Here is a 57671-nt window from a genome sequence, read left to right as displayed (position 1 = left end):
TCCGTTATCATTCAGCACGCCCATCGCGCCGGCGGCCATGGAGTCGTTATAGCTGGCCACGGCGGTGAAATTCCGCCCGCGGCCCAGCAGCTCGGTCATCGCCTGCTCGCCGCCACTCTCATCCGGTTCTCCGTACGCCACAAGACGATCGTTGCACGGCAGACCGGCTTCGCGCAGCGCGTCGTAATAGCCCTGAAGGCGATCTTCCGCATCGGAAATTGGGTGGTTGGAGCACAGATAACCAATTCGGGTATGGCCCTGCTGGATCAGGTGACGGGTTGCGAGCCATGCGCCGTAACGGTCGTCGAGCGCCACGCAGCGGGTTTCAAATCCGGGAATAATACGGTTGATAATCACCATCCCCGGCATCTGTTTCATCAGATGGATCAGTTCGGCGTCGGGGATCATTTTGGCATGGACCACCAGCGCCGCACAGCGATGACGGATTAACTGCTCAATGGCCTGGCGTTCTTTCTGTTCATTGTGGTAGCCATTACCAATCAGCAGGAAATTACCGGTGTGATAAGAAACTTGTTCTACGGCTTTGACCATCGCACCGAAAAACGGATCGGATACATCCCCGACCACCAGCCCGATGGTTTCTGTCGACTGTTGGGCAAGGGCGCGTGCGTTGGCGTTAGGGTGATAATTCAGGTTTTCCATGGCGTCCTGCACGGCCTGGCGTGATGCATCACTCGCTTTAGGGGAGTTGTTGATCACGCGGGAGACGGTCGCGACGGAAACACCGGCCAGACGAGCCACATCCTTAATTGTCGCCATTCAATACCTTCTTATAGGGGTAAGCGTTTACACACTAACTAGTGTTGCGGAAAAGCGGCGTGCATTCAAGGGGAGCAGGTGAGCGTCCTCTGCAAACGTGAAGCAGAACATCCCTCGCGGTGTAATCGTTACACGGCCAGTCATGTCTGAATAATATCAATCTGAACCTTTAGTTACACTTTGCCTCAGGCTGTTGCGATTGTCCGTTGGCAACGATGCGTTGTGAATTGCTAGAGTCGAGATCCCAGAGGTATTGATAGGTGGAATCAACTTCGGTTGATTAACACGATTTACACCAACCTGCGTTTTACGCAGGTTTTTTTTTGCCTGTAAGTTCAACCTGTAACAGCAAAAGAGATTATTCACACCTGGTTGCACTTCGGCTCATTCCCTTGCGTTTTCCTGCTGGCGAAGTCTGTCGCCGGAGGCCACAATCAAGATCCCAGAGGTATTGATTGGTGAGAATTCCTGGTACGTTTTCGTACTCTTCACTTGCACCAACCTGCGCGGATGCGCAGGTTTTTTTTCGCCTCTGTTTTTGCTATCGCTCCCTCACTACTTCTCGTGTAATCTGCCACCATTTATACCTTTCACACTGGCTGGCAAAGGGAGTTGAAATGCTTTTTGGGTTCTTCCGCACACTGTTTCGTGTCCTGTTTCGCATTCGCGTGACTGGCGATACGCAGGCACTCTATGGCGAGCGTGTTCTTATCACACCGAATCACGTCTCTTTTCTTGATGGCGTATTGCTGGCGCTGTTTTTGCCCGTGCGGCCCGTCTTCGCAGTGTACAGCTCCATCAGTGAAAAATGGTACATGCGCTGGCTCAGGCCGCTGATTGATTTTGTCCCGCTCGACCCTACCAAACCGATGATGATTAAACATCTGGTGCGTCTGATTGGGCAGGGGCGTCCGGTGGTTATCTTCCCGGAAGGGCGGATTTCAGTGACGGGCTCCCTGATGAAAATTTACGACGGCGCCGGTTTTGTCGCGGCGAAGTCTCAGGCCACCGTCGTGCCGCTACGCATCGACGGGGCTGAGCTGACCTTTTTCAGCCGTCTGAAAGGGCTGGTGAAGCAGCGTCTGTTCCCGAAAATTACGCTGCATATATTACCGCCGACGTCACTGCCGATGCCCGAGGCGCCGCGCGCGCGTGACCGCCGTAAAATCGCCGGGGAAATGCTGCACCAGATTATGATGGAAGCGCGCATGGCCGTACGCCCGCGCGAAACGCTGTATGAATCGTTGCTGTCGGCGCAGTATCGCTACGGTGCGAAGAAAAACTGCATCGAAGACATCAACTTTACGCCGGATACCTACCGTAAGCTGTTGACCAAAACGCTGTTTGTCGGGCGTATCCTGGAAAAGTACAGCAAACAGGGCGAAAAGATCGGCCTGATGCTGCCAAACGCGGGTATCAGCGCGGCGGTGATCTTTGGTGCCGTCTCCCGGGGCCGCATTCCGGCGATGATGAACTACACGGCGGGTGTGAAAGGGCTCTCCAGTGCGATTACCGCAGCACAAATCAACACCATCTTTACCTCCCGCCAGTTCCTGGATAAAGGCAAGCTGTGGCACCTGCCGGAACAGCTGACGCAGGTGCGCTGGGTGTTCCTGGAAGATCTGAAAGCAGACGTCACGACCGCCGACAAGCTGTGGATTTTCGCGCACCTGCTGATGCCGCGTCTGGCGCAGGTTAAGCAGCAGCCGGAGGATGATGCCATTATCCTCTTTACCTCCGGCTCTGAAGGCAACCCGAAAGGTGTGGTTCATAGCCACAAAAGCATTCTGGCAAACGTCGAACAGATTAAAACCATCGCTGACTTTACCGCCAACGATCGCTTTATGTCGGCGCTGCCGCTGTTCCACTCATTTGGTTTGACCGTGGGTCTCTTTACGCCGCTGCTGACCGGTGCCGAGGTGTTCTTCTACCCAAGCCCGCTGCACTACCGCATTGTGCCGGAGCTGGTTTATGACCGTAACTGCACGGTGCTGTTCGGGACGTCCACCTTCCTCGGAAACTACGCGCGCTTCGCCAACCCGTATGATTTCTTCCGCGTGCGCTACGTGGTGGCGGGGGCGGAAAAACTCCAGGACAGTACGCGCCAGATCTGGCAGGACAAGTTTGGCCTGCGGATTCTGGAAGGCTATGGCGTGACGGAGTGCGCGCCGGTGGTCTCCATCAACGTTCCGATGGCGTCAAAACCGGGAACGGTTGGCCGCATTCTGCCGGGGCTGGACGCGCGTCTGCTGGCGGTACCGGGTATTGAAGACGGCGGACGTCTTCAGCTGAAAGGGCCGAACGTCATGAACGGCTATCTGCGTGTGGAAAACCCGGGCGTGCTTGAGGCACCGACGGCCGAGAACGTCAATGGCGAGGTTGAAACGGGCTGGTACGACACGGGCGATATCGTGCGCTTCGACAATCAGGGCTTCGTGCAGATCCAGGGACGTGCAAAACGCTTCGCCAAGATCGCCGGGGAAATGATCTCTCTTGAAATGGTCGAGACGCTGGCGACCGCAGTCTCGGCGGAGAAAATGCATGCGACCGTGGTGAAAAGTGATGCCAGTAAAGGCGAGGCGCTGGTGCTCTTTACTACTGACGGTGAACTGAAGCGTGATGCGCTTCTCAGGTATGCGCGCGAACATGGTATCCCCGAGCTGGCGGTCCCCCGCGATATTCGTTACCTCAAACAGTTACCGGTGCTGGGCAGCGGTAAACCCGATTTTGTGACCCTGAAGGGCATGGTTGAAGAGGCGGAACAGCATAATGCGTGAGTCAGTACACACTAACACTTCAATCTGGTCGAAAGGCATGATGGCGGTTATCGCCGCCCAGTTTCTTTCCGCGTTCGGCGATAACGCGTTGCTGTTTGCTACGCTGGCGTTGCTGAAAGCTGAGTTTTATCCCGACTGGAGCCAGCCGATCCTACAGATGGTGTTTGTGGGTGCTTACATTGTATTTGCGCCGTTTGTTGGCCAGGTGGCGGACAGCTTCCCCAAAGGTCGGGTCATGATGTTTGCCAACAGCCTTAAGCTTCTGGGCGCGGCAAGCATCTGCTTTGGTATCAACCCGTTTGTTGGCTACACGCTGGTAGGCATTGGCGCGGCAGCTTACTCCCCGGCGAAGTACGGCATTCTGGGTGAGCTCACCACCGGCGATAAGCTGGTGAAGGCCAACGGCCTGATGGAGTCCTCCACCATTGCGGCTATTCTCCTGGGTTCGGTGGCGGGAGGTGTACTGGCAGACTGGCATGTACTCGCCGCGCTTGGCATCTGCGCACTGATGTACGGTGGCGCGGTGATCGCCAACCTGTTTATCCCCAAACTGGCCGTGGCGCGTCCGGGACAATCCTGGCGCTTCGGGCCAATGACCGGCAGCTTCTTTAACGCCTGCCGCGTACTGTGGCGTAACGGTGAAACACGCTTCTCGCTGATGGGCACCAGCATGTTCTGGGGGGCCGGCGTTACGCTGCGTTTCCTGCTGGTGCTGTGGGTGCCGGTGGCGCTGGGTATAACAGACAACGCCACGCCGACCTACCTGAATGCCATGGTTGCCGTCGGGATTGTGGTCGGGGCCGGGGCTGCGGCAAAACTGGTGACGCTCGAAACCGTTGCGCGCTGCATGCCCGCGGGGATCCTGATCGGCGTCGGCGTTCTGTTCTTCTCCCTGCAACATGCCATATTGCCAGCCTATGCCCTGTTGTTACTGATCGGCGTATTAGGCGGTTTCTTTGTGGTACCGCTCAACGCGCTTTTGCAGGAGCGCGGCAAGCAGACCGTCGGGGCTGGCAACGCCATTGCGGTGCAAAACCTTGGCGAAAACATGGCGATGCTGCTGATGCTGGGGATTTACTCGCTGGCGGTAAAAGCAGGTGCGCCGGTTGTGGCAATCGGGGTGGGGTTTGGCGCACTGTTTGCGCTGGCGATTACCGGGCTGTGGGTCTGGCAGCGTCGGCGGTGATATCTTTGCCGGGTGGCGGCTCCGCCTGACCCGGCCTACGTTTCGTGATGTTGGCGGATTTTGTAGGCCCGGTAAGGCAACGCCGCCACCGGGCAAATCGTCAACTTAAGGTGCCGGGTAAGTATAAACCTGATGCACCGCTTCAATCTCCGCTAAGACCTCTTCACTCAGGTCCAGGTGGAAACTCTCAATATTGGTTTTCAACTGATCCATTGTCGTTGCGCCGAGCAGGGTACTTGCCACAAACGGCTGACGACGCACGAAGGCCAGCGCCATCTGCGCCGGATCGAGTCCGTGACGCTTCGCGATATCCACATAGGCCGCCACGGCTTTTTGTGTCTGCTCGCCGCTATAGCGGGTGAAGCGGCTGAAAAGCGTATTACGCGCGCCAGCCGGTTTCGCGCCGTTCAGGTATTTGCCCGTCAGGGTTCCGAAGCCCAGGCAAGAGTAGGCTAGCAGCTCCACCTCTTCGTACTGCGTCACTTCCGCGAGACCCACTTCATAACTGCGGTTCAGCAGGCTGTACGGATTCTGGATGGTCACGATCCGCGGCAGGTCGTGTTTATCGGCCAGATGCAGATAGCGCATTACGCCAAACGCCGTCTCGTTGGAAACGCCGATGTAGCGGATCTTACCCGCGCGCTGGCATTCCGTAAGCGCCTCCAGTGTTTCCAGCAGGGTGACGGCCGGAGCACTCTCGTTCCAGGTGTAGCCAAGCTTACCGAAGCAGTTCGTCGGACGCTGCGGCCAGTGCACCTGATAAAGATCGAGATAGTCGGTTTGCAGGCGCTTGAGGCTGGCATCCAGCGCAGCACGGATATTCTTGCGATCGAGGAGCTGGTTAGGGCGGATCCCGGCATCGTTATTACGGGAAGGGCCGCTAACCTTAGAAGCGATGACCAGCTTTTCGCGATTGCCGCGTTTCGCCAGCCAGTTGCCGACATACGTTTCGGTAAGACCTTGAGTTTCCGGGCGGGGAGGAACTGGGTACATCTCCGCCACGTCAATCAGGTTAATGCCCTGGCTGACGGCGTAATCGAGTTGTGCATGGGCATCGGCTTCGCTGTTTTGTTCACCAAATGTCATGGTGCCTAACCCCAGCTGGCTGATCTCCAGAGCGCTATGGGGGATACGGTGATAATGCATAGCCGGTTTCCTTTTTTAGACATACAGACCGCGTCAGGAACCTCCCGACAAAGGAATATAAACATGGCAGAGGGAAGGCAAAAGGGGAAGGAAAAAATCAAAAAGGCCAGCAAGCTACTGACCTTTATCTGTTTAACGCTCGATGATCTGGGAGACTTCGTCGCGATTAATTTGCATTTGATTGCCTTCGCGATCGCGGTAACTCACCAGACCGGTATCGTCGTCGACTTCGGGTTTGCCATCGGTCAGGATCATACGACCATCTTTCGTTGACATGACATAGTCGCTGCTACAACCCGATACCGCAAACGCTAAACCGACTGCTGAGATAATTACTGCCCATTTTTTCATCGTTCTCATCCTCACCTGGCTCGTATCAAATCATAGTGTAGTAATAACCTGATATTACGACAGGTGAAAGGGGGGAAATCTTAAAAAGGAGGAGATTATGTTAGCCGGAGCGCAAAATTGGTAAAAAACTATGTTTTCAACAGGAAGTGTCGTGCCAGCAGTGCACCGGTGAAATTCTTTTTAAGATAGAAGCCGCGCGGCAGCGTCAGGATCGGTTCGCCCTGTGCACCTACCGCTTCAGTGAGCGCTTTGCTGTTGGCGGCTTTGGGACGGAGTTGCAGCACTTCGCCATGCCGGGCGGTGATCTGCTCAACCTGTCCCAGCACAATCATGTCCATCAGCTCTTCCCAGTCCTGGGAAAGCTGTCTTTCTTCTTCTTCATCCGGGCTCCAGAGCAGCGGGGCGCCAACGCGACGCTCTGCCAGCGGGATCTGCCTGTCACCCTCAACGGGTACCCACAACACCCGCTTCAGCTTATGCCTGACGTGGCTGGTTTCCCATGTCACTCCGCTATTACCCGTTAGCGGCGCAACGCAGACAAAGGTAGTTTCCAGTGGCCGCCCCAGGCTATCAATGGGGATCGTCTTCAGTTCCACCCCCAGCGCCGCAAAATCTTGCTCGGGTTTACTGCCCGCGCTTGCGCCCAGCCAACGTTCAAGCAACACGCCGATCCAGCCTTTATCGCGCTTCAGATCGTTGGGTATCGTCAACCCCGCCATCACGGCCAGCTCGCCCAGTGCATAGCCTGCCAAACGTTGTGCCTGCTGGAGTAACTGGGCTTCACTGACGGGAGGTGAGAGCAGTGGGGCGAGAGAATGCATGCTGACAACCTTTTGGTTAAAAAATGAACTGATATTTTATCCCTTGTGGATAGAGTTTACTTTTTTCTGAGTATATATTCCATGTGGATGATTTATATTATGTTTTTTAGGAATGTATCCCGTCGCGCCATGGCTAAAAAACAGGTTGTGCAATTCTGGTCACTGACAATAAACAGGATCTTACACCATGTTATCCACAGAAAAATGGGATAACTGCGAATAACCGCCACTACTGTTTCAATTTACAGCCTTGACGTGCGATGAAAATCGAATTTTCACACAAATTGTGCCTAACTTATTGGCACAATCTGTGGATAAAACCGACGCTGTTCGATCTTTCATCACCAGGAAGATCTTTGATGTGACGATCGTCACGTTAATCGCCTTTGATACCCTAAATTTACGTTTAACTAGATGAATTTAAATAATTTATTTTAAGTGATGAAAATTGCCGATTCGCCGGGCCACAAGGTTGTTCATCGGTAATTCCATACTTCTTCACAACTATATCCACAGAAAAGGTGAATAAAAATGGTCTCAGTCGCCCTCATCTGTTTATAACTCCTCACAAAATTGTGAGTTATTCAAATGTTATTAGGTTGCAGGCCTGTAAGAGAGTGGTTTACCGCCTCCCTGTAGTGTGAAACAATCATTCATATATCAGATTTAGTTTGGGGTAGTCCGGTGATTGATGACGATGGCTACCGCCCAAACGTAGGAATAGTAATTTGTAATCGTCAGGGCCAGGTGATGTGGGCCCGGCGATATGGTCAGCACTCCTGGCAGTTCCCGCAAGGCGGGATCAATCCTGGAGAGTCCCCAGAACAAGCGATGTACCGGGAGCTGTTTGAAGAGGTTGGTTTAAGCCGAAAAGATGTTCGCATCCTGGCTTCGACCCGCAACTGGTTGCGTTACAAGTTACCGAAACGTTTGGTGCGTTGGGACACAAAGCCGGTTTGTATCGGCCAGAAACAGAAGTGGTTTCTTTTGCAGTTGGTGGGCAACGATTCAGATATCAATATGCAAACCAGCAGCACGCCAGAGTTTGATGGCTGGCGCTGGGTAAGCTACTGGTATCCGGTTCGTCAGGTCGTGTCATTCAAGCGCGATGTATACCGTAGGGTGATGAAAGAGTTCGCAAGTGTCGTGATGCAGCTTCAGGAGACGACTCCGAAGCCACAGAGCGCACCTGCCTGGCGACGTAAAAGAGGTTAAGCTACGCAAATCATGCTCACCCGCTTGCGAGAAATAGTTGAAAAGGTCGCCAGTGCGCCTCGCCTCAACGAGGCGCTGAATATTCTGGTGACGGACATCTGTCTTGCGATGGAAACCGAGGTCTGTTCGGTCTACCTGGCCGACCATGACCGACGTTGCTACTACCTTATGGCAACCCGCGGATTAAAAAAACCACGGGGACGTACCGTCACGCTCGCGTTTGATGAAGGTATTGTTGGCCTGGTCGGGCGACTGGCGGAGCCAATCAACCTTGCCGATGCGCAAAAACACCCCAGCTTCAAATATATCCCTTCCGTCAAAGAAGAGCGTTTCCGCGCGTTTCTTGGCGTACCGATTATTCAGCGCCGCCAGCTGCTTGGCGTGCTTGTTGTTCAGCAGCGCGAGCTGCGCCAGTACGATGAAAGCGAGGAGTCCTTCCTCGTTACGCTGGCAACGCAGATGGCGGCGATCCTCTCTCAGTCCCAACTGACAGCTCTTTTTGGTCAGTATCGTCATACGCGTATTCGCGCGCTTCCGGCCTCGCCGGGGGTCGCTATTGCCGAAGGCTGGATGGATGCCACGCTCCCGCTGATGGAGCAGGTCTACGAAGCCTCTACGCTGGATGAGGCGCTTGAGCGCGAACGGCTCACCGCTGCGCTGGAAGAGGCGGCGAATGAGTTTCGTCGCTACAGCAAACGCTTTGCCGCTGGCGCGCAAAAAGAGACGGCGGCCATTTTCGATCTCTACTCACACCTGCTTTCCGATGCGCGTTTGCGTCGTGAGTTATTTGCCGAGGTCGATAAGGGGTCGGTGGCAGAGTGGGCGGTTAAAAAGGTCATTGAAAAATTTGCCGAGCAGTTTGCGGTACTGACTGACGGCTATCTGAAAGAGCGCGCCGGCGATTTACGCGCGCTTGGGCAACGTCTGCTGTTCCACCTCGATGATACTATTCAGGGGGCGAATGCCTGGCCGAACCGGTTTGTGCTGGTGGCCGATGAACTCTCGGCGACGACGCTGGCGGAATTACCGCAGGACAGGCTGGCGGGCGTGGTGGTGCGCGATGGCGCAGCTAACTCTCATGCCGCCATTATGGTGCGTGCGCTCGGTATTCCGACCGTGATGGGGGCGGATATTCAGCCCTCCGTACTGCATCGCCGTACGCTGGTGGTGGACGGATATCGCGGTGAGTTGCTGGTGGATCCTGAGCCGGTTCTTCTTCAGGAGTACCAGCGTCTTATCAGCGAAGAGAATGAATTAAGCAAGCTGGCGGAAGATGACGTCAACCTGCCCGCACAGCTCAAGAGCGGTGAGCGGGTAAAGGTGATGCTCAACGCGGGATTAAGCCCCGAGCATGAAGAGAAGCTCGGCAGCCGCATCGATGGCATTGGTCTCTACCGCACCGAAATACCGTTCATGCTGCAAAGCGGCTTCCCGTCAGAAGAGGAGCAGGTTGCGCAGTATCAGGGCATGTTGCAGATGTTTAACGACAAACCCGTCACGTTGCGCACCCTCGACGTCGGCGCGGATAAGCAACTGCCCTATATGCCCATCAGTGAAGAGAATCCCTGCCTCGGCTGGCGTGGGATCCGCATTACCCTCGATCAGCCGGAAATTTTCCTTATCCAGGTTCGTGCGATGCTGCGTGCCAACGCGGCCACGGGGAATCTCAGCATTTTGCTGCCGATGGTCACCAGTATTGACGAGATCGACGAAGCGCGGCGGTTGATTGAACGTGCAGGGCGCGAAGTGGAAGAGATGATCGGCTACGCGATCCCTAAACCCCGTATTGGCGTGATGCTGGAAGTGCCTTCGATGGTCTTTATGTTACCGCAGCTGGCAACCCGCGTTGATTTTATCTCCGTTGGCACCAACGACTTAACGCAATACATTCTGGCGGTCGATCGCAACAATACCCGCGTGGCCAGTATCTACGACAGCCTGCATCCGGCGATGCTTCGTGCCCTGGCGATGATCGCCCGCGAAGCCGAGCAGCATAATATCGACCTGCGCCTGTGCGGTGAAATGGCCGGCGATCCGATGTGCGTGGCGATCCTGATTGGCCTCGGTTTCCGTCACCTGTCAATGAACGGACGTTCCGTTGCGCGCGTGAAATACCTGTTACGTCACATCGAACAAGATGAGGCGCATGAGCTGGCCGCGCGTAGCCTGGAAGCACAGCTGGCAGCCGAAGTGCGCCATCAGGTGGCGGCGTTTATGGAGCGACGCGGCATGGGCGGTTTGATCCGCGGCGGCCGCTGATCCCCACAAAATAATGACTGCTCGGACGACCCCCTCTCCCTTGAGGAAGAGGAATGGGGTGAGGGGGAACAGCGCGCATAAAACCCTATACACATCTTTTACATCTCAGGCGCATCCTCCGCGCCTGCCTTATGCTATGATTCGCAACTTTGGAGCACCTGCCAACGGCGGGAATGCAATTCAGCCGCTGTCCACTTTCAGCGGAATAACAACATCTTGTGGTGACAGATGAACAGTGGTTATCTGCATTTTCCGGAATTCGATCCGGTTATTTTCTCAATAGGACCTGTAGCGCTTCACTGGTACGGACTGATGTACCTGGTGGGCTTCGTCTTTGCCATGTGGCTTGCTGGTCGTCGCGCCAGTCGTCCGGGCAGCGGCTGGACGAAGAACGAAGTGGAAAACCTGCTTTATGCTGGCTTTCTTGGCGTATTCCTGGGCGGGCGCATCGGCTATGTCCTGTTCTACAACTTCCCGGTATTCCTGAACGACCCGCTCTATCTGTTCCGCGTCTGGGACGGCGGCATGTCCTTCCACGGCGGACTGATTGGTGTGATCCTCGTGATGGTGATCTTCGCCAAACGCACCAAACGTAACTTCTTCCAGGTGGCTGATTTTATTGCGCCATTAATCCCGTTTGGGCTGGGTGCAGGGCGTCTGGGCAACTTCATCAACGGTGAACTCTGGGGGCGTGTCGATCCGAGCGTGCCGTTTACCATGCTGTTCCCGGGCTCCCGCGCAGAGGATATCGCGCTGCTGCCTTCGCATCCTGAGTGGCAGTCCATTTTCGATACCTACGGCGTTCTGCCGCGTCATATGTCTCAGCTTTATGAGCTGGCGCTGGAAGGTGTGGTGCTGTTTATCATCCTGAATCTGTATATCCGCAAACCGCGCCCAATGGGGGCAGTCTCTGGTCTGTTCCTGATTGGCTACGGCGCGTTTCGTATCATCGTCGAGTTCTTCCGCCAGCCGGATGCACAGTTTACCGGCGAGTGGGTACAGTACATCAGCATGGGGCAGATCCTCTCCATTCCGATGATTGTCGCGGGTGCCATTATGATGATTTGGGCGTATCGTCGTCGTCCACAGCAACAACTTTCCTGAGGAATCATGAAACAGTATCTTGAATTGATGAAAAAAGTGCTCGACGAGGGCACGCCGAAAAACGACCGCACCGGCACCGGTACGCTCTCCATTTTTGGCCACCAGATGCGCTTCAATCTGCAAGAAGGCTTCCCTCTGGTGACGACGAAGCGCTGCCATCTGCGCTCGATCATTCATGAACTGCTCTGGTTCCTGCAAGGCGATACCAACGTTGCTTATCTCCATGAAAACAATGTCTCCATCTGGGACGAGTGGGCAGATGAGAACGGCGACCTGGGGCCGGTTTACGGCAAGCAATGGCGCGCGTGGCCTACCCCGGACGGCCGCCATATCGACCAGATCACGACCGTCATGAACCAGCTGAAAAATGACCCGGACTCGCGCCGTATCATTGTTTCTGCCTGGAACGTGGGTGAACTGGATAAAATGGCGCTGGCGCCTTGCCACGCGTTTTTCCAGTTCTACGTGGCGGACGGCAAACTCTCCTGCCAGCTGTATCAACGCTCCTGCGACGTGTTCCTCGGCCTGCCGTTTAACATCGCCAGCTACGCGCTGTTAGTGCACATGATGGCGCAGCAGTGCGATCTTGAAGTGGGCGATTTTGTCTGGACGGGCGGTGATACCCACCTCTACAGCAATCATATGGAACAGACGCATCTCCAGCTGACGCGCGAACCGCGTGCATTGCCGAAGCTTGTGATCAAACGCAAACCGGACTCGATCTTCGATTACCGTTTTGATGACTTCGAGATTGAAGGCTACGACCCGCATCCTGGCATCAAAGCCCCTGTCGCCATCTGATACGGCGAATCCTGACACAACCGGTGCTCTTTAGCGCCGGTTTTTTTTCGCGCTCGTTTTGTTCTTCGAGCCTGTTTCCAGAGACGATGTAACGCGTTGCAACGGGTGAAAATCTCCGGAAAGCGGCTCGTAATGTTCTGGTTTAACGCTCGCGCCTTTTCTGCCATTCCGCCACACTTCCGCCATGAAAAACGAACATGGCTTTACGCTTATCGAAACCCTTTTCGCCATCTCGCTGGTTGTGATCCTCAGCGCGACGGGTCTTTATGGCTGGGACAGCTGGCAACAGCGGCAGCGGCTCTGGCAGACAGCCTGTCAGGTGCGGGATTACCTGGCGTTCTTACGAAACGACGCAAATCGTCACAACAGCGAGCACAGGATCGCGCTTCATGCTGACGGGAATCAGGCCTGCCTTGTCAGCGCTGTGGTCCCGGGCTGCGACAGCGGCGGCCCGTTCGTGATGAAACCGTTATGGCCGGAGGTCACGCTGAGCGACGTAACGCCTGCGCTGGGATTTTACGGCTTAAGGGATACCGCATGGGCCGGACATATTCGCGTGCAGAGCCGCGCCGGTGCGTGGTGGGTTATTGTCTCAAACGGCGGACGTATCAGGCTGTGTAATGCCGCAGGAGAAAGTCTATGCCAGTAAAACAAAAAGGGTTTTCCCTGCTGGAGGTCCTGATTGCGATGACGATAAGCAGTATTCTGTTACTCAGCACGTCACGTTTTTTACCGGGGCTACAGCGGGGTGTTTTACTGCAATCCGGGCAACGGGAGCTGGAAGATGAGGTGTGGCAACGCCTGCTTGCGATGGGTAAACAGCTCCAGCGAGCAGGATACTGTGCAGGGCATTGTCAGGGGCAAGGGTTAATTATCGGCAGGCAAGGACGATGTGCAATTGTGCAGTGGGATGCAAACAGCAACGGCCAGTGGGATAGCACCGCGTCAGAAAATGACAGCACGGGATTCCGGCTTGAGTCCGGAACGCTCGAAACGCTGCGGGGCGCGACATCCTGTGAAGGTAAGGGATGGGATAAGCTCACCGACCCGGATCGGGTCCTGATAGAGCAGTTTATGGTCACTAAAACCGATCGTGCTGGTTTTGCACCGGTAATCAATGTCGAGCTGCGTGCCCGCCGCAAAGGTGAACTGACCGCACCCTTTTCGGCTCGCCACACCGTAACGGGGTTTAATCTGTGAATCGTCAGCGGGGCATGTCATCGCTGGCGCTGGTCCTGCTATTGCTGGTGCTCGGCACGCTGATCCTCACCGGATTAAACCAGCAGTTGCAAACCTTTAGTACGTTGGTGAATGGCGAGAGTTTGTCTGTTCGCCAGCAGGCTGCCTTGCAATCTGCACTGGAGTGGGGACGCGTTCAGGACTGGGCTTTACGGCCAGAGGTTCAGTGCAAGCAGACACAAGGTCTGCGGGTCTGTGTAAGGCTGTTTGGGGAGCGTGTTTTGCTTATTGCCGGAAATGACGATCTGTTGCTATGGCGAGGCGGGGATATCGCGGAAGGACAGATACGCTTTTCTGCTCACGGCTGGAGCGACTTCTGCCCCCTTAAGGAAAGTGCGCTATGTCAGTTACCCTGAGCAGACAAAAAGGATTTAGCATGGTTGAGGTTTTGCTGGCAATGATGTTGCTGGTTGTAGTTGTGACGGCGTTATCCGGATATCATCGCGCGCTGGCAGCCCGGTATGCGGCGCTTAGCCAGTATCGCCAGCTATGGCATCATGCGTGGAATCAGTCGCAGATCTCAACATTAACGCTCCCGCCGGGCTGGCAGGTCAGTCGGGGGCAGACAACACAGTCCGGATGTGTCAGCATCACGGTCACACTTATTTCTCCTCTGGGGCGGCAGGACGCGTTGACGCGTCTGCATTGCCCGGTTAGCCGCTAGTCGGGAGCGTTTATGCTAAGGGTTTACCACTCAAATCGTCTGGATGTGCTGGAAGCACTGATGGAGTATATCGTTGAGCAAGAGCGTCTTGACGATCCGTTTGAGCCAGAAATGGTGCTGGTGCAGAGCACCGGTATGGCGCAGTGGCTACAAATGTCCCTTTCGCAGAAGTTTGGCATTGCGGCGAATATCGATTTTCCGCTGCCCGCGAGCTTTATCTGGGAGATGTTTGTACGCGTCCTGCCGGATATTCCTGAGCAGAGTGCCTTCAACAAACAAAGCATGGCCTGGAAACTGATGACGCTGCTGCCGGACATGCTGGCGCATGATGAGTTCGCCATGCTGCGCCACTATCTGAATGACGACACCGACAAGCGCAAACTTTTTCAGCTGGCCTCACGCACTGCTGACCTCTATGACCAGTATCTGGTTTACCGCGCAGAATGGCTGATTCGCTGGGAAGCGGGAGAATTAGTCGATGGGTTACCGGAAGCGCAAATCTGGCAGGCGCCGCTCTGGAAAGCGCTGGTCGAGCATACCGGGCAGCTCGGTCAGCCTAAATGGCACCGTGCTAACTTGTACGATCGCTTTATCTCAACACTCGAGAACGCTGCAGAACGGCCAGCCCGTTTGCCGTCACGCGTGTTCATTTGCGGTATCTCCGCGCTGCCGCCTGTCTACCTGAACGCGCTAAAAGCGCTCGGTAAGCACACTGATATCCATATCCTCTTTACCAACCCATGTCGGCACTATTGGGGAGATATTCAGGATCCGCGCTGGCTTTCACGGCTGGTCACCCGCCAGCGTAAACGCCTATTTGAGGAACGCGCCGTGCCGCTGTTTAAAGACAGTGAAAACGCGGCGCAGCTTTTCGATGAAGAGGGGATTCAGAACCTGCCGAACCCGCTACTTGCCTCGTGGGGCAAGCTGGGGCGCGACTATATTTATCTGCTTTCAGATATCACCTCCTCGGGAGAGGGGGACGTGGACGCGTTTGCGGATATTACGCCGGACAGCCTGCTGCACAATATTCAGCTTGATATTCTGGATTTAGAAAACCGTGCCGTGGCCGGGATCACTGCCGAGGAGTTTGCGCGAAGCGATAAGAAGCGAAAACTGGATCCTGACGATCGCAGTATCGCGATCCACGTTTGCCACAGCCCACAGCGTGAAGTTGAAATTCTTCATGACCGCCTGTTGGCCATGTTGCAGGACGACCCAACCCTGACACCCCGCGATATCGTGGTGATGGTGGCGGATATCGACAGCTACAGCCCGTTTATTCAGGCTGTATTTGGCAGCGCAACGGGCGACCGCTATCTTCCCTACGCGATCTCTGACCGCCGTGCTCGTCAGTCACACCCGGCGCTACAGGCCTTTATCAGCCTGCTTTCGCTGCCTGATAGCCGGTTTATCTCTGAGGATGTGCTGGCATTACTGGATGTGCCTGTTCTGGCCGCACGCTTCAGCATTAACGAAGAGGGCTTGCGCTACCTGCGCCAGTGGGTCAACGAATCCGGCGTCCGCTGGGGAATCGACGATGATAACGTCCAGGAGTTTGAGCTGCCCGCGACTGGCCAGCATACCTGGCAGTTTGGCCTGACGCGTATGCTGCTGGGGTATGCGATGGAGAGCATCCACGGCGAATGGAATGACGTGCTGCCGTACGATGAGTCCAGTGGGTTAATTGCGGAACTGGTTGGTCACTTAGCCTCGCTGCTGATGCAGCTCAACCGCTGGCGCCGTGCATTGATGCAGCCCCGTCCACTCGAAGAGTGGCTGCCGATTTGCCGCGAAATGCTAAATGACTTCTTCCTGCCGGACAGCGAAACGGAAGCCGCCATGGCGCTTATCGAGAAGCAGTGGCAGGCCATCGTTGATGAGGGGGTTAATTCGCACTATCACGAGGCGGTTCCCCTTTCGCTTCTGCGTGATGAGCTGACGCAACGTCTCGATCAGGAGCGCATCAGCCAGCGCTTCCTTGCTGGGCCGGTGAATATCTGCACCCTGATGCCGATGCGTTCAATCCCGTTCAAAGTAGTCTGTCTGCTTGGCATGAACGACGGTATTTATCCACGTGCGCTGCCACCCCTGGGCTTTGATCTCATGAGCGCACAGCCGAAGCGGGGCGACCGCAGCCGCCGCGATGATGACCGTTATCTCTTCCTTGAGGCGCTGATGTCTGCGCAAAGCAGGCTTTATATCAGCTATATCGGCCGTTCAATTCAGGACAACAGCGAGCGTTTCCCGTCCGTGCTGGTGCAGGAGCTGGTGGACTACATCGGGCAGAGTCACTATCTGCCGGGCGATGAGGCCTGTAACTGCGACGAAAGCGAACGTCGGGTGAAAGCGCATATTACCTGTCACCATAGCCGTATGCCGTTTGATCCTGTCAATTACGTTCCTGATGAACTGCAAAGCTACGCCCGCGAGTGGCTTCCCGCTGCGAAGAACGCGGGCACACCGCAAACCGATTTCATTCAGGCGCTCGAACCGCGCGCCATAGACACCCTTACGTTTGAGCAGCTGCAGCGCTTTTGGGCCCATCCGGTTCGGGCTTTTTTCCAGCAACGCTTGCAGGTGAACTTCCGCTCGGAAGAGAGCGAAATCCCTGATGCGGAACCGTTTATTCTTGATGGACTGGAGCGTTTTAAGCTTAATTCCCAGCTTTTGAATGCGCTGGTTGACGAAGAAGACGCCAGTAAACTGTTCCGACGTTACAGGGCGTCGGGATTACTGCCGTATGGTGCGTTCGGCGAAATCGTCTGGGATGCCCAGTGTGAGGAGATGCAAGCGCTTGCTGACCGGGTTATCGCGTGTCGGCAACCGGCGAGCAGCATTGAAATTGATCTCGATTGTAACGGTATGCACCTCAGCGGCTGGCTCACGCACGTGCAGTCTGACGGGCTGCTACGCTGGCGCCCATCTATGCTCAGCGTTTCACATGGCCTGCAACTCTGGCTCGAACATCTTGTCTACAGTGCGAGTGGTCACGAAGGCGAAAGCCGGTTGTTTGTACGTAAGGACGGCGAGTGGCGCTTCCCGCCGATGGAGCCTGAGAAGGCGTTGACGTATCTGTCGCTTTATATTGAAGGTTATCGTCAGGGCATGAACAAGCCTTTGCTTTTGCTGCCTGAAAGTGGGGGGGCATGGATAAAAGCCTGTTACGACGCGCAGAATGATGCCATGTTAACGGATGGGGCTTCGCTCCAGAAAGCGCGCAGCAAGTTTTTGCAGGCCTACGAAGGGAACATGATGGTACGTGGCGAGGGCGACGATGTCTGGTATCAACGTTTATGGCGAACGCTGGAGCCAGAATATTTCGACATTATCACGGAAGAGGCGCAACGCTACCTGTTACCGTTGTTCAAATTTAAGCAGTCCTGAGTGTTGTATAAAAATTGCACAGCACGGGGTGTTCATTTATGATGCACCTCTTATCACGGACTGATGTACCCAAAGAAAGAGATGCTGGCGTGTCCAGCACGCACGTTGTTAATGATGTAGCCGTGATAAAGAGGTCGTAATGCCAGGCAGCACCTTGTTCAAAGCATTTGTTTTGTTTATCGCCCTTTGGGCTCCCGTCACTCAGGCCGATTCCGGTTGGCAACCTGTCCAGGAAACAATCCGTAAGAGCGATAAGGACACCCGTCAGTATCAGGCGATTCGTCTTGATAACGGGATGACCGTGCTGCTGGTTTCCGATCCTCAGGCGGTTAAATCGCTCTCCGCACTGGTTGTGCCGGTCGGATCGCTGGAAGATCCTGATGACCATCCGGGACTGGCGCACTACCTTGAGCACATGACGCTGATGGGGTCTAAAAAATACCCACAGCCTGACAGCCTGTCCGAATTTCTGAAAATGCATGGCGGCAGCCACAACGCCAGCACTGCGCCGTATCGTACCGCGTTTTACCTGGAAGTGGAAAATGATGCGCTTGACGGGGCGGTGGACCGTCTGGCGGATGCCATCGCCGCACCGCTGCTGGATAAAAAATATGCTGACCGGGAACGCAACGCCGTAAACGCCGAACTTACGATGGCGCGCACGCGAGACGGTATGCGCATGGCGCAGGTTAGCGCTGAAACCATCAATCCGGCGCATCCGGGTTCGCGCTTCTCAGGCGGCAACCTTGAAACGCTGAGCGACAAGCCGGGTAGCCCGGTGCTCGATGCGCTGCATGCGTTTCGTGAAAAATACTATTCCGCCAATCTGATGAAAGCGGTTATTTACAGCAATAAACCGTTGCCGACGCTGGCAAACATGGCTGCGCAGACCTATGGCAGGGTGCCAAATAAAAATATCGATCTGCCGCAGATTAACGTGCCGGTTGTCACGGACGCGCAAAAAGGCATTGTTATTCACTATGTGCCGGCCTTGCCGCGCAAGGTGTTACGCGTTGAATTCCGTATTGATAACAACACGGCGCAGTTCCGCAGCAAAACCGACGAGCTGGTGACTTATCTTATCGGTAACCGCAGCCCGGGTACGCTCTCCGACTGGCTGCAAAAGCAGGGGCTGGTGGAAGGTATTCGCGCTGACTCCGATCCCGTCGTAAACGGGAATAGCGGCGTGCTGGCCATCTCCGCGACGCTGACCGATAAAGGGCTGGCTCACCGTGACGACGTCGTTGCGGCCATTTTCAGTTACCTCTCTCTGCTGCGCGACGAAGGCGTCGATAAACGCTACTTCGACGAGCTGGCGCACGTGCTGGATCTCGATTTCCGCTATCCCTCTATTACGCGTGATATGGACTACGTCGAGTGGCTGGCAGATACCATGATCCGCGTGCCGGTGGAACATACGCTGGATGCGGTAAATATTGCCGATCAGTATGACGCCGGGGCGCTCAAAGCGCGTCTGGCGATGATGACTCCGCAGAATGCCCGCGTCTGGTATATCAGCCCGAACGAACCGCATAACAAAATGGCCTACTTCGTTGATGCCCCGTATCAGGTTGAAAAAATCAGCGAACAGACCTTCGCGGGCTGGCAGAAAAAGGCGGGGGAAATTGCGCTGAAGTTACCGGAGCTTAACCCCTACATCCCGGACGATTTCTCGCTGATCAAACCCGCAAAGGCCTATCCGCATCCGGAGCTGATTGTTGATGAGCCGACGCTGCGCGTGGTCTACACCCCAAGCCGCTATTTCGGCGACGAGCCAAAAGCGGATGTCAGCGTAGTGCTGCGTAATCCTAAAGCAATGGACAGCGCCAGAAACCAGGTGCTGTTTGCGCTTAACGATTATCTGGCCGGTATTGCCCTCGATCAGCTCAGCAACCAGGCTGCCGTTGGCGGTATCAGTTTCTCCACCAATGCCAATAACGGCCTGATGGTGAATGCCAACGGCTATACCCAGCGTTTGCCGCAGCTGTTCCAGGCGCTGCTGGACGGTTATCTCAGCTATACGCCTACGGAAGAACAGCTCGAGCAGGCTAAGTCCTGGTATGCCCAGATGATGGATTCTGCCGAGAAGGGTAAAGCCTACGATCAGGCGATTATGCCAGCACAGATGTTGTCCCAAATTCCTTATTTCCAGCGCGAAGATCGCCGCGCGTTATTGCCCTCAGTCACCTTAAAAGAGGTGCTGGCTTACCGTGATTCGCTGAAAACCAATACTCGTCCGGAGTTCCTGGTTGTAGGGAACATGAGCGAAGATCAGGCTAAAACGCTGGCACAAAACGTGCGTACGCAACTGGGTTCAAAAGGCGATGAGTGGTGCCGTAACCAGGATGTGCTGGTAGAGAAAAAGCAGAATGCGATCTTCGAAAAAGCGGGAAGCAGCACGGATTCCGCGCTGGCCGCGGTGTTTGTCCCTGTCGGATATGACGAATTTACCAGCTCTGCCCAGAGTGCGGTGCTCGGTCAAATTATTCAGCCGTGGTTTTACAACCAGCTGCGCACCGAAGAGCAGCTGGGTTATGCGGTATTCGCTTTCTCGATGAATGTGGGCCGTCAGTGGGGGTTGGGCTTCCTTCTGCAAAGCAGCGACAAGCAACCCGCTTACCTGTGGCAACGTTATCAGGCATTCTTCCCGCAGGCGGAAGCAAAACTGCGCGCCATGAAGCCGGAAGAGTTTGCCCAGATCCAGCAGGCGGTTATCGCTCAGGTGATGCAACCGCCGCAGACGCTGGGTGAAGAGGCCTCGCAGCTGAGCAAAGATTTTGATCGCGGTAATATGAAATTTGATTCGCGTGATAAAATAGTGGCCGAAATAAAACAGCTGACGCCACAAAAAGTTGCCGATTTCTTCCATCAGGCGGTAGTAAAACCGCAGGGTATGGCCATCCTGTCTCAGGTTTCTGGCAGCCAGAACGGGAAAACGGACTACGTAAAATCAAAAGAGTGGACCGTCTGGAAGAGCGTCAGCGCGCTGCAACAAACTATGCCCTGGAGTAAGAAAGAATGACCCATACCGCTGAGCCGCTTGATCCCCTAAGTTTACCTCTACAGGGTGAGCGACTGATTGAAGCCTCAGCGGGAACGGGAAAAACCTATACCATCGCCGCGCTCTATCTGCGTCTGCTGTTGGGGCTCGGCGGCAACGCCGCTTTTTCGCGCCCGTTAAGCGTGGAAGAGCTGCTGGTGGTAACCTTCACCGAAGCGGCCACTGCCGAGCTGCGTGGCCGTATTCGCAGCAACATTCATGAGCTGCGCATCGCCTGTCTGCGTCAGACGACGGATAACCCCCTCTATGCGAGCCTGCTGGACGAGATTGCGGATAAGCAACAGGCTGCGCAATGGCTGCTGCTGGCCGAACGGCAAATGGATGAAGCGTCCGTCTTCACCATTCACGGTTTTTGTCAGCGCATGCTGAGCCTGAATGCGTTTGAATCCGGCATGCTCTTTGAGCAGCAGCTTATTGAAGATGAATCCGAGCTTCGCTATCAGGCCTGTGCGGATTTCTGGCGTCGTCACTGTTATCCGTTGCAGCGCGACATTGCTGAAGCGGTTCACGCCCTGTGGAAAGGTCCGGAAGAGCTTCTTCGCGCCATCGACCGTTACCTGCAAGGCGAAGCGCCGGTCATTAAATCTCCTCCGCCTGCCGATGAAACGCTGGCCTCGCGCCATGAAAAGATCGTCGCCAAAATTACCGCGCTTAAGCAGAAGTGGAATGAGTCGGTTGGTGAAATTGATGCAATCATCGAAAACTCAGGCATCGACAGACGCAAGTTCAACCGTGGGAACCAGGGGAAGTGGATCGAAAAGATCAGCGCCTGGGCCCAGGAGGAGACGCGGGGTTACCAGCTTCCGGACGCACTGGAAAAATTTTCGCAGCGCTTTTTGACCGAGCGAACCAAAGCCGACGGTATTGTGCCTGAGCATCCCCTGTTTGTGGCGATTGAAGCGCTGCTTGCGGAGCCATTAACGCTCAATGACCTGATGATCACCCGCGCCATGACGGAGATCCGCCAGGCCGTCGCGCGCGAAAAACGTCGCCGGGGCGAGCTGGGGTTTGATGACATGCTGAGCCGCCTGGACGAAGCCCTGTCCAGCGAGAATGGTGAAGCGCTCGCCAGCGCGATCCGTACCCGTTTTCCGGTGGCGATGATTGACGAATTTCAGGACACCGACCCCCAGCAGTACCGCATTTTTCGCCGCATCTGGCGACAGCAGCCCGACACTGCCCTGCTGCTGATAGGCGACCCTAAACAGGCCATTTACGCCTTCCGTGGGGCAGATATCTTCACCTATATGAAAGCCCGTAGTGAGGTGGTCGCGCATTACACGTTAGATACCAACTGGCGCTCCGCTCCGGGGATGGTTGAGAGCGTCAATGCGCTGTTCAGCCGTATGGAGACGGCGTTTATGTTCAATGAAATCCCTTTCCTGCCGGTGAAATCCGCCCCAAAAAACGCATCCCTGCGCTTCGAAGTCAGCGGTGCGGTACAACCCGCCATGACCTTCTGGCTGCTTGAGGGGGAAGGCTATGGCGTTGCCGATTATCAGGCGGCGATGGCCCAGCACTGCGCCGCGCAAATCCGTGACTGGCTAAGCGCAGGCGCGCGCGGCGAGGCACTACTGTGGAAGGGGGAACAGGCATATCCTGTAAAGGCCTCTGATATTACCGTGCTGGTGCGCAGTCGTCAGGAAGCGGCGTTAATCCGCGATGCGCTAACGTTGCTGGATATTCCGTCAGTGTATCTCTCTAACCGCGACAGCGTGTTCGACACGCTGGAAGCCCAGGAAATGCTCTGGTTGCTTCAGGCGGTGCTGGCGCCGGAGCGCGAAAATACGCTTCGAAGCGCGCTGGCCAGTTCTATGCTGGGGTTGAACGCACGGGATATTGATGAACTCAACCATGACGAAAACGCATGGGATGCGGTGGTAGAAGAGTTTGTCCATTACCGTGAACGCTGGCAAAAGCGCGGCGTCATGGCGATGCTGCGCGAGCTGATGACACGGCGTCAGATTGCCGAAAATATGCTGGCGACATCCGGCGGTGAAAGGCGTCTGACCGATATTTTACACATCAGCGAACTGTTACAGGAAGCGGGTACCCAGCTTGAAAGTGAACATGCCCTTGTGCGTTGGCTGGCGCAGCAAATCGCGGATCCAAACAGTAACTCTTCAAGCCAGCAGATGCGTCTTGAGAGCGATAAGCATCTGGTGCAAATCGTCACCATTCACAAATCCAAAGGTCTCGAATATCCGCTGGTCTGGCTGCCTTTCATCGCGAACTACCGGGTTCAGGATCAGGCCTTTTACCATGACCGCGAGACTTTCGATGCGGTGCTCGATCTCAGCAAGGCGGAGACCAGCGTTGAACTGGCAGAAGCGGAGCGTCTGGCGGAGGATTTGCGCCTGCTTTACGTGGCGCTGACCCGTTCTGTCTGGCATTGCAGCCTGGGCGTCGCCCCGGTTTTCCGCCGTCGCGGGGAGAAAACAGGGGAAAGCGATTTCCATTTAAGCGCGTTAGGGCGGCTTATTCAGCGTGGCGAGCCGAAAGATGCGGCGGGGTTGCGCCTCTGCATTGAGTCGCTCTGCGGTGACGATATCGCGCTGCATATCCCGTCTCTGCCAGACAATAGCCGCTGGCAAATGGCGCAAGAGCCCGCGACCGATCTTAATGCGCGCCAGATCACGCGGGTGCTTGCCGACGACTGGCGCGTCACCAGCTATTCTGGCCTGCAACAGCACGGGCAAAGTATTGCGCTGGATCTCATGCCGAAGCTGGACGTGGATGCCGCAGGGGTGGGTGATATTCCGGTTGAACCGACGTTAACTCCGCATCAGTTCCCACGCGGCGCATCGCCGGGCACCTTTTTGCACAGCCTCTTTGAAGAGCTTGATTTTACTCAGCCTGTCAGTGAGGAGTGGGTGCTGAAGATGCTACAGAGCGGGGGCTATGACGCGCACTGGCAGCCCGTTCTCACTGACTGGATCAACGCCATTTTGCAGGCGCCGCTGACTGAGCAGGGCTTCGCTCTTCGTCAGCTAACTGCCAGAAATAAGCAGGTGGAGATGGAGTTTTATCTGCCTGTCGCAGGCCCGCTTAAGGCCGACGCGCTCGATGCGCTTATCCGTCAGTACGATCCGCTCTCAGCCGGTTGCCCGCCGCTGAACTTCCGTCAAGTGCAGGGCATGCTGAAAGGCTTTATCGACCTGGTCTTCCGTCACGAAGGACGGTACTACCTGCTGGATTACAAATCGAACTGGCTGGGCGAGAACAGCGAAGCCTATACCCAGCAGGCGATGGCGGCAGCCATGCAAATGCATCGCTACGATCTGCAATATCAGCTCTACACGCTAGCGCTGCACCGCTATTTGCGCCACCGTATTGCGGATTACCGCTACGACGATCATTTTGGTGGCGTCATCTACCTCTTCTTGCGCGGGGTCGACGCTGCCGATCCGCGCTCCGGGATCTTCAGCACCCGTCCGGATGCGGAATTGATTAATAAAATGGATAACCTGTTTGCAGCAAACACGGAGGAGATGGCATGACGATGCAGGACTTATTGCTGGAAGCGGTAGAGCAACGCGTGCTGCGTCAGCTGGACGTGCAGTTTGCCATGATGATTGCCGCTGACCAGCCCGCCGTGATGCTTGCCGCTGCCCTTTTGAGTAAAGACGCCGGAGAGGGGCATGTGTGTCTGCCGCTCTCGCGTCTGGTTGTTGACGAGAAAATGCCGCCTGTCCTCCAGTCCTGCTTTGCGCTGCTGGGGGAGAGGGTGGACTGGCAGAAAATTTTGCGCGAATCGTCGGCCGTCGGGCCGGGAGAAAACCAGGCGCCGCTGATCCTGACGGGGGAGCGCTTATATCTGAACCGTCTGTGGCGAAACGAACTGACGGTAGCGCGTTTCTTTAGTGAGACCAACGCGCCGCTTCCCTGCGACGAAGCGCAGCTTCGCCAGACGCTGGACAGGCTGTTTGACTCCGGTGAGCCTACAGACTGGCAGAAAGTGGCGGCGGCCGTCGCCCTGACGCGGCGGATTTCGGTGATTTCAGGTGGCCCGGGGACCGGGAAAACCACGACCGTCGCAAAGCTGCTGGCAGCCCTGATCCAGCTATCAGGCGAGCAGCGATGTCGTATTCGTCTGGCGGCGCCCACCGGGAAGGCTGCGGCGCGACTGACCGAATCACTGGGCGGTGCGATGCAACAGCTGCCGCTCACTCAGGAGCAGCTTGCGCTTTTCCCGGGTGAAGCGAGTACCCTGCACCGTCTGCTCGGCGCGCAGCCGGGTAGCCAGCGGCTGCGCTACCATGCGGGTAATCCGCTGCATCTGGACGTGCTGGTGGTGGATGAAGCCTCCATGATTGACCTGACCATGATGTCGCGCCTGATCGATGCTCTGCCGCCGCATGCGCGCGTGGTTTTCCTGGGCGATCGCGACCAGCTCGCCTCCGTGGAAGCCGGGGCGGTACTGGGGGATATCTGTACCTACGCCAGCTACGGTTATACCGCCGCGCGGGCGCAGGAGCTTGCCCGCCTGACCGGCTGCTCGCTTGAACCCGATCACTCGCCGGTCGCAGGCGCACTGCGTGACAGCCTGTGCCTGCTGCAAAAAAGCTACCGTTTCGGTAGCGACTCCGGCATCGGCCAGCTGGCTGCGGCGGTCAACCGTGGCGATCGGCATGCCACGCGCACGGTGTTTGACGGCTCTTTCACTGACATTGAAAAGAAATCGCTGCAAAGCGGGGAAGAGTATCAGGCTATGCTTGAGGAGGCTCTCCAGGGATACCAGCGTTTTCTGAGCTGCGTGCAGCAGCGCAGTCAGCCCGGGCAGGTCATTGCCGCATTTGGCGAATACCAGCTTCTGTGCGCATTGCGGGAAGGGCCGTTCGGCGTTGCGGGCCTGAACGACAGGCTGGAGCAGCTGCTTGTGCAGAAACGCAAAATTAACCGTCAGCAGCATTCGCGATGGTATGAAGGCCGGCCAGTGATGATCTCCCGCAACGACAGTACGCTGGGGCTGTTCAACGGGGATATCGGTATTGCGCTCGATCGCGGTAACGGTTTGCGCGTCTGGTTTCAGCTGCCGGACGGCAGCGTGAAGCCCGTCCAGCCCAGCCGTCTGCCAGAGCATGAAACGGCATGGGCGATGACGGTACACAAGTCTCAGGGCTCAGAGTTCAACCATGCGGCGCTGATCCTGCCGACTCAGCTTTCGCCGGTCGTAACCCGTGAGTTGGTCTACACCGCCGTTACCCGTGCGCGCCAGCGTCTGTCGCTGTATGCGGATGAGCGCGTGCTGGGTCAGGCGATTGCCACTCGCACCGAGCGCAGAAGCGGATTAAGCGCGATTTTTGAATCTGTCTGAGTAATCACCCTCTCCGACAGGAGAGGGTGATTGTTATCCCAGGTCCGCCATTAACACCTTCGAGCGGCGCTGGTAGTTGTACATCTCTTTCTTACTTTCCGGCAGAGAATCAATATCCACCGGCGTGAAGCCGCGCTCCTGGAACCAGTGAATGCTGCGCGTGGTGAGCACGAACAGCTTGCTCAGACCCATCTGGCGCGCCTGTGCCGCCACGCGTTCAAGCAGCAGTTCCCCCCGCGAGGAGCTACGGTAATCCGGGTGCACGGCAACGCACGCCATTTCGCCAATCTGCTCTTCCGGGAACGGATAAAGCGCCGCACAGGCAATGGTCAGGTTATCTCGCTGGATGATGGTGAACTTGTCGATCTCCATCTCCAGCTGCTCGCGGGAGCGGCGAACCAGAATGCCCTGTTGTTCCAGCGGACGGATCAGCTCCAGAATGCCGCCGATGTCATTGATGGTGGCACGGCGGATCTGCTCGGCGCTCTCCATTACGATCTGCGTACCGATCCCGTCCCGGGAGAACAGTTCCTGCAACAGCGCGCCGTCTTCCTGATAGCTGATCAGGTGGCTGCGGCGTACCCCGCTGCGGCACGCTTTGACGGCGCCGCGCAGAAAACGCACGGTACCGGAATAGTAATCGCCTTGTGCTTCCAGCGCTTCGACGCGCGCCTGGGCTTCATTCGGAAAAAGTTCTGGCACAATCACGCCCTCATCGTTCACGACGCCCTGTGATGAGCAAAAGCCGATCATTTTTTCCGCTTTCAGCTTGATGGCCAGCTGGGTGGCAATCTCTTCTGAGGTCAGATTAAAACTTTCACCCGTTACGGAAACGGCAACGGGTCCCATCAGGACGATCGCGCCATTGTCTAACTGGCGGTGAATGGCTTCTTCATCAATGCGCCGGATGCGGCCGCTGTGGCAGTAATCCACGCCATCGTCCACGCCGAGCGGCTGAGCGATGATAAAGTTGCCGCTCACCACGTTGATGTGCGCGCCCTGCAGCGGCGTATTACTCAGGCTCATCGACAGGCGGGCGGTGATATCGAGCTGCAACAGACCCGCCGCCTGTTTGACCAGTTCGAGGGTTTTCGCATCCGTCACGCGGGTATGTTTGTGGTAGATCGGCTCATGGTGATGGGCGGCCAGGTTGGCTTCGATTTGCGGACGTGCGCCATACACCACCACCAGACGGATGCCGAGGCTGTGCAGCAGGCCGATATCATTGACGATACTGGAAAAGTTCTCATGCTCAATGGCTTCACCGCCAAGCATGATGACAAAGGTTTTGCCCCGATGGGTGTTGATATAGGGAACAGAATGGCGGAATCCCTGGACCAGTTCGGTTCTGCGTTCCTTAACCATGACACAACCCTTAATGAATGTTTATTCGTTATTTATGTATTTTTATTCGATTGTGGCCGTGTGTGCAAGCCAAAATTTTCTGCGACCCACAGAAAATAATAAGTAATCCGTGCGTTAACGTATGATTGTTTACCCTTTTATAGATGACAGTTTATGCGTCATTCGTTAAAGTTTTCGGTCAATTTGGGCGTTTTGTTCATCAATCAGATTTCTTGCTCGGGAGAAGCATGTCGGGATCCAATTCAGCAATAAGCCGCCGCCGCCTGTTAAAAGGGGCCGGGGCGATGTGGTTGCTTAGCGTCAGCCAGGTGGGTCTTGCCGCCACAAGCCAGGTAGTCGCGGTGCGCGTCTGGCCGTCGTCGACCTATACGCGCGTGACGGTCGAGTCCAACCGCGTGCTGAAATACAAACAATTTGCCCTCAGCAATCCTGAACGTGTGGTGGTTGATCTCGAAGGTGTGAATCTCAACTCCGTGCTTAAAGGCATGGCGGCGCAGATCCGTGGCGACGATCCTTTTATCAAATCGGCGCGCGTCGGGCAGTTCGATCCGCAAACCGTGCGCATGGTGTTTGAGCTCAAGCAGAACGTGAAACCGCAGCTCTTTGCCCTTGCGCCTGTTGCCGCCTTTAAGGAGCGCCTGGTAATGGATCTCTATCCCGCGAATGCAACGGATATTCAGGATCCGCTCCTGGCGTTACTTGAAGATTACAACAAAGGCGATCTCCAGCGGCAGGTCCCACCTGCGCAAAGTGGTCCTAAGCCGGGCAGGGCGGGGCGCGATCGTCCGATTGTGATCATGCTCGATCCTGGCCACGGCGGAGAAGATTCCGGCGCCGTTGGGAAATATCACACCCGTGAAAAAGATGTGGTGCTGCAAATTGCCCGTCGTCTGAAGGCGTTAATCGACAAAGAGGGCAATATGCGCGCCTACATGACGCGCAACGAAGATGTCTTTATCCCGCTGAAGGTCCGCGTGGCGAAAGCGCAGAAGCAGCGCGCGGATCTGTTTGTCTCTATTCATGCGGACGCCTTCACCAGCCGCCAGCCGAGCGGATCGTCGGTGTTTGCCCTGTCAACGAAAGGGGCGACCAGTACCGCCGCGAGATACCTGGCGGACACGCAGAACGCCTCGGATTTAATCGGTGGCGTGAGCAAAAGCGGGGATCGTTATGTCGACCATACGCTGTTTGATATGGTGCAGTCGCTGACCATTACCGACAGTCTGAAGTTTGGTAAAGCGGTGCTGGGCAAACTGGGCCGGGTCAACAAGCTGCACAAAAACAGCGTCGAGCAGGCCGGATTTGCGGTACTGAAAGCGCCAGATATTCCGTCCATTCTGGTCGAAACCGCGTTTATCAGTAACGTGCAAGAGGAACGCAAGCTCAAGACGGCTAAATTCCAGCAGGAAGTGGCGGAGTCGATTCTGGCGGGTATTCGGGCCTATTTCTCAGACGGGGAAACGCTGGCGCGGCGGGGATAGGGTATTACGCCGGGTATCTCGCCCGGCACTTTCACAAACGGCAGATACAAAAAAACACCCTTAAGGGTGTTTATTGTTTTAAGAAGTGTTGGTTGCGGGGGCCGGATTTGAACCGACGACCTTCGGGTTATGAGCCCGACGAGCTACCAGGCTGCTCCACCCCGCGTCCGTCTTTCTACACTTGTAGAAACTTACTTCTTCAAATTTGATTGGTTGCGGGGGCCGGATTTGAACCGACGACCTTCGGGTTATGAGCCCGACGAGCTACCAGGCTGCTCCACCCCGCGTCCGTCTTTCTACAGTCGTAGAAGATACTTCATCAAATTTTAATTGGTTGCGGGGGCCGGATTTGAACCGACGACCTTCGGGTTATGAGCCCGACGAGCTACCAGGCTGCTCCACCCCGCGTCCGTGGAAGCGCACTATACTCGGATAGGTTTGTGATGCAACCCCTTTTTCGCATAATTCATTATTTTGTATGCAAAATGAACGGGAATAGCCACTTTGGACTATTTTTTGTCCAGAATTTGCCAAAGGGAAGGCGATTGCATTTCATTACCACGGTGGGTTTGTTATCTTCATCACGCGGAATTGGGCAACTAAAAGACGAGATATAATGAAAGGACGTTGGGTGAAGTATCTGATGACAGGCGCAATGGTAGCGATTCTTGCGGCCTGCTCTTCCAAACCGACCGATCGCGGTCAACAGTATAAAGACGGGAAGTTATCCCAGCCTTTCTCTTTAGTTAACCAGCCAGATGCCGTGGGTGCTCCAATCAATGCCGGGGATTTCTCCGAGCAGGTATACCAGATCCGCAAAGCGTCGCCGCGCCTGTATGGCTCACAGAACAACGTTTATAGTGCAGTGCAGGACTGGCTGCGTGCTGGCGGTGATACGCGCAATATGCGCCAGTTTGGAATCGATGCGTGGCAGATGGAAGGGGCAGATAACTACGGTAACGTTCAGTTTACCGGCTACTACACCCCGGTTGTCCAGGCACGACACACGCGTCAGGGCGAATTCCAGTATCCGATTTACCGCATGCCGCCAAAACGCGGTCGTCTCCCGTCCCGCGCTGAAATCTATGCCGGTGCGCTTAGCGAAAATTACGTGCTGGCCTACAGCAACTCGCTGATGGATAACTTCATCATGGACGTGCAGGGCAGCGGCTATATTGATTTTGGCGACGGCTCGCCGCTGAACTTCTTTAGCTATGCCGGGAAAAACGGCCATGCCTATCGCAGCATCGGTAAGGTGCTCATCGACCGTGGTGAAGTGAAACGAGAAGATATGTCGATGCAGGCGATCCGCGAGTGGGGCGAAAAACACAGCGAAGCGGAAGTGCGTGAGCTGCTTGAGCAGAATCCATCGTTTGTCTTCTTCAAACCGCAGAACTTTGCGCCGGTGAAAGGGGCGAGCGCCGTCCCGCTGATTGGCCGCGCTTCTGTGGCATCGGATCGTTCGATTATCCCGGCGGGTACCACGCTGCTGGCGGAAGTTCCTCTCCTCGACAACAACGGCAAATTCAACGGCAAGTATGAATTACGCCTGATGGTGGCGCTGGACGTGGGCGGGGCGATTAAAGGCCAGCACTTCGACATTTATCAGGGCATCGGCCCGGATGCCGGCCACCGTGCAGGCTGGTATAACCACTACGGGCGCGTGTGGGTGCTGAAGACAGCGCCGGGTACCGGGAACGTATTTAGCGGCTGAGTGTGGTATTCTGAGCGCAAGACGGATTACGGTTCAGGGTGAGGAATACCTCACCCTTTTTACATCTGAGGTTTTATGTCTGTGGTAATCAGCGATGCCTGGCGCCAGCGTTTCGGCGGCACGGCACGGTTATACGGTGAAAAAGCCCTGCAACTGTTCGCGGATGCGCATGTCTGCGTGGTGGGCATTGGTGGCGTGGGTTCGTGGGCGGCAGAAGCGCTGGCGAGAACCGGCATTGGCGCAATTACGTTGATTGATATGGATGACGTCTGCGTCACTAACACTAACCGTCAGATCCACGCCCTGCGTGATAACGTCGGTCTGGCGAAGTCCGAGGTGATGGCGGAGCGTATTCGTCTCATCAACCCGGAGTGCCGCGTAACGGTGATTGACGACTTTGTGACGGCAGATAACGTCGCGGAGTACATGAGCAAAGGCTACAGCTATGTGATTGACGCCATCGACAGCGTGCGGCCAAAAGCGGCGCTGATCGCTTACTGTCGTCGTTACAAGGTGCCGCTGGTGACAACGGGCGGCGCGGGTGGACAAATTGATCCGACGCAGATCCAGGTGGCAGATCTGGCGAAAACCATTCAGGATCCACTGGCCGCTAAGCTGCGCGAGCGCTTAAAAAGCGACTTCAATGTGGTGAAGAACAGTAAAGGCAAGCTGGGTGTGGACTGTGTGTTCTCGACAGAAGCGCTGGTTTATCCGCAGGCGGATGGTTCGGTCTGTGCAATGAAAAGCACAGCGGAAGGGCCAAAGCGGATGGATTGTGCCTCAGGGTTTGGAGCGGCCACCATGGTGACCGCCTCCTTCGGCTTTGTGGCGGTCTCTCACGCCCTGAAGAAGATGATGGCGAAGGCGGAACGTCAGGCCTGAGCCTGACGGGCGGCATCCAGCACCGCGTCGTTTAGCGCAATCAGTCCCTGACCGCGCGAGGCGCTAAGCTGCGTGCGAAGTCCCAGCTCATCAAACAGCGCCAGCGGAGAATGCGCCAGCAGCTCTGCGGCGCTTTTCCCTTCGATTGCGGTCAACAGCACCGCCAGCAGACCGCGAACAATGCGTCCCTCGCTGTCGCCGAAGAAATGCAGTTTCTCACCGGATATGCTAAACCCAAGCCAGACGCGGTTCTCGCAGCCAGCTATCTCCTTCGCCTGCGATTTCAGTTCGTCTGACAGCGTGGGCAACTGTTTGCCCAGCAGGATCAACTGACGATATTTATCTTCCCACTGCGTGAGCGGGACGAAGGTCTGTTTTAACGTCTCTTCAGTGATAACTGTGCCGAACGGATGCCCGGCTAAGGCTGAACTTGTCATTAATCCACCAGTAATTCCAGGGCGCGGTCGACGGCGGAAACCAACGCGTCGACGTCACTTTTTGTGTTGTACGGTGCAAACGAGGCGCGCAGGGTACCGCTCACCCCCATGGCCGCCAGCAGCGGCTGGGCGCAGTGCTGTCCTGCGCGCAGGGCAATGCCGTATCCGGCAAGCAGCGTCACCATGTCGCTATGGTGTACGCCCGCAAAATCAAAGGCGAGCAGGCTGGAGTCCTGGACGCGGAACGAGCGAAACCCGGGGCGTTTCTTAAGCTCTTCTTCTGCCAGCGTCGCCAGGCCCCGGCTCCAGCTTTCAGCCTGAGCCACGTCCGTATCTGCGAGAAATTCGAGCGCTGCGCTCAGACCGATAACCCCTGCCACGTTCGGCGTACCGGCTTCCAGGCGGTAAGGCACATCCTGCGTTTTGAAACCGTCGAAGGTGACTTCGGTAATCATCTTGCCGCCGCCGAGCCACGGCGTCATCCGGGCCAGCAGTTCAGGTTTGCCGTACAGCGCGCCGATACCGGTTGGCCCGTACAATTTATGCCCTGAGAAGGCATAGAAGTCGATATCCAGCGCCTGAACGTTAGCCGGAAAATGCACCACACCCTGCGCACCGTCGACCATTACCACCACGCCGCTGGCATGGGCAATCTCAATGGCGCGCGCCAGATCCGGACAGCCGCCGGTGACGTTGGACATCTGCCCCAGCGCCAGAATACGGCTGCGCGGCGTAATCAGCTCAGGCAGACGCGCCACGTCAGGCAGGAAGTCTGTACCCAACGGGAGTTTTACAACCCGTGCCCCGGTTTGTTTGGCCACCATCAGCCAGGGCACCAGGTTGGCGTGGTGTTCCGCCTCGCTGACGATGATCTCATCCCCGGGCTGCAACAGCGGACGCGCGTAACATTGCGCCACCATGTTAATGGCCTCGGTAGTGCCCCGCGTCCAGACGATGTTCTTACCGCTGTCAGCATTGATCAGGCGCGCGACCTGATCCCGTGCGGCTTCGTATTGCGCCGTTAAGCGCTGCGCGTCGGCATACTGGCTGCGATGCACGTTCCCGGCGCTCAGGCTGTAAAACTGGCGGGTTGCCTCAATCACCGCTTGCGGCTTAAGGGCCGTGGCGGCGCTATCAAGATAAATGCCGGCATCGGCCAGCGCAGGAAACTGTGCGCGAAACTGCGCAGGACTGAAAGCGTTCATGGAATTCCTCATATCGATTCTACGATCGTCGCGCAAATTTATCGGCAGGGCAAGGAAGTTGATATCTATCAGATTTGTCTGCTTATCCTGGCGAGTCTGAAAAAGCAGGTTATGCTAAATAGTGTTAGGCGGATGTTTTAGCCTGTTATAAATCGAGGTTTGAATAGCATTAATTGCTAAAGGAGAATAATCATGAAAAAGACAGCTGCAATCATTTCTGCCTGTGCGTTGACCTTTGCCCTGAGCGCATGTTCTGGTAATAACTACGTAATGCATACCAACGATGGTCGATCTATCGTCTCTGAAGGGAAACCGACAACCGATAATGATACCGGGATGATTTCATACAAAGATGCTAACGGGAACAAACAGCAGATCAATCGCAGTGACGTGAAAGAGATGAAGGAAATCGAGCATTAACAGTTAGATAAGCGAAAAAAAAAGCACCGCAAGTTGGCGGTGCTACATTAATCACTATGGACAGACAGGGTAAATGTACAGGAAGTGAAAAATTGGTAGCGTTGCTACCGTGGTCTGAATCGCAGACCAATTGCAAACACAACAACACAACATCACAACCGTAAGCCAAAAGCCCTTCAGAACACGCATTCCAAAAAAAGCTTTTCGTTCCGGCTCAGGAAGTGCCGCCACTATAGGTATTTGCTGGTAGTTCCTCAACGGACAAATTATAATGGCTCAGATAAAAAAAACTAATAGGTTAAACGTTGTTTCCTATATGTTAAATCTCGTTAACATCTAAGCCAGATAACCATGTCCAAGCGATTGCCACCCCTAAATGCATTACGTGTTTTTGATGCAGCAGCACGCCACCTCAGCTTCACCCGCGCAGCCGATGAGCTTTTTGTGACACAGGCCGCAGTAAGTCATCAAATCAAGTCTCTGGAGGATTTTCTGGGGCTTAAGCTGTTCCGTCGCCGCAACCGTTCGTTGCTGTTGACCGAAGAAGGGCAGAGCTATTTTCAGGATATTAAAGAGATTTTCTCCCAGCTGACGGAAGCCACCCGTAAGCTTCAGGCACGGAGCGCAAAAGGCGCCCTGACTGTGAGTTTATTGCCCAGTTTTGCCATTCAGTGGCTGGTGCCGCGACTCTCAAGCTTTAACTCAACTTATCCGGGAATCGATGTCCGAATCCAGGCGGTGGACCGTCAGGAAGACAAGCTTGCAGACGATGTGGATGTGGCGATTTTTTACGGTCGCGGTAACTGGCCGGGCTTGCGTGTTGAAAAATTATACGCAGAATATCTGCTGCCGGTCTGTTCACCACTGCTGCTGACGGGGGAGAAAGCGCTCAAAACGCCCGCCGATCTGGCGCAACACACGCTTTTGCACGATGCGTCGCGTCGCGACTGGCAAACTTATACCCGCCAGTTAGGTCTTAATCATATAAACGTGCAGCAGGGGCCCATTTTTAGCCACAGCGCGATGGTGTTACAGGCTGCCATTCACGGGCAGGGCGTGGCATTAGCGAATAACGTCATGGCGCAGTCCGAAATTGAGGCAGGCCGTCTGGTTTGCCCATTTAACGATGTACTGGTCAGCAAGAATGCATTTTATCTGGTTTGTCATGACAGTCAGGCAGAACTGGGTAAAATAGCCGCTTTCCGGCAGTGGATACTGGCGAAAGCGGCAAGCGAGCAAGAAAAATTCCGCTTCAGGTATGAACAATAACGTTTGTGTGCCGGGCACGCATTAATTCAGGACTTAAACATGACCAGCCGATTCATGCTGATTTTCGCCGCGGTGAGTGGCTTTATTTTTGTAGCTCTGGGCGCGTTTGGCGCGCATGTCTTAAGCAAGTCTTTGGGCGTTGTGGAGATGGGCTGGATCCAGACCGGCCTTGAATATCAGGCGTTCCACACGCTGGCAATTTTTGGGCTGGCGGTGGCGATGCAGCGCCGTATCAGCATTTGGTTTTACTGGAGCAGCGTCTTTCTGGTGCTGGGTACCGTACTGTTCAGCGGCAGTCTCTACTGTCTGGCGCTGTCGCATTTACGCCTGTGGGCGTTTGTTACACCTGTCGGCGGCGTCAGCTTCCTGGCGGGTTGGGTGTTAATGTTTATCGGAGCTATCCGTCTGAAACGCAAGGGCGTTGTTCATGAATAAGGTTGTTTTATATTGTCGCCCGGGGTTTGAGAAAGAGTGCGCCGCGGAAATCACCGATAAAGCGGCGAAGCGTGAAGTCTTCGGATTCGCTCGCGTCAAAGAGAACGCGGGTTATGTGGTATTTGAATGCTATCAGCCTGATGATGCCGACAAGCTGGCGCGCGAACTGCCGTTCAGCTCGCTGATTTTCGCCCGTCAGATGTTTGTCGCGGGCGAACTGCTGAAAGATCTTCCGCCGGAGGATCGCATCACGCCGATTGTTGGCCTGTTGCAGGGCGTGGTGGAGAAGGGCGGCGATTTGCGCGTGGAAGTGGCTGACACCAATGAAAGCAAAGAGCTGATGAAGTTCTGCCGTAAGTTTACCGTGCCGCTCCGCGCGGCACTGCGTGATGCGGGAGTGCTGACAAACTACGAAACGCCAAAGCGTCCAGTCGTGCATATCTTCTTTATTGCGCCAGGATGTTGCTACACCGGCTACTCGTATACCACCAATAACTCGCCGTTCTTTATGGGGATCCCGCGTCTGCGCTTCCCGTCAGACGCGCCGAGCCGTTCAACCCTGAAGCTGGAAGAGGCGTTCCACGTCTTTATCCCGGCGGACGAGTGGGACGAACGTCTGGCAAACGGCATGTATGCCGTCGATCTTGGCGCGTGCCCGGGCGGCTGGACCTATCAGCTGGTGAAACGCAACATGTGGGTTTCGTCTGTGGATAACGGCCCGATGGCGCAAAGCCTGATGGACACCGGGCAGGTCACCTGGCTGCGTGAAGATGGTTTCCGCTACCGTCCTACCCGTAACAACATCTCCTGGATGGTGTGCGACATGGTAGAAAAACCGGCGAAAGTCGCGGCGCTGATGGCCTCCTGGCTGGTGAACGGCTGGTGTCGTGAGACGATTTTCAACCTCAAGCTGCCGATGAAAAAGCGTTACGAAGAGGTGTCGCAGAACCTGGCTTATATTCAGCAGCAACTGGACGAACACGGGATTAACGCGGAAATCCAGGCGCGTCAGCTGTATCACGACCGTGAAGAAGTGACGGTGCATATCCGTCGCTGGTGGGCGGCCGTGGGTGGGCGTCGCGACGAGCGATAACGTTTGTAACGCCCGGTGGCGCTGTGCTTACCGGGCCTACAAAATCGTGTAGTTGTTTTAACGTTCTAACCTTAACTGCTGTAAATTCCCGTCCAGCTGTAAATCCGTCTGTAGCGTTGCGATTTCCCGGCAGATAAACGCCATCTCTTTATTCGCCTCCAGCTTCTTGCGCCATTTTTCCGGCACTTCCTCAAGCCTTGCGTAAATCCCTTCCAGATTCTGAAACTTCGTCAGCAGCTGTGCGGCACTTTTGGGTCCAATACCGGCGACACCCGGCACTCTGGAGCTGCTGATCCCCGCCAGCCCCCAGTAATCCGGCAATTGCTCAGGCGATACGCCAAACTCGCTGGCAATAAATGGCGCGTCCAGCCAGCGTTTCTGGAAGTAGTCGCGGATGCGGACCGTTGGAGAGAGCAGCTGGCAGTAGCCTTTGTCGGTTGAAACGATAGTCGCCTGATGCCCGGCGCTCGCGACTTTAACCGCCAGCGTTGCGGCTAAATCGTCAGCCTCATTACCGTGTGCGCCCCAGCACGGAACGCCGCGCTGTTCAAAGGCCGCGCGTATAACGGGCATTTCGGCGTGCAGATCGTCCGGCATCGGCGCACGCCCGGCTTTGTAGTCCGGCAGGCGCTGGTGCCGCCAGCCGGTATTGCGTGCTTCATCGTCGAATACGGCAACAGCGTGGGTGGGTTCGCTATGGCGAATGAGCTGCTCCAGCGCGTGTAAACAGGTGTCCTTGCAGGGGGTGCCCTGTACCGCGTGAATACGGCGAATCAGGTTAAGTGCATCGACGATAAGCAAATGAACGGCCACAGATAATCTCCCTTCTGTCTAATGGGGGAAGGGTAACACTGAGCGCAGCATGAAACTATGAATGGTGGGGAAAACAGGAAGAAGCCTCGCAAAACGAGGCTTCCTGAGAGGCTTAATCGCAGGTAACGATCTTCATCGCCAGGCCACCGCGGGAGGTTTCGCGGTATTTGGCGTTCATATCTTTACCGGTTTCGTACATGGTTTCGATAACCTTGTCGAGACACACGCGCGGTTCACTGGTGCGGCGCAGCGCCATACGGGCCGCGTTCACCGCTTTCACAGAGGCGATGGCGTTACGCTCGATGCATGGCACCTGGACCTGTCCGCCGACCGGATCGCAGGTCAGCCCCAGGTTATGTTCCATGCCGATTTCCGCCGCAATACAAACCTGCGCAGGACTTGCGCCCAGCAGTTCGGCCAGACCCGCCGCCGCCATAGAGCAGGCTACGCCCACTTCACCCTGACAGCCCACTTCCGCGCCGGAAATCGAGGCGTTCATCTTGTACAGTGAGCCAATCGCACTGGCGACCAGCATATACCGCGCGAGTGAGTTTGCATTCACTTCACGGATAAATTTGTCGTAATACGCCAGGACCGCCGGAACAATGCCGCACGCCCCGTTGGTTGGCGCGGTGACGACGCGGCCACCCGCGGCGTTCTCTTCGTTCACCGCCAGCGCGAACATGTTGATCCAGTCGACAACGGCCATCGGGTCGGTGGTGGTTTTGTCGGTGCTGACCAGCATGCGGCGCAGCGCAGCCGCACGACGTGGAACACGCAGTTTCCCCGGCAGCACGCCTTCGGTGGTGATCCCGCGCTCAATGCCGCTGCGCATCACTTCCCAGACGTTTGCGAAGTGCTGTTCCAGCTCCTCTTTGCTGTGCAGGGCCAGCTCGTTTTTCATCATCAGGCCGGAGAGAGAAAGGCCTGTCTCCTGGCAGTGACGCTGTAAATCGGCCGCGTTTTTGTACGGGTACGGCACCTCAACGGCGGAGCCGTTGGTTTGACCAAAATGGTCTTCGTCGACGATAAACCCGCCGCCGATAGAGTAATACGTCTGGCTGTAAACCGCTTTATCGCCGACCAGCGCGGTAATGCGCATGCCGTTTTCGTGCAGCGACAGGTTATCCGCATGGAAATTCATGCAGTGGTCAACCGGAAATTCAACTTCGTGCTCGCCGTTCGCCAGCAGCAAACGACCATGGGTGTTCACGTCCTGGATAAAGCCAGGAATGGAGTCAATATCAACGGTATCCGGCAGGTTACCCGCCAGCCCCATGATAATGGCAATATCGGTATGGTGGCCTTTACCGGTCAGGGAAAGGGAACCGTATACATCGACAACCACGCGGGTGATGTCGTGCAAAATGCCGCGTGCAATCAAGTCATCCGTGAATTGTTTACCGGCTTTCATTGGTCCGACGGTGTGAGAGCTGGAAGGACCAATACCGATTTTGAAGATATCGAATACGCTAATCATGATGCGTCCATTGCTTCAGTCAGAGGGGAGGAGTGCGCCATCCGCAGACGGCGCAGGAGGTATTAGCTGAACAGCGAGTAGAAAATAGCGGAGATGGCAATCAGACCCATCACAACAACGAACACGTTGCTGATATGGCCGCTGTATTTACGCATCGCTGGCACTTTCTGAATCGCGTACATCGGCATCAGGAACAGAATCATCGCGATAATCGGGCCGCCCAGGGTTTCAATCATGCCCAGAATGCTTGGGTTCAGGGTGGCTACCGCCCAGGTGGTCACCAGCATGAACAGCGCGGTGATTTTGTTCAGACGGTTGATTTCAATGCTCTTGCCTTTACCGCGCAGAGATTTAATCACCATACCGTTGAAGCCTTCACGTGCGCCCAGGTAGTGGCCCAGGAAGGATTTGGTGATGGCGATAATCGCGATGATCGGTGCCATCCACGCAATCAGCGGTGCGTTAAAGTGGTTTGCCAGGTAGGACAGAATAGAGATGTTCTGCTCTTTCGCCGCCGCCAGATCCGCCGGGGAAAGGCTCAGCACGCAGCTGAACACGAAGAACATAACTGTCAGTACCATCATGATGTGTGCGCGAGCCAGGATGCTGGAGCACTTCTTCTCTGCGCCATTGCCGTACTCTTCACGCTTCGCCACCGCGAAGGAGGAGATGATTGGCGAGTGGTTGAAGGAGAACACCATTACCGGGATCGCCAGCCACAGGGTCAGTAGCAGGCCGTTACCGGTTGCGGATGCGCTGCTCAGAGACAGAGTTTCCAGCGCAGCGCCGTTCCACTGTGGGATCAGGTACAGCGCCAGCACCATCAGGGCTGCAACAAACGGGAATACCAGCACGCTCATCGCTTTGACAATCATCTGCTCGCCAAAGCGCACGATGGTCATCATACCGACGATCAGGATCAGGGACAGGATCGCACGCGGCGGCGGGGTCATCTGCAGCTGGTGCATCATGAAGCTTTCAACGGTGTTGGTGATAGCAACGCTATACACCAGCAGAATCGGGTAAATCGCGAAGAAGTAGAGCAGGGTAATCAGCTTACCTGCGCCGACGCCGAAGTGTTCTTCAACGACTTCAGTAATGTCTTCGCCCGGGTTTTTACCGGACAGCACGAAGCGGGTCAGGCCGCGGTGTGCAAAGAAGGTCATCGGAAAGGCGATGATGGCCATGATGATCAGCGGGATCAGACCGCCGACACCTGCGTTGATAGGAAGGAACAGTACACCAGCGCCGATTGCCGTGCCGTACAGGCCAAGCATCCACATGGTATCCGTTTTGCGCCAACCGCTTCGGGATTCAATCGAAGCAACGGTGCTGGTTTGAGTGGTTTCCATCTGTATCTCCTGGAGGAAGCAAATTGTCAGGTTTTTAGTCAAATCCGATGAAAAAGTGCCTGACGGTAATATGAAATTCGTTCAGTGACGGTTTTTTAATAATTTTTGCCCGTAACTATTGGCGGGCGGAAAGATACATTCTCGTTATGAATCTATCAGTGATCGCGATCCCAAATGCAATAATCCACTTATGATGTGGGCATATTTAGACCATTTATCTGTTAAAAAAACATCAAAGAGGATTTACGGGCGCGAAGGCTACCATTAACGACATGTTTTCGAAAAGGCTGACCCGCGAGATAGGTGTCTTTCGCTGTAAAGAAATAGGATTTTAGGATTTTCTGGCAGGTAATTTCGATTAAGGCTGATTATTTACGGTTTCAAAAACGAGGTAATCGTTTGCGCAGGCGCCAGATTTGTTAATAACATTGAAGATCGCTATGAATTACATCACTAATAAAAAAGCCGGATGACAATCCGGCTTGAGAGGAGGGAAAGGACGCTTTATTTGATGATTTCGTAACAGGGAATATAGGCAGAACCCGGAAGTTTCATGCGATGCTGAGCCACAAAGCCCTGCAGCATGTCATCCATGCGGCGCATCATCTCCGGGTCACCGTGGATTTTATACGGCCCGAACTCCTCAATCGCGCGGATCCCCACCTCCTTCACGTTCCCCGCCACGATGCCAGAGAAGGCGCGACGCAGGTCAGCTGCCAGTACTTCCACCGGCTGATCCGGATAGAGTTTGAGGTTCGCCATGTTCTCATGCGACGGCTCGAAGGGGATCTGGAGATCCGGTGCGATACGGATGGACCAGTTAAAGCTGTAGGCATCCCCGGTATCACGACGGTTCTCTTTCACCAGCGGCATCGCTTTTTTCATCTGACGGGCCACTTCTGCGGCATCGTCAATAATAATGCGGTAGTGACGGCGCGCGTCTTCCCCCAGCGTATGCACGATAAACTCGTCCAGCACGCGGAAATAGTCGGCGCTCTCTTTCGGGCCGGTCAGGATCAGCGGCAGAACCTGATTTTTGTTGGCCGGGTTCATCAGGATCCCGAGCAGATAAAGCAGTTCTTCCGCCGTACCTACGCCGCCCGGGAAGATGATAATGCCGTGCGCGATACGGACAAACGCCTCAAGACGTTTTTCGATATCCGGCATAATAATCAGTTCGTTAACCAGCGGGTTAGGCGGCTCAGCGGCGATGATTGACGGCTCGGTCATGCCGATAAAACGGCCTTCTTTATAGCGTTGCTGCGCGTGTCCTACTGCCGCGCCTTTCATCGGCGCTTCCATCGCGCCAGGACCGCAGCCGGTACAGATGTTCAGCTCGCGCAGGCCGAGCTGATTACCCACGCGGCGGGCGTACAGGTATTCGGTTTCGTTAATGGAGTGACCACCCCAGCAGACGACCATGTTCGGCGCTTCGCCAACGTGCAGGGCGCGGGCGTTACGCAGAATGGAGAAAACCAGGTTGGTGATATGAACGGAGCTTTCCAGATCGAGATGCTGGAAACGACCGGCGTTGCTGATCTGTCCGTTAACAAACAGGATGTCGCGCAGCACGGCAAAAAGGTTGGCCTGAAGTGAGCGAATAATACGCCCATCGACAAACGCCTCTTCCGGCGGGTTGATCACTTCCAGCTTCACCCCGCGCTCGCGGCGCAGCACATTGATATCAAAACTTTCGAAGCGGGACAGCAGCTCTTTACTGTTGTCGGTCAGGCTTCCGGAGTTCAGTACAGCAAGTGAACAGTTACGAAACAGTTGATACAGGTCGCTACTGGCGGTGCGTTTAAGCATGTCCACTTCCAGTTGCGACAACATATCCATAGAGCCAAGCGGGCTAATATGTGTAATCAAGTGAGCTCCTTATGGGACGATTATCGTCTTTCCCTGTTGATTACAATAGCCCTGGCTTATGACGTTTCACAACACTTCGGGCGGAATACCGCCCGCATATTGTGAAAATATTTATCTTACTGGCGCACCAGCCGTCCGGTGGCAGGCACAAAATCGGTATTGGTGCGCCATGGGTTAATGTCCAGGCCGCCGCGACGGGTATAGCGGGCATAAACGCTCAGCTTTTCGGGCTGGCAGAAACGCTGTATGTCATTGAAGATGCGTTCCACGCACTGCTCGTGGAATTCGTTGTGATGACGGAATGACACCAGGTAACGAAGCAGCTTTTCCCGGTCAATCTGCGGGCCGCGATACTGGATCTGTACCGAGCCCCAGTCCGGCTGATGGGTGATAAGGCAGTTGGATTTCAGCAGATGGCTGACCAGCGTTTCGTCGACCACTTTTCCGCCCGCCGCGTTTTCCAGATAGTCGGTGCTAAATTCGTAGCTCTCCACATCAATGTCCTGATCGTCGATGCAGGTGCCGTGGAAATGGGCGATGGGCTGACCTTCCAGCTCATGCAGACGGTATAACGAGACGGTTACGTTCCCCTGCGCGCACGCGCTTAAATCACGTTCAAGCGTCTGTTGTACCTCGTCCCAGCTGTTAAATTTGGTCTGGTTAAAGCTGTTGAGATAGAGCTTAAAGCTCTTGGATTCAACCAGGTTTACGCTGGCGTAATCCAGCTCGACATGGCCCACGGCCACCTGCGGCAGACCGCGCGCATTCAGCCAGGAGAGTTCGTACAGCGTCCAGATGTCGCCGCCGACGAACGGCAGCGCGTCGGCATGAAGGCCAAGCGGATCGCGGTTCAGGCTGCGCGGCACACCCTGAAGCAGGCTTGCGTCGTAGGTGTCGCGGTAATCGGTCGATTTACCCAGCGTTAAGCCCGTTAACGCCTGATGATTTTCGTAAGACATGTTTCATAGCCACTTTACAGGTACACTTAGGGGCTGAGTTTATCCTGTCTTACAAGAAGAGAGAAATCGGTGGATATCGAAACTGCAAATGCCCTGACGTCCTTCACGACCCGCTATTGCGATGCCTGGCATGAAAAGCGGGGGACGTGGCCGCAAAGTACTGACTTATATGGCGTGCCGTCACCGTGCATTATCGCTTCGCAGGATGATTACGTTATCTGGCAACCGAAACCGTTCACGGGCGAGCAGAATGTAAATGCGGTTGAACGCGCAATGGACATTGTGATACAACCTGCGCTTCATGCAATTTATACCACGCAGTTTGCCGGGGATATGACTGCATGTTTTGCAGGACAGCCGCTGACGCTGCTGCAAACCTGGAGCGAAGACGATCTTCAACGCGTTCAGGAAAACCTCATTGGTCACCTGGTCACGCAAAAACGCCTTAAGCTCTCCCCGACTCTCTTTATTGCGACGCTCGATAGTGAACTGGACGTCATTTCAGTCTGCAACCTGTCTGGCGAGGTCATTAAAGAGACGCTCGGCACCCGCAATCGCGACGTTCTCGCGCCTTCTCTTGCGGATTTTCTTACCCGACTTGAGCCGCTTCTGTAATCCATGATGCTACTGGACGTGTGAGAGATCTCTTACACGCACTGTGAGACATCGCCGAAACAATTAGCTTTGTCTTAGGGATTTCAGATTAATATTAACTTCCCTTTCAACAGGTTAGCGATTTCCTGAAACGATTATCCCCGTTTCGCCAGGCTTACCTTGCTCACAGGGTGGGTTGTAAGACGAGGCAGAATAGCGGATTCTATCTGTGTCGACAGGATGCCGACGCGAGAAACGAACATCAGGATGATGGCGTTTCTCACCAGGAACACGTCAGGACGACGCCGCAGGAAGGCTTCAGGATGAAGCAAAGTGGATCACGCAGGATGCGTAAGGGACACCTCCAGGAAGGAGAACGTGAGCCGGTCAGGATGGTCGGTGGGTCAGGATGGCCAGGACGTTTCAGGACGAAACCTACACGTCAGGATGATGTGAGCAGGAAGCAAAAGGTAAAGGGATGACCAGGCCTTCGGGCATCAGGAAAAGTTGTCACGGATGAGCAGGGAGCACGTATTGTAGCTGGAATGCTGCGAAACGAACCGGGAGCACTGTTTTTACAGTGCTCCCTTTTTTTATTTCTGTCTTCCGCAATGCTATGCTTCGCGCCATTCCGTTTTTCAGTTGAGGTTACTATGACGCATCACGATAGCGTTCGTGCGCAGTTGCACGCCATCGAAGCCCTTATGCGCCAGCATCAGCTGTGGCAGGAAAGTGCGCCGCAGCCAGACGCGTTCGCCAGCACCCAGCCGTTTTGTCTGGATACGCTGTCTCCATTCGAATGGCTCCAGTGGGTATTAATTCCGCGCATGCACGCGCTGCTGGAAGGGGGACACGCGTTGCCCCAGGCGTTTGCCGTCTCTCCCTATTACGAAATGGCGCTGGAGGCGACTCACCCGGCGCGCGACGTTATGTTGGTTGAGCTGGAAAAGCTGGATACGCTTTTCGCCGGTGACGATGCATGACGCTTGAGATCCTGTATCAGGATGAGTGGCTGGTGGCGGTGAATAAACCGTCCGGCTGGCTGGTACACCGAAGCTGGCTCGATCGCGATGAGAAAGTGGTTGTTATGCAAACCGTGCGCGACCAAATCGGTCAGCACGTCTTTACTGCCCACCGTCTGGATCGGCCAACCTCTGGCGTTCTGCTGATGGGGCTTTCCAGTGAGGCCGGGCGCCTGCTGTCGCAGCAGTTTGAACAGCACCAGATCCAGAAGCGCTACCACGCCATTGTGCGCGGCTGGCTGACGGATTCCGCCACGCTGGATTATCCGCTGGTGGAGGAACTGGATAAAATCGCCGATAAATTTGCCCGCGAAGATAAAGGTCCGCAGCCTGCGGTGACCGACTATCGCGGTATGGCGACCACAGAACTGCCGGTGGCGACCAGCAAATTTCCCACTACGCGATACAGTCTGGTTGAGCTTTTGCCCAAAACCGGGCGCAAGCACCAGCTTCGCCGCCACCTTGCACATCTGCGCCACCCAATTATCGGCGACAGCAAGCACGGCGATCTGCGGCAGAACCGCAGCGCGGCAGAGCACTTTGGCTGTAACCGACTGATGCTGCACGCCAGCGAGCTAAGCCTGACGCACCCGTTTACCGGCGAACCGCTGACTATTCGCGCGGGGCTGGACGAGGTCTGGATGCAGGCGCTGTCACAGTTTGGCTGGCTGGGACAACTCCCCGAAAATGAAAGGGTTGAGTTTGCCGCAGGCAACGTTCAGGATGAACAGCAAGCGCAATAATTACGGGAGCAAAGCATGGCTGAAGTAGGTATTTTTGTCGGCACGATGTACGGCAACTCGCTGCTGGTTGCGGAGGAAGCAGAAGCAATCCTCGTCAATCAGGGCCATAAAGCAACGGTCTATGAAGACCCGGAGCTGGCAGACTGGGAAAAGTATAAAGATAAATACATTCTGGTGGTGACCTCCACCACCGGGCAGGGCGATCTCCCGGACAGCATCGTCCCGCTTTTCCAGGGCATTAAAGACCAGCTTGGCTATCAGCCAGATGTTCACTATGGCATCATCGCCCTCGGCGATAGCTCTTACGCCAATTTCTGCGGCGGCGGTAAGCAGTTCGACGCGCTGTTGCAGGAACAGCACGCTCAGCGGGTCGGCGAGATGTTACTGATTGATGCTGGCGAGCACCCCGAACCGGAAAGCGAGTCAAATCCCTGGGTTGAACATTGGGCCACGCTCCTGAACTAACCCTGTACTATACGAGCTGTAGGCCGGGTAGGGCGTAGCCGCCACCCGGCAACGAAGCTGCACCATATCCTCAATTCCGTGAAGTATCTTCCACCACTTTGGGCTTATGCCCCAAACCACGTTCCCCACGCCCGTCAATGTTGTGTTTCTGCACGGTGAGAGAACCGGTCACTCCTTCATATACTTTTCCCGTCACTATAAAACGGCTTCGGGCCGTACCAAAACCAAACACAAATCTCTCATTCTGATTACCCTACAGGTGCTGTACAGAATGAACCAGGCGAAAGCTATGTTTCAGGAGTGCAACAATGAGTACATTAAGCCACGCGGCGAGCAGCGCTGAGAAGCGCACCAACGCCCGATACTGGATAGTGGTGATGCTGTTTATCGTCACCTCTTTCAACTACGGCGACCGTGCCACGTTATCCATTGCCGGCTCTGAGATGGCAAAGGACATCGGACTTGATCCGGTGGGTATGGGTTATGTTTTCTCCGCATTTTCATGGGCCTACGTAATCGGCCAAATCCCTGGCGGCTGGCTGCTGGACCGCTTTGGCTCAAAACGGGTCTATTTCTGGTCCATTTTCATCTGGTCGATGTTTACCCTGTTACAGGGCTTCGTGGATATCTTCAGCGGCTTCGGCATTATCATTGCGCTCTTTACCCTCCGCTTCCTGGTGGGTTTAGCGGAAGCGCCATCTTTCCCGGGCAACAGCCGCATTGTGGCCGCCTGGTTCCCGGCGCAGGAGAGGGGAACGGCGGTAGCAATCTTTAACTCGGCGCAATACTTTGCGACGGTTATTTTCGCGCCAATTATGGGCTGGCTGACGCACGAAGTGGGCTGGTCGCACGTCTTCTTCTTCATGGGCGGGCTGGGGATCGTCATCAGCTTTATCTGGCTGAAAGTGATCCACGAACCAAACCAGCACCCGGGCGTGAACAAGAAAGAACTGGACTACATTGCTGAAGGCGGGGCGCTGATCAACATGGATCAGAAAACCCAGAAAGCAAAAGTCCCGTTCAGCCAGAAATGGGGGCAGATCAAACAGCTCGTCGGCTCACGGATGATGATCGGTATCTATCTCGGCCAGTACTGCATTAACGCCTTAACCTACTTCTTCATTACCTGGTTCCCGGTTTATCTGGTGCAGGCGCGCGGGATGTCGATTCTGAAGGCGGGTTTTGTCGCCTCTGTGCCAGCCATCTGCGGCTTCGTGGGCGGGGTGCTCGGCGGGGTCATCTCCGACTGGCTGATGCGTCGCACCGGTTCGCTGAATATTGCGCGTAAAACGCCAATCGTGCTCGGCATGCTGCTCTCCATGACCATGGTGTTCTGTAACTACGTCAGCGCGGAGTGGATGATTATCGGCTTTATGGCGATGGCCTTCTTCGGTAAAGGCATTGGCGCGCTGGGCTGGGCGGTGATGGCAGATACCGCGCCGAAAGAGATCAGCGGCCTGAGCGGCGGTCTGTTCAACATGTTTGGCAACATTTCCGGCATTGTCACCCCAATCGCTATCGGTTACATCGTCGGCACCACCGGCTCCTTCAATGGTGCGCTGATTTATGTAGGCGTCCATGCGCTGGTGGCGGTACTCAGTTACCTGGTGCTGGTGGGGGACATCAAACGAATCGAACTGAAACCTGTTGGGGAGCGCGGATGATGACAACGCAATCAAGCCCGATCGTGACGGAGATGAAAGTCATCCCGGTGGCGGGTCAGGACAGCATGCTGCTCAACATTGGCGGCGCGCATAACGCCTGGTTCACCCGCAACATCGTGGTGCTGACCGACAGCGCAGGGAATACCGGCGTCGGGGAAGCGCCGGGCGGAGAGGTGATTTACCAGACGCTGGTCGACGCCATCCCGCAGGTGGTTGGGCAGGAGGTCGCCCGCCTGAACAAGGTGGTTCAGCGGGTGCATAAGGGCAACCAGTCGGCTGATTTTGATACTTTCGGCAAAGGCGCCTGGACGTTTGAACTGCGCGTTAACGCGGTGGCGGCGCTGGAGGCGGCTCTCCTTGATTTACTGGGCAAGGCGCTGAACGTGCCGGTCTGCGAACTGCTGGGGCCAGGCAAACAGCGTGATGCAGTAACGGTGCTGGGCTATCTGTTCTACGTTGGCGACCGGACGAAAACCGATCTGCCGTATCTGGAGCGCTCGCCGGGCAGCCACGCGTGGTATCACCTGCGTCATCAGGAAGCGCTCTCTGGCGAGGCGGTGGTACGCCTGGCAGAGGCGGCGCAGGATCGCTACGGCTTTAAAGACTTCAAGCTGAAAGGCGGCGTTCTGCCGGGCGAACAGGAGATTGACAGCGTGCGCGCGTTGAAAAAACGCTTCCCGGAGGCACGCATCACCGTCGATCCGAACGGCGCCTGGCGGCTGGATGAAGCTATCGCGCTGTGCAAAGGACTGGGCGACGTGCTGACCTACGCGGAAGATCCGTGCGGCGCCGAGCAGGGCTTTTCTGGCCGCGAGGTGATGGCCGAATTCCGCCGCGCTACCGGGCTGCCGGTTGCGACCAACATGATCGCCACTAACTGGCGCGAAATGGGCCACGCGGTGATGCTGAATGCGGTGGACATACCGCTGGCTGATCCGCACTTCTGGACCCTTTCCGGCGCGGTGCGCGTGGCGCAGCTGTGCGATGACTGGGGGCTCACCTGGGGCTGCCACTCCAATAACCATTTCGACATTTCGCTGGCGATGTTTACCCACGTTGGCGCGGCGGCGCCGGGTAACCCGACCGCCATCGATACGCACTGGATCTGGCAGGAAGGCGAAGCGCGCCTGACCAAAAATCCACTTGAAATCAAAAACGGCACCATTGCCGTACCGGATACGCCGGGGCTGGGCGTGGAGCTTGACTGGGATCAGATCCACAAGGCGCATGAAGCGTATAAAAAACTGCCGGGCGGCGCGCGCAACGACGCAGGCCCGATGCAGTACCTTATCCCCGGCTGGACATTTGACCGTAAGCGCCCTGTATTTGGACGTCACTGATAAAAGGATCGAACGATGAGCACATTTTCTACCCCTGTAGTCACCTCCATGCAGATCATTCCTGTCGCGGGACATGACAGCATGCTGATGAACCTGAGCGGCGCCCATGCGCCGTTCTTCACCCGTAATATTGTGGTGATCAAGGACAACTCAGGGCATACCGGTGTCGGTGAAATCCCGGGCGGGGAGAAGATCCGTAAAACGCTGGAGGACGCCATTCCGCTGGTGGTAGGTAAAACGCTGGGCGAGTACAAAAATGTGCTGACCAGCGTGCGTACGACCTTTGCCGATCGTGATGCGGGTGGCCGTGGTCTGCAAACGTTTGATCTGCGTACCACTATCCATGTGGTCACGGGCATTGAAGCTGCGATGCTGGATCTGTTAGGCCAGCATCTGGGCGTCAATGTCGCCTCCCTGCTGGGCGACGGCCAACAGCGCAGCGAAGTGGAAATGCTCGGCTACCTGTTCTTTATCGGCAACCGCAAACTCACCCCGCTGCCGTACCAGAGCCAGCCGGACGAAAAATGCGACTGGTATCGTGTGCGTCACGATGAAGCGATGACCCCGGATGCGGTGGTGCGCCTGGCTGAAGCCGCGTATGAAAAATATGGCTTTAATGACTTCAAGCTGAAAGGCGGCGTACTGGCGGGTGAAGAAGAAGCTGAGGCGATTGCCGCGCTGGCGAAGCGCTTCCCGCAGGCGCGCGTCACGCTGGATCCGAACGGTGCCTGGTCGCTTGAAGAGGCGATCAAAATTGGTAAGCAGCTCAAAGGCGTGCTGGCCTACGCGGAAGATCCGTGCGGCGCAGAGCAGGGGTTCTCTGGACGTGAAGTGATGGCGGAGTTCCGTCGCGCCACCGGGCTGCCAACCGCCACCAACATGATCGCGACCGACTGGCGCCAGATGGGGCACACGCTCTCGCTGCAATCGGTGGATATTCCGCTGGCAGACCCGCACTTCTGGACGATGCAGGGCTCGGTTCGCGTGGCGCAGATGTGCCATGAGTTCGGCCTGACCTGGGGCTCGCACTCCAACAACCACTTCGACATCTCGCTGGCGATGTTCACCCACGTAGCGGCTGCTGCGCCGGGCAACATTACCGCTATCGACACCCACTGGATCTGGCAGGAGGGCAATCAGCGCCTGACTAAACAGCCGTTTGAGATCAAGGGGGGGATGGTGCAGGTTCCAGCTACGCCGGGGCTGGGCGTTGAACTGGATATGGATCAGGTCATGAAAGCGCACGAGCTTTACCAGAAACACGGGCTGGGCGCACGTGATGATGCGCTGGCGATGCAGTACCTGATCCCAGAATGGTCATTCGACAATAAACGTCCGTGCATGGTACGATAAGCCAACTGGGACCGCTCCCATGGGCGGTCCCTTACGTGGTGTATGCTTAACGTAACTAACATGCGTAAGGATGGCTTATGAAAATTGTTATCGCTCCGGACTCGTATAAGGAAAGCTTGAGCGCGCTGGAGGTGGCGACAGCGATAGAGGTCGGTTTTCGCGAAATTTTCCCCTCAGCAGAGTACGTCAAATTACCTGTTGCCGATGGCGGCGAAGGGACGGTGGAAGCGATGGTGGCAGCCACCCATGGGCGTCTTGTCCATGTTCCCGTTACCGGGCCTTTGGGAGAACACGTGGAAGGGTTTTTCGGGTTATCCGGAGACGGGAAAAGCGCGTTTATCGAGATGGCGGCCGCGAGCGGTCTGGAGCTTGTTGCTCCTGCAAAGCGTAACCCGTTAATCACCACCTCGTGGGGGACCGGGGAACTGATCCGTCATGCGCTGGATGCGGGCGTTAAGCATATCATTATTGGCATTGGAGGCAGCGCGACCAATGACGGTGGCGCAGGCATGGTGCAGGCGCTGGGCGTAAAACTGCTGGATGCGAAAGCACAGCCCGTTGGGCCGGGCGGCGGCGAACTGGCAAGCCTTGCGCATATCGATCTTAGTGGGCTGGATGAGCGGCTGGCAGACTGTCGAATTGAAGTGGCCTGCGATGTGACCAACCCCCTGATCGGCGAGACTGGCGCTTCTGCGGTATTCGGTCCGCAGAAAGGGGCGACGCCGGAGATGGTCAGGACGCTGGACAACGCGCTTGCGCATTACGCAAACATTATCGCCAGGGATCTGGACATTGACGTCTTAAACCTGGCGGGGGGCGGAGCAGCTGGCGGAATGGGGGCGGCGCTGTATGCATTTTGCGGGGCACAGCTTCGTCGGGGGATTGAGATTGTCACCGATGCCCTGCATCTCGATGAACAGGTCGCGGACGCCGATCTGGTGATCACGGGCGAAGGGCGTATCGACAGCCAGACGATCCACGGCAAAGTGCCCGTTGGCGTGGCGAGAGTCGCGAAACGCTATAACAAACCGGTTATCGGCATTGCCGGCAGCCTGACGGCGGATGTTGGCGTGGTGCACGAGCACGGACTGGATGCGGTATTCAGCGTGATTTACACCATCTGCTCGCTGGAGGATGCGCTGGAAAATGCGCAACAGAATGTACAGATGGCCGCAAGGAATATTGCGACGGTGATAAAGGTGGGGCAGGGGATGTCGCGTTAACGATCGTGCTCCTGTAGGCCCGGTAAGCGAAGCGCCACCGGGCTTTTGTCTTAGCTTCCCAACACCTTCATCGCTTCCCGCGTCACGTTGTCCATCTCGTCCAGCAGCTCCAGAAACTCCGGCTCAAGATCGGATTCTGGCGTACCCGCGCGGAGCTGCTGTTCAAGCAACTGGCAGAGATTTTTCAACCGCGGCACGCCGCTGTAGCCGCAGCTACCGTGCAGTTTATGGATGGCCTCCAGCAGCCCTTCAGGGTTTTCGCCCACCAGCTGTTCTTCAACCTTGTTACGGATCTCAGGCAGGAAGTCCACCAGCATTTGCAGCATATCGCGGGCCAGATCGGCTTTGCCTGCTGCCTGGCGCAGCGCCAGTTGCCAGTCAAACGTGGCATTCTGGTTAACGCTGATTTCCGGCGATTCAGCTGAAATGGTGTACGTCCCGCCAATGTGCCCCGGTTTGTAGCGCAGCAGCAGGCTGTGCAGCTTCTCTTCATCGATCGGTTTCGCCAGATAATCGTTCATGCCCGCACCCAGCAGTTTTTCTTTTTGTCCCGCCATCGCGTGCGCCGTCACGGCAATCACCGGCGTCTGCTGCTGGTGCGGAAGCTGACGAATTAATTCGCAGGCGCGGATGCCATCCATGCCCGGCATCTGAATATCCATCAGGATCAGGTCAAACTGCATCTGTTTGGCTTGTTCTACGGCTTCGGCGCCGCTGGTACACAGTTCAACGTGCTGAACCTGATCCTCAAGCAGCACGCCAATCAGCTTAAGGTTTGCCGGGTTATCATCCACGGCCATCACCGTCATCGGCAGCTTATGTTCGTCGTTTTCCAGCGGCAGGGACTGATGCGTCAGACGGCAATATTCGGTCAACGCAGGTAACAGCCGTGTGGCGGTGAGGGGTTTCAGCAGACATGCCGCCGCCCCGTCGTTTTTAAGCTCTTCGGCGTTGATTTGGGCGTGGCACGGCAGAGCCAGCAGCAGGTAGTCCGTCATTGAGGCCGCCTTCGCCAGCCGTTCCTGCTGCATGGTCAGTTCTCCGGTAAACGTCACCGGAATCCCCAGCAAAAGAATATCGTAATGATCGTTCGCCAGCGCAGAGAAGGTCGGGCTGTAGACCACCTCCAGCGGCGTGCTGCTTAATACATCCAGCGTACACTGCGCCGCGGCGGCGTTCGGTTCCACATAGGCCAGACGCATCCCTTTCAGGCAGTCGGTGACCGGACCGTCGGTTTGCACGTTCGGATTAAGATCAAGATTGATATGGAACCAGAAGGTCGAGCCCCGGTTAGGCTGGCTGTGGAAGGAGATATCGCCTCCCATCTCTTTCACCAGCTTTTGGGTGATCACCAGACCCAGGCCCGTTCCGCCGTGACGACGGGAAATGCTCGCATCGGCCTGGCGGAACGCCTGGAACAGACGCGACTGATCGCGCTCCGGAATGCCGATGCCGGTATCCCGGATCTGAACTTCAATCTGGACTTTATTATTACTGAGCGCCCTTTTTTCGACCAGAATGTCGATGTTGCCGCTCTCGGTGAACTTAATCGCGTTGCCCACCAGATTGGTGATGACCTGTTGCAGGCGCAGCGGGTCGCCAATGACGTTATCCGGAACGTCATTTTTGATATTGAGCGTCAGTTCCAGCCCCTTATCATGCGAGGAGTGGGCGAGAAGCGTGACCACGTCATCCAGTGTGCTGCGCAGCGGGAAGGGGATACTCTCCAGAATCAGCTTGCCCGCTTCCAGCTTCGAGAAGTCCAGTACGTCGTTAATAATGGTCAGCAGGTTGTTGGCTGAGCGTTCAATGGTATGCAGGTGGTCACGCTGGGTCGGGTTGAGCTCGCTTTTAAGCGTCAGACGGGTGAAGCCAATCACCCCGTTCAGCGGCGTGCGCAGCTCATGCGACATGTTTGCCAGGAACTCAGACTTAATACGGGCCGCCTCCTGAGCGCGTTTTTTCGCCAGATCCAGCTCCACGTTCTGGATCTCCATCTGCTCCAGCGTTTCGCGCAGGTCAGAGGTGGCCTGGTCAACGTTGTGCTGCATCTCTTCGTGATAAGCCGCCAGCGACATCGCCATTGAGTTGATGCCGTTTTTCAGCATATCCAGCTCGCCGAGCATGAAGCCTTCCACGCGGCTGTCCAGCTGACCCCGGCGGATCCGGTCAACGGTATTCACCATGTTACGGATAGGCCCCGTGACGTCGCGCATCAGCCGCCAGCCGAAGATCAACGCGATGCCGATACAGAACAGCATCATCACGCCGGAGATGAATATTTCTTTGTACTGCTGGAGCCGCACCGACTTGAGATCCAGCTCCAGCGCCACATATCCCAGCATATTATTGCTGGACTTCGCATCGGACTGGGCGGATTCGTCGGGTGAATAGCTTTCTGAGATAATCGGCGTGCGCAGGATCATGATATCGCCGCGCCGCAGGACCGTGAGATGACGCGGGAAAGGGGTACCTTCCGGGATTTTCAGCGACGTGGGATCCAGATGGAAATTCGAGGTGACGAAAAGACGGTTATGCTCATCGTAAACGGAAATGGCGCGCACAATCTCTGAATGACGGCGGTGCAGCACGCTGATTAACTGACCAATGGATTCACGGTTTTGCAGGTTCATACCGTACTCGCTGGAGACGGCCAGCGGTTCGATAATGCTGGCCCCGGCATCTTCAAGCTGTCTCTGCAAATCGTTATAGCGATGCACCACAAAGAAAATGCTCAGCAGCAAACCGATGAGAACGGTAGGAGCGAGGATCAAAATCATCATGCGCGCGCGCAGGCTGTAGTTGGTCATGGAGTTCCGTTATGGGACAATCAGGCTAATTATGTTTATTTGAGAACAATCTCGGCGATGGCGCAATTCTACTCTGCAAAACGACGCGTGACGACGCGTCAGATCATAACTGTTGAAGCCTCTGACCTCGACCCTTTTGGACAGGGGGTAGCGCGTCACAAGGGTAAGACACTGTTTATCACAGGTTTGCTGCCAGGAGAACGCGCAGATATTACGCTGACGGAGGACAAACGCCAGTATGCGCGCGGCCAGGTCAAGCGCCGTCTTAATGATAGCCCGGAGCGCGTGACGCCTCGCTGCCCCCATTTTGGCGTTTGCGGAGGCTGTCAGCAACAGCATGCCAGCACAGAATTACAGCAAAAAAGTAAAAGCAACGCGCTGGCCCGCCTGCTAAAACATGACGTCAGTGACATTGTTGCTGACCAGCCGTGGGGCTACCGTCGCCGCGCTCGCCTGAGTCTAAGCTACCAGCCAAAAACTGAACGGCTGGAGATGGGGTTTCGCAAAGCCAGCTCCAGCGATATCGTCTCCATCACGCAATGCCCTGTTTTGGTGCCCCAACTTGAGGCACTGCTCCCGGCCGTGCACCACTGTCTTGCATCGCTGGATGGTGTGCGTTCGCTGGGCCATGTCGAACTGGTGCTGGCCAACGGCGGCCCGCTGATGGTGCTGCGCCACACCGCACCGCTGTCCAGGGCAGATCGCGAAAAACTGGAACGCTTTTCGCATTCTCATGAGCTTGCGCTTTTCCTCGCGCCGCAAAGCGAGATACTTGAGCAGGTTAGCGGAGACGCGCCCTGGTATGCGTCAGACGGGCTACGCTTAACGTTCAGCCCGCGGGATTTTATCCAGGTCAATGACGGCGTGAACCAGCAGATGGTGGCGAACGCGCTGGCGTGGCTTGACGTCCAGCCCACCGATCGGGTGCTCGATCTGTTCTGCGGTATGGGTAACTTTACCCTGCCGCTGGCCCGCAAAGCAGCAAGCGTGGTCGGGGTGGAAGGCGTTGAGGCGCTGGTGGCGAAAGGCCAGGAGAACGCCCAACAGAACGGCTTGCAAAATGTGACATTCTTTCATCAAAATCTTGAGGATGATGTTACTCAGCAACCGTGGGCTAAGCAGGGCTTTGATAAGATCCTGCTCGATCCGGCGCGCGCAGGTGCGCCGGGCGTGATGCAGCATATAATTAAACTCGCGCCTGAACGCGTGGTCTATGTTTCCTGTAACCCGGCGACGCTGGCCCGTGACAGCGAAGCATTATTGAGCGGGGGTTACCAGATTCGGCGTCTGGCAATGCTGGACATGTTCCCGCACACTGGACATCTGGAATCAATGGTGTTGTTCGAGCACATCTAATGAGTTTGGCTTGTCGACTTCGACAGGCCCTTGTCCCTAAAGGAGAGGACGATGGTTGCGGTAAGAAGTGCACATTTAAATAAAGCTGGTGAGTTTGACCCTCAAAAATGGATCGCAAGTCTGGGGATTTCCAGCCAGCAGTCGTGTGAACGCTTAACCGAAACCTGGGCCTATTGTTTACGCACAACGCAGGGGCATCCGGACGCTGAACTGCTGTTGTGGCGCGGCGTGGAGATGGTTGAAATTCTCTCCATGCTTAACATGGATATCGAAACGCTACAGGCCGCACTGCTGTTCCCACTGGCAGATGCTAACGTGGTGACGGAAGACGTGCTGCGTGAAAGCGTCGGCCAGTCCGTCGTGGCGCTCATCCACGGCGTGCGTGATATGGCCGCCATCCGTCAACTGAAAGCCGCGCAAACGGATTCTGTCTCTTCCGAGCAGGTGGATAACGTCCGCCGCATGCTGCTGGCGATGGTGGATGATTTTCGCTGCGTGGTGATCAAGCTGGCCGAACGGGTTGCCCATCTGCGCGAAGTGAAGGATGCCCCGGAAGACGAGCGCGTCCTGGCCGCCAAAGAGTGTACGAATATCTATGCGCCGCTGGCGAACCGTCTGGGTATCGGGCAACTGAAGTGGGAGCTGGAAGATTACTGCTTCCGCTATCTGCATCCGGCGGAATACAAACGCATTGCAAAATTGCTGCACGAACGCCGCATCGACCGCGAGCACTATATCGAGGAATTTGTCAGCGGGCTGCGCCAGTCGATGAAAGAGGAGAATGTGCGCGCCGAGGTCTACGGGCGTCCGAAGCACATCTACAGCATCTGGCGCAAAATGCAGAAGAAACACCTCGCCTTTGACGAGCTGTTTGACGTGCGCGCCGTGCGTATCGTGGCGGAGCGTCTCCAGGACTGCTACGCCGCGCTGGGGATAGTACATACTCACTTCCGCCATCTGCCGGATGAGTTCGATGACTACGTCGCGAACCCCAAACCGAATGGCTATCAGTCCATCCACACTGTGGTGCTCGGCCCCGGCGGCAAAACTGTGGAAATTCAGATCCGTACTAAACAGATGCACGAAGACGCCGAGCTGGGCGTCGCCGCGCACTGGAAGTACAAAGAAGGCACTTCCGGCGGCGCGCGCTCCGGTCACGAGGACCGTATCGCCTGGCTGCGTAAGCTGATTGCGTGGCAGGAGGAGATGGCCGACTCCGGCGAAATGCTCGACGAAGTGCGCAGTCAGGTCTTCGACGATCGCGTCTACGTCTTTACCCCGAAAGGGGATGTGGTTGATCTGCCGGCAGGCTCTACGCCGCTCGATTTCGCCTACCACATTCACAGCGACGTGGGGCACCGTTGCATCGGGGCGAAGATCGGCGGACGTATCGTACCGTTTACCTACCAGCTACAGATGGGTGACCAGATTGAAATCATCACCCAGAAGCAGCCAAACCCAAGCCGCGACTGGCTGAATCCAAACCTCGGTTACGTGACCACCAGCCGCGGGCGCTCTAAAATTCACGCCTGGTTCCGCAAGCAGGATCGTGACAAGAATATCCTTGCCGGTCGTCAGATCCTTGACGACGAGCTGGAGCATATCGGGATAAACCTGAAAGAGGCGGAGAAGTTCCTGCTGCCGCGCTACAACTTCAACGAGCTCGACGAACTGTTAGCGGCGATTGGCGGCGGCGATATCCGCCTGAACCAGATGGTGAACTTCCTGCAAGCGCAGTTCAACAAGCCAAGCGCGGCAGAGCAGGATGCGGCAGCGCTGAAACAGCTCCAGCAGAAAACCTACGCTCCGCAGCAGCGCAGCAAGGACAATGGCCGCGTGGTGGTTGAAGGGGTGGGTAACCTCATGCACCATATTGCCCGCTGCTGCCAGCCGATACCGGGTGACGATATTGTCGGCTTTATCACCCAGGGGCGCGGGATCTCAATTCACCGCTCCGACTGTGATCAGCTTGCTGAGCTGCAATCGCATGCGCCGGAACGTATCGTGGAAGCCGTCTGGGGTGAAAGCTACTCCGCTGGCTACTCGCTGGTGGTGCGCGTCACTGCCAACGACCGCAGTGGCCTGCTGCGCGACATCACCACCATTCTCGCCAACGAGAAGGTCAACGTGCTGGGCGTTGCCAGCCGCAGCGATACCCGCGAGCAGCTTGCCACCATCGATATGACCATCGAAATCTATAACCTGCAGGTGCTGGGCCG

At 56.0% G+C, this 57671-nt stretch carries 44 protein-coding genes and 3 tRNA genes (2 of these 47 cut by a window edge); 31 read left to right on the top strand and 16 right to left on the bottom strand.

Annotated features, from left to right (window positions below):
- Positions 1 to 780 carry the 5' portion of an HTH-type transcriptional regulator GalR gene (galR, locus tag ACQG0S_RS17600; protein WP_003862806.1) on the bottom strand. 243 nt of this gene lie to the left of the window's left edge, so 780 of the gene's 1023 nt are visible here — the first part of the coding sequence; its start codon is at positions 778 to 780; its stop codon lies off the left edge, out of view.
- A gap of 617 nt (positions 781 to 1397) precedes the next feature.
- Here galR and aas point away from each other — a divergent pair.
- Entirely contained in the window at positions 1398 to 3557 is a 2160-nt protein-coding gene (gene aas / locus ACQG0S_RS17595; RefSeq protein ID WP_048965689.1) for a bifunctional acyl-ACP--phospholipid O-acyltransferase/long-chain-fatty-acid--ACP ligase, read from the top strand.
- Positions 3550 to 4743, top strand: coding sequence for a lysophospholipid transporter LplT (gene lplT, locus ACQG0S_RS17590; RefSeq protein ID WP_022649240.1), 1194 nt, complete (start codon positions 3550 to 3552; stop codon positions 4741 to 4743). Before aas ends, lplT begins: the two co-directional genes overlap by 8 nt.
- 105 nt (positions 4744 to 4848) lie before the next feature.
- Here lplT and ACQG0S_RS17585 read toward each other — a convergent pair whose 3' ends face one another.
- From ACQG0S_RS17585 to mutH, 3 genes are all read right to left on the bottom strand, one after another.
- A complete protein-coding gene (locus ACQG0S_RS17585) occupies positions 4849 to 5889 on the bottom strand; it encodes an NADP(H)-dependent aldo-keto reductase (protein WP_048965688.1) in 1041 nt (346 codons plus the stop codon).
- 132 nt (positions 5890 to 6021) lie between these two features.
- Positions 6022 to 6240: a YgdI/YgdR family lipoprotein gene (locus ACQG0S_RS17580; protein WP_003862794.1), complete on the bottom strand. Its 219-nt coding sequence runs from the start codon at positions 6238 to 6240 to the stop codon at positions 6022 to 6024.
- Between the two features lie 128 nt (positions 6241 to 6368).
- On the bottom strand, positions 6369 to 7061 hold the full coding sequence (mutH, locus tag ACQG0S_RS17575; protein ID WP_022649239.1) for a DNA mismatch repair endonuclease MutH: 693 nt from the start codon (positions 7059 to 7061) through the stop codon (positions 6369 to 6371).
- A 684-nt stretch (positions 7062 to 7745) separates the two neighbouring features.
- Here mutH and rppH point away from each other — a divergent pair.
- The 12 genes from rppH to recD all read left to right on the top strand — a co-directional run bounded on the left by rppH (position 7746) and on the right by recD (position 26108).
- The gene (gene rppH / locus ACQG0S_RS17570; RefSeq protein WP_032622373.1) at positions 7746 to 8276 is read left to right on the top strand and encodes an RNA pyrophosphohydrolase; all 531 of its coding nucleotides are present in this window, start codon (positions 7746 to 7748) and stop codon (positions 8274 to 8276) included.
- A 12-nt stretch (positions 8277 to 8288) separates the two neighbouring features.
- Positions 8289 to 10535, top strand: a complete 2247-nt coding sequence (gene ptsP / locus ACQG0S_RS17565) for a phosphoenolpyruvate--protein phosphotransferase (protein ID WP_023306854.1) — start codon at positions 8289 to 8291, stop codon at positions 10533 to 10535.
- A 228-nt stretch (positions 10536 to 10763) separates the two neighbouring features.
- The gene (gene lgt / locus ACQG0S_RS17560) at positions 10764 to 11639 is read left to right on the top strand and encodes a prolipoprotein diacylglyceryl transferase (RefSeq protein ID WP_022649236.1); all 876 of its coding nucleotides are present in this window, start codon (positions 10764 to 10766) and stop codon (positions 11637 to 11639) included.
- Between the two features lie 6 nt (positions 11640 to 11645).
- On the top strand, positions 11646 to 12440 hold the full coding sequence (gene thyA / locus ACQG0S_RS17555) for a thymidylate synthase (protein ID WP_006811817.1): 795 nt from the start codon (positions 11646 to 11648) through the stop codon (positions 12438 to 12440).
- A 184-nt stretch (positions 12441 to 12624) separates the two neighbouring features.
- Positions 12625 to 13089, top strand: a complete 465-nt coding sequence (locus ACQG0S_RS17550; RefSeq protein ID WP_023298512.1) for a prepilin peptidase-dependent protein — start codon at positions 12625 to 12627, stop codon at positions 13087 to 13089.
- Positions 13080 to 13640 carry a prepilin peptidase-dependent protein gene (locus tag ACQG0S_RS17545; RefSeq protein WP_048965687.1) on the top strand — a complete coding sequence of 187 codons (561 nt, stop codon included), beginning with the start codon at positions 13080 to 13082 and terminating at the stop codon, positions 13638 to 13640. Before ACQG0S_RS17550 ends, ACQG0S_RS17545 begins: the two co-directional genes overlap by 10 nt.
- Positions 13637 to 14035 carry a DUF2509 family protein gene (locus ACQG0S_RS17540; protein WP_048965686.1) on the top strand — a complete coding sequence of 133 codons (399 nt, stop codon included), beginning with the start codon at positions 13637 to 13639 and terminating at the stop codon, positions 14033 to 14035. Before ACQG0S_RS17545 ends, ACQG0S_RS17540 begins: the two co-directional genes overlap by 4 nt.
- Positions 14020 to 14343, top strand: a complete 324-nt coding sequence (locus ACQG0S_RS17535; protein WP_048965685.1) for a prepilin-type N-terminal cleavage/methylation domain-containing protein — start codon at positions 14020 to 14022, stop codon at positions 14341 to 14343. Before ACQG0S_RS17540 ends, ACQG0S_RS17535 begins: the two co-directional genes overlap by 16 nt.
- A gap of 12 nt (positions 14344 to 14355) precedes the next feature.
- On the top strand, positions 14356 to 17730 hold the full coding sequence (gene recC, locus ACQG0S_RS17530; RefSeq protein ID WP_048965684.1) for an exodeoxyribonuclease V subunit gamma: 3375 nt from the start codon (positions 14356 to 14358) through the stop codon (positions 17728 to 17730).
- A 139-nt stretch (positions 17731 to 17869) separates the two neighbouring features.
- Positions 17870 to 20752, top strand: a complete 2883-nt coding sequence (gene ptrA, locus ACQG0S_RS17525; RefSeq protein ID WP_048965683.1) for a pitrilysin — start codon at positions 17870 to 17872, stop codon at positions 20750 to 20752.
- Positions 20749 to 24291 carry an exodeoxyribonuclease V subunit beta gene (gene recB / locus ACQG0S_RS17520; protein ID WP_022649229.1) on the top strand — a complete coding sequence of 1181 codons (3543 nt, stop codon included), beginning with the start codon at positions 20749 to 20751 and terminating at the stop codon, positions 24289 to 24291. The genes ptrA and recB overlap by 4 nt, the downstream gene beginning before the upstream one ends.
- A complete protein-coding gene (gene recD / locus ACQG0S_RS17515; protein ID WP_048965682.1) occupies positions 24288 to 26108 on the top strand; it encodes an exodeoxyribonuclease V subunit alpha in 1821 nt (606 codons plus the stop codon). The genes recB and recD overlap by 4 nt, the downstream gene beginning before the upstream one ends.
- A 33-nt stretch (positions 26109 to 26141) precedes the next feature.
- On the opposite strand, the gene argA is transcribed toward recD, so the two are convergent.
- A complete protein-coding gene (gene argA / locus ACQG0S_RS17510; RefSeq protein ID WP_022649227.1) occupies positions 26142 to 27473 on the bottom strand; it encodes an amino-acid N-acetyltransferase in 1332 nt (443 codons plus the stop codon).
- A gap of 227 nt (positions 27474 to 27700) precedes the next feature.
- On the opposite strand from argA, the gene amiC reads away from it, so the two are divergent.
- Positions 27701 to 28954 carry an N-acetylmuramoyl-L-alanine amidase AmiC gene (gene amiC / locus ACQG0S_RS17505; protein WP_022649226.1) on the top strand — a complete coding sequence of 418 codons (1254 nt, stop codon included), beginning with the start codon at positions 27701 to 27703 and terminating at the stop codon, positions 28952 to 28954.
- A gap of 89 nt (positions 28955 to 29043) precedes the next feature.
- Here amiC and ACQG0S_RS17500 read toward each other — a convergent pair.
- The 3 genes from ACQG0S_RS17500 to ACQG0S_RS17490 all read right to left on the bottom strand — a co-directional run bounded on the left by ACQG0S_RS17500 (position 29044) and on the right by ACQG0S_RS17490 (position 29362).
- Positions 29044 to 29120, bottom strand: a tRNA-Met gene (locus tag ACQG0S_RS17500).
- 44 nt (positions 29121 to 29164) lie between these two features.
- Positions 29165 to 29241: transfer RNA gene (locus ACQG0S_RS17495), tRNA-Met, on the bottom strand.
- A 44-nt stretch (positions 29242 to 29285) separates the two neighbouring features.
- Positions 29286 to 29362: transfer RNA gene (locus ACQG0S_RS17490), tRNA-Met, on the bottom strand.
- Positions 29363 to 29570: 208 nt separating this feature from the next.
- On the opposite strand from ACQG0S_RS17490, the gene mltA reads away from it, so the two are divergent.
- Together mltA and tcdA are read left to right on the top strand one after the other, a co-directional pair.
- Complete coding sequence (gene mltA, locus ACQG0S_RS17485; RefSeq protein ID WP_022649225.1) at positions 29571 to 30668, top strand: murein transglycosylase A; 1098 nt, start codon at positions 29571 to 29573, stop codon at positions 30666 to 30668.
- Between the two features lie 75 nt (positions 30669 to 30743).
- The gene (gene tcdA / locus ACQG0S_RS17480) at positions 30744 to 31550 is read left to right on the top strand and encodes a tRNA cyclic N6-threonylcarbamoyladenosine(37) synthase TcdA (protein ID WP_006811804.1); all 807 of its coding nucleotides are present in this window, start codon (positions 30744 to 30746) and stop codon (positions 31548 to 31550) included.
- Here tcdA and csdE read toward each other — a convergent pair.
- Complete coding sequence (gene csdE / locus ACQG0S_RS17475; protein WP_023306844.1) at positions 31541 to 31987, bottom strand: cysteine desulfurase sulfur acceptor subunit CsdE; 447 nt, start codon at positions 31985 to 31987, stop codon at positions 31541 to 31543. The two genes, tcdA and csdE, sit on opposite strands and share 10 nt — an antisense overlap.
- The gene (csdA, locus tag ACQG0S_RS17470; RefSeq protein ID WP_023306843.1) at positions 31987 to 33192 is read right to left on the bottom strand and encodes a cysteine desulfurase CsdA; all 1206 of its coding nucleotides are present in this window, start codon (positions 33190 to 33192) and stop codon (positions 31987 to 31989) included. Before csdA ends, csdE begins: the two co-directional genes overlap by 1 nt.
- A gap of 192 nt (positions 33193 to 33384) precedes the next feature.
- On the opposite strand from csdA, the gene ACQG0S_RS17465 reads away from it, so the two are divergent.
- The 4 genes from ACQG0S_RS17465 to rlmM all read left to right on the top strand — a co-directional run bounded on the left by ACQG0S_RS17465 (position 33385) and on the right by rlmM (position 36409).
- Positions 33385 to 33612, top strand: coding sequence for a YgdI/YgdR family lipoprotein (locus ACQG0S_RS17465; protein WP_015571738.1), 228 nt, complete (start codon positions 33385 to 33387; stop codon positions 33610 to 33612).
- Between the two features lie 351 nt (positions 33613 to 33963).
- Positions 33964 to 34881, top strand: coding sequence for a glycine cleavage system transcriptional regulator GcvA (gcvA, locus tag ACQG0S_RS17460; RefSeq protein WP_022649222.1), 918 nt, complete (start codon positions 33964 to 33966; stop codon positions 34879 to 34881).
- A 39-nt stretch (positions 34882 to 34920) separates the two neighbouring features.
- Positions 34921 to 35316, top strand: a complete 396-nt coding sequence (locus ACQG0S_RS17455) for a DUF423 domain-containing protein (RefSeq protein ID WP_104460055.1) — start codon at positions 34921 to 34923, stop codon at positions 35314 to 35316.
- On the top strand, positions 35309 to 36409 hold the full coding sequence (gene rlmM, locus ACQG0S_RS17450) for a 23S rRNA (cytidine(2498)-2'-O)-methyltransferase RlmM (protein ID WP_022649221.1): 1101 nt from the start codon (positions 35309 to 35311) through the stop codon (positions 36407 to 36409). Before ACQG0S_RS17455 ends, rlmM begins: the two co-directional genes overlap by 8 nt.
- A 57-nt stretch (positions 36410 to 36466) precedes the next feature.
- On the opposite strand, the gene xni is transcribed toward rlmM, so the two are convergent.
- The 5 genes from xni to queF all read right to left on the bottom strand — a co-directional run bounded on the left by xni (position 36467) and on the right by queF (position 42882).
- On the bottom strand, positions 36467 to 37222 hold the full coding sequence (gene xni / locus ACQG0S_RS17445) for a flap endonuclease Xni (protein WP_048966644.1): 756 nt from the start codon (positions 37220 to 37222) through the stop codon (positions 36467 to 36469).
- A gap of 112 nt (positions 37223 to 37334) precedes the next feature.
- On the bottom strand, positions 37335 to 38702 hold the full coding sequence (locus ACQG0S_RS17440; protein ID WP_022649219.1) for an L-serine ammonia-lyase: 1368 nt from the start codon (positions 38700 to 38702) through the stop codon (positions 37335 to 37337).
- Positions 38703 to 38764: 62 nt separating this feature from the next.
- Entirely contained in the window at positions 38765 to 40054 is a 1290-nt protein-coding gene (locus ACQG0S_RS17435; protein ID WP_022649218.1) for an HAAAP family serine/threonine permease, read from the bottom strand.
- 504 nt (positions 40055 to 40558) lie between these two features.
- Complete coding sequence (gene ppnN, locus ACQG0S_RS17430; protein WP_023298502.1) at positions 40559 to 41923, bottom strand: nucleotide 5'-monophosphate nucleosidase PpnN; 1365 nt, start codon at positions 41921 to 41923, stop codon at positions 40559 to 40561.
- 116 nt (positions 41924 to 42039) lie between these two features.
- Entirely contained in the window at positions 42040 to 42882 is an 843-nt protein-coding gene (gene queF, locus ACQG0S_RS17425; protein WP_023298501.1) for an NADPH-dependent 7-cyano-7-deazaguanine reductase QueF, read from the bottom strand.
- A 69-nt stretch (positions 42883 to 42951) separates the two neighbouring features.
- On the opposite strand from queF, the gene syd reads away from it, so the two are divergent.
- The 8 genes from syd (at position 42952) to ACQG0S_RS17385 (ending at position 51286) form a co-directional block, all read left to right on the top strand.
- Positions 42952 to 43497 (top strand): SecY-interacting protein, encoded by a 546-nt coding sequence (gene syd, locus ACQG0S_RS17420; RefSeq protein WP_022649215.1) that lies wholly within the window; start codon positions 42952 to 42954, stop codon positions 43495 to 43497.
- A gap of 632 nt (positions 43498 to 44129) precedes the next feature.
- The gene (locus tag ACQG0S_RS17415) at positions 44130 to 44459 is read left to right on the top strand and encodes a YqcC family protein (RefSeq protein ID WP_022649214.1); all 330 of its coding nucleotides are present in this window, start codon (positions 44130 to 44132) and stop codon (positions 44457 to 44459) included.
- Positions 44456 to 45241 carry a tRNA pseudouridine(65) synthase TruC gene (gene truC / locus ACQG0S_RS17410; protein WP_023298500.1) on the top strand — a complete coding sequence of 262 codons (786 nt, stop codon included), beginning with the start codon at positions 44456 to 44458 and terminating at the stop codon, positions 45239 to 45241. Before ACQG0S_RS17415 ends, truC begins: the two co-directional genes overlap by 4 nt.
- Before the next feature lie 15 nt (positions 45242 to 45256).
- Positions 45257 to 45706, top strand: a complete 450-nt coding sequence (locus tag ACQG0S_RS17405) for a flavodoxin (protein WP_022649212.1) — start codon at positions 45257 to 45259, stop codon at positions 45704 to 45706.
- 308 nt (positions 45707 to 46014) lie between these two features.
- Positions 46015 to 47370, top strand: coding sequence for a galactarate/glucarate/glycerate transporter GudP (gene gudP, locus ACQG0S_RS17400; RefSeq protein WP_003862734.1), 1356 nt, complete (start codon positions 46015 to 46017; stop codon positions 47368 to 47370).
- The gene (locus ACQG0S_RS17395; RefSeq protein ID WP_046618823.1) at positions 47370 to 48710 is read left to right on the top strand and encodes an enolase C-terminal domain-like protein; all 1341 of its coding nucleotides are present in this window, start codon (positions 47370 to 47372) and stop codon (positions 48708 to 48710) included. The genes gudP and ACQG0S_RS17395 overlap by 1 nt, the downstream gene beginning before the upstream one ends.
- Before the next feature lie 15 nt (positions 48711 to 48725).
- Positions 48726 to 50063, top strand: a complete 1338-nt coding sequence (gene gudD / locus ACQG0S_RS17390; RefSeq protein WP_046618678.1) for a glucarate dehydratase — start codon at positions 48726 to 48728, stop codon at positions 50061 to 50063.
- Positions 50064 to 50140: 77 nt separating this feature from the next.
- Complete coding sequence (locus ACQG0S_RS17385; protein WP_048966643.1) at positions 50141 to 51286, top strand: glycerate kinase; 1146 nt, start codon at positions 50141 to 50143, stop codon at positions 51284 to 51286.
- 50 nt (positions 51287 to 51336) lie between these two features.
- On the opposite strand, the gene barA is transcribed toward ACQG0S_RS17385, so the two are convergent.
- Positions 51337 to 54096 (bottom strand): two-component sensor histidine kinase BarA, encoded by a 2760-nt coding sequence (gene barA / locus ACQG0S_RS17380; RefSeq protein WP_022649206.1) that lies wholly within the window; start codon positions 54094 to 54096, stop codon positions 51337 to 51339.
- Between the two features lie 57 nt (positions 54097 to 54153).
- On the opposite strand from barA, the gene rlmD reads away from it, so the two are divergent.
- Both rlmD and relA read left to right on the top strand, forming a co-directional pair.
- A complete protein-coding gene (rlmD, locus tag ACQG0S_RS17375; protein WP_022649205.1) occupies positions 54154 to 55452 on the top strand; it encodes a 23S rRNA (uracil(1939)-C(5))-methyltransferase RlmD in 1299 nt (432 codons plus the stop codon).
- Positions 55453 to 55503: 51 nt separating this feature from the next.
- On the top strand, positions 55504 to 57671 hold the 5' portion of the coding sequence (relA, locus tag ACQG0S_RS17370; protein WP_022649204.1) for a GTP diphosphokinase. 64 nt of this gene lie beyond the right edge of the window; 2168 of the gene's 2232 nt are visible here — the first part of the coding sequence; it begins with the start codon at positions 55504 to 55506; its stop codon lies beyond the right edge, outside the window.

It is taken from the genome of Enterobacter cloacae complex sp. 418I7 (genome assembly GCF_050030705.1).
Taxonomy (GTDB): Bacteria; Pseudomonadota; Gammaproteobacteria; order Enterobacterales; family Enterobacteriaceae; genus Enterobacter; species Enterobacter intestinihominis.
Note: the sequence above shows the minus strand (reverse complement) of the source record. Positions and strands in the feature narration are given on the sequence as shown.

What these genes read in the sequence shown, in the direction of transcription:
- gudD (WP_046618678.1), top strand. Translation starts at nt 48,726, where the DNA reads ATGAGCACATTTTCTACCCCTGTAGTCACCTCCATGCAGATCATTCCT.
- ACQG0S_RS17440 (WP_022649219.1), bottom strand. Translation starts at nt 38,702, where the DNA reads ATGATTAGCGTATTCGATATCTTCAAAATCGGTATTGGTCCTTCCAGC.
- csdE (WP_023306844.1), bottom strand. Translation starts at nt 31,987, where the DNA reads ATGACAAGTTCAGCCTTAGCCGGGCATCCGTTCGGCACAGTTATCACT.
- ACQG0S_RS17415 (WP_022649214.1), top strand. Translation starts at nt 44,130, where the DNA reads ATGACGCATCACGATAGCGTTCGTGCGCAGTTGCACGCCATCGAAGCC.
- rlmM (WP_022649221.1), top strand. Translation starts at nt 35,309, where the DNA reads ATGAATAAGGTTGTTTTATATTGTCGCCCGGGGTTTGAGAAAGAGTGC.
- csdA (WP_023306843.1), bottom strand. Translation starts at nt 33,192, where the DNA reads ATGAACGCTTTCAGTCCTGCGCAGTTTCGCGCACAGTTTCCTGCGCTG.
- thyA (WP_006811817.1), top strand. Translation starts at nt 11,646, where the DNA reads ATGAAACAGTATCTTGAATTGATGAAAAAAGTGCTCGACGAGGGCACG.
- ACQG0S_RS17455 (WP_104460055.1), top strand. Translation starts at nt 34,921, where the DNA reads ATGACCAGCCGATTCATGCTGATTTTCGCCGCGGTGAGTGGCTTTATT.
- gcvA (WP_022649222.1), top strand. Translation starts at nt 33,964, where the DNA reads ATGTCCAAGCGATTGCCACCCCTAAATGCATTACGTGTTTTTGATGCA.
- lplT (WP_022649240.1), top strand. Translation starts at nt 3,550, where the DNA reads ATGCGTGAGTCAGTACACACTAACACTTCAATCTGGTCGAAAGGCATG.
- queF (WP_023298501.1), bottom strand. Translation starts at nt 42,882, where the DNA reads ATGTCTTACGAAAATCATCAGGCGTTAACGGGCTTAACGCTGGGTAAA.
- ACQG0S_RS17435 (WP_022649218.1), bottom strand. Translation starts at nt 40,054, where the DNA reads ATGGAAACCACTCAAACCAGCACCGTTGCTTCGATTGAATCCCGAAGC.
- recC (WP_048965684.1), top strand. Translation starts at nt 14,356, where the DNA reads ATGCTAAGGGTTTACCACTCAAATCGTCTGGATGTGCTGGAAGCACTG.
- truC (WP_023298500.1), top strand. Translation starts at nt 44,456, where the DNA reads ATGACGCTTGAGATCCTGTATCAGGATGAGTGGCTGGTGGCGGTGAAT.
- ACQG0S_RS17405 (WP_022649212.1), top strand. Translation starts at nt 45,257, where the DNA reads ATGGCTGAAGTAGGTATTTTTGTCGGCACGATGTACGGCAACTCGCTG.
- recD (WP_048965682.1), top strand. Translation starts at nt 24,288, where the DNA reads ATGACGATGCAGGACTTATTGCTGGAAGCGGTAGAGCAACGCGTGCTG.
- amiC (WP_022649226.1), top strand. Translation starts at nt 27,701, where the DNA reads ATGTCGGGATCCAATTCAGCAATAAGCCGCCGCCGCCTGTTAAAAGGG.
- ptrA (WP_048965683.1), top strand. Translation starts at nt 17,870, where the DNA reads ATGCCAGGCAGCACCTTGTTCAAAGCATTTGTTTTGTTTATCGCCCTT.
- aas (WP_048965689.1), top strand. Translation starts at nt 1,398, where the DNA reads ATGCTTTTTGGGTTCTTCCGCACACTGTTTCGTGTCCTGTTTCGCATT.
- argA (WP_022649227.1), bottom strand. Translation starts at nt 27,473, where the DNA reads ATGGTTAAGGAACGCAGAACCGAACTGGTCCAGGGATTCCGCCATTCT.
- ACQG0S_RS17385 (WP_048966643.1), top strand. Translation starts at nt 50,141, where the DNA reads ATGAAAATTGTTATCGCTCCGGACTCGTATAAGGAAAGCTTGAGCGCG.
- barA (WP_022649206.1), bottom strand. Translation starts at nt 54,096, where the DNA reads ATGACCAACTACAGCCTGCGCGCGCGCATGATGATTTTGATCCTCGCT.
- gudP (WP_003862734.1), top strand. Translation starts at nt 46,015, where the DNA reads ATGAGTACATTAAGCCACGCGGCGAGCAGCGCTGAGAAGCGCACCAAC.
- recB (WP_022649229.1), top strand. Translation starts at nt 20,749, where the DNA reads ATGACCCATACCGCTGAGCCGCTTGATCCCCTAAGTTTACCTCTACAG.
- ACQG0S_RS17550 (WP_023298512.1), top strand. Translation starts at nt 12,625, where the DNA reads ATGAAAAACGAACATGGCTTTACGCTTATCGAAACCCTTTTCGCCATC.
- ACQG0S_RS17580 (WP_003862794.1), bottom strand. Translation starts at nt 6,240, where the DNA reads ATGAAAAAATGGGCAGTAATTATCTCAGCAGTCGGTTTAGCGTTTGCG.
- mltA (WP_022649225.1), top strand. Translation starts at nt 29,571, where the DNA reads ATGAAAGGACGTTGGGTGAAGTATCTGATGACAGGCGCAATGGTAGCG.
- ACQG0S_RS17585 (WP_048965688.1), bottom strand. Translation starts at nt 5,889, where the DNA reads ATGCATTATCACCGTATCCCCCATAGCGCTCTGGAGATCAGCCAGCTG.
- tcdA (WP_006811804.1), top strand. Translation starts at nt 30,744, where the DNA reads ATGTCTGTGGTAATCAGCGATGCCTGGCGCCAGCGTTTCGGCGGCACG.
- ptsP (WP_023306854.1), top strand. Translation starts at nt 8,289, where the DNA reads ATGCTCACCCGCTTGCGAGAAATAGTTGAAAAGGTCGCCAGTGCGCCT.
- ACQG0S_RS17465 (WP_015571738.1), top strand. Translation starts at nt 33,385, where the DNA reads ATGAAAAAGACAGCTGCAATCATTTCTGCCTGTGCGTTGACCTTTGCC.
- ACQG0S_RS17545 (WP_048965687.1), top strand. Translation starts at nt 13,080, where the DNA reads ATGCCAGTAAAACAAAAAGGGTTTTCCCTGCTGGAGGTCCTGATTGCG.
- rlmD (WP_022649205.1), top strand. Translation starts at nt 54,154, where the DNA reads ATGGCGCAATTCTACTCTGCAAAACGACGCGTGACGACGCGTCAGATC.
- ACQG0S_RS17395 (WP_046618823.1), top strand. Translation starts at nt 47,370, where the DNA reads ATGACAACGCAATCAAGCCCGATCGTGACGGAGATGAAAGTCATCCCG.
- lgt (WP_022649236.1), top strand. Translation starts at nt 10,764, where the DNA reads ATGAACAGTGGTTATCTGCATTTTCCGGAATTCGATCCGGTTATTTTC.
- mutH (WP_022649239.1), bottom strand. Translation starts at nt 7,061, where the DNA reads ATGCATTCTCTCGCCCCACTGCTCTCACCTCCCGTCAGTGAAGCCCAG.
- ACQG0S_RS17535 (WP_048965685.1), top strand. Translation starts at nt 14,020, where the DNA reads ATGTCAGTTACCCTGAGCAGACAAAAAGGATTTAGCATGGTTGAGGTT.